This window comes from Streptomyces sp. NPDC002133 (assembly GCF_040296405.1).
In the GTDB taxonomy this organism is placed as follows: domain Bacteria; phylum Actinomycetota; class Actinomycetes; order Streptomycetales; family Streptomycetaceae; genus Streptomyces.
Genome location: NZ_JBEOXF010000024.1, coordinates 56,311 through 106,432 on the forward strand (window position 1 = coordinate 56,311; position 50,122 = coordinate 106,432).

Annotated in this window: 43 protein-coding genes and 7 pseudogenes (1 of these 50 cut by a window edge); 21 read left to right on the plus strand and 29 right to left on the minus strand. The window is 71.5% G+C overall.

Annotated elements, in window-relative coordinates; genetic code table 11:
• Positions 1-1,240, plus strand: partial view of a multidrug effflux MFS transporter gene (locus ABT078_RS22620; protein ID WP_351230452.1) — the 3' portion only. The gene continues 113 nt to the left of window position 1, outside the view; 1,240 of the gene's 1,353 nt are visible here — the last part of the coding sequence; the start codon falls outside the window, past its left edge; its stop codon occupies positions 1,238-1,240.
• On the opposite strand, the gene ABT078_RS22625 is transcribed toward ABT078_RS22620, so the two are convergent.
• Positions 1,222-2,538: a hypothetical protein gene (locus ABT078_RS22625; RefSeq protein WP_351230454.1), complete on the minus strand. Its 1,317-nt coding sequence runs from the start codon at positions 2,536-2,538 to the stop codon at positions 1,222-1,224. The genes ABT078_RS22620 and ABT078_RS22625 overlap by 19 nt on opposite strands.
• A gap of 118 nt (positions 2,539-2,656) precedes the next feature.
• Here ABT078_RS22625 and ABT078_RS22630 point away from each other — a divergent pair, with 118 nt between their 5' ends.
• A complete protein-coding gene (locus ABT078_RS22630; RefSeq protein ID WP_351230456.1) occupies positions 2,657-3,628 on the plus strand; it encodes a small ribosomal subunit Rsm22 family protein in 972 nt (323 codons plus the stop codon).
• 623 nt (positions 3,629-4,251) lie between these two features.
• Here ABT078_RS22630 and ddaH read toward each other — a convergent pair.
• Positions 4,252-5,121 carry a dimethylargininase gene (gene ddaH, locus ABT078_RS22635; RefSeq protein ID WP_351230458.1) on the minus strand — a complete coding sequence of 290 codons (870 nt, stop codon included), beginning with the start codon at positions 5,119-5,121 and terminating at the stop codon, positions 4,252-4,254.
• A 122-nt stretch (positions 5,122-5,243) separates the two neighbouring features.
• On the opposite strand from ddaH, the gene ABT078_RS22640 reads away from it, so the two are divergent.
• Complete coding sequence (locus ABT078_RS22640; RefSeq protein ID WP_351230460.1) at positions 5,244-5,849, plus strand: TetR/AcrR family transcriptional regulator; 606 nt, start codon at positions 5,244-5,246, stop codon at positions 5,847-5,849.
• Positions 5,850-5,954: 105 nt separating this feature from the next.
• Positions 5,955-6,743 (plus strand): bifunctional DNA primase/polymerase, encoded by a 789-nt coding sequence (locus ABT078_RS22645; protein ID WP_351230462.1) that lies wholly within the window; start codon positions 5,955-5,957, stop codon positions 6,741-6,743.
• A gap of 293 nt (positions 6,744-7,036) precedes the next feature.
• Here ABT078_RS22645 and ABT078_RS22650 read toward each other — a convergent pair whose 3' ends face one another.
• The 4 genes and pseudogenes from ABT078_RS22650 to ABT078_RS22665 form a co-directional block, all read right to left on the minus strand.
• Positions 7,037-8,017 carry an SCO2278 family lipoprotein gene (locus tag ABT078_RS22650; RefSeq protein WP_351230543.1) on the minus strand — a complete coding sequence of 327 codons (981 nt, stop codon included), beginning with the start codon at positions 8,015-8,017 and terminating at the stop codon, positions 7,037-7,039.
• On the minus strand, positions 7,905-8,879 hold the full coding sequence (gene efeU, locus ABT078_RS22655) for an iron uptake transporter permease EfeU (protein ID WP_351230464.1): 975 nt from the start codon (positions 8,877-8,879) through the stop codon (positions 7,905-7,907). The genes ABT078_RS22650 and efeU overlap by 113 nt, the downstream gene beginning before the upstream one ends.
• 36 nt (positions 8,880-8,915) lie before the next feature.
• Positions 8,916-9,722: pseudogene (locus ABT078_RS22660) on the minus strand (Dyp-type peroxidase); the annotation flags it as partial.
• On the minus strand, positions 9,710-9,868 hold the full coding sequence (locus ABT078_RS22665) for a hypothetical protein (RefSeq protein ID WP_351230466.1): 159 nt from the start codon (positions 9,866-9,868) through the stop codon (positions 9,710-9,712). The pseudogene ABT078_RS22660 and the gene ABT078_RS22665, both read right to left, overlap by 13 nt.
• A gap of 219 nt (positions 9,869-10,087) precedes the next feature.
• Between ABT078_RS22665 and ABT078_RS22670 the strand changes: the two genes are divergently transcribed.
• Entirely contained in the window at positions 10,088-10,816 is a 729-nt protein-coding gene (locus ABT078_RS22670) for a PhzF family phenazine biosynthesis protein (RefSeq protein WP_351230545.1), read from the plus strand.
• 74 nt (positions 10,817-10,890) lie between these two features.
• Here the strand turns inward: ABT078_RS22670 and ABT078_RS22675 are convergent, their stop codons facing one another.
• Together ABT078_RS22675 and map are read right to left on the minus strand one after the other, a co-directional pair.
• The gene (locus tag ABT078_RS22675) at positions 10,891-11,577 is read right to left on the minus strand and encodes a biliverdin-producing heme oxygenase (protein ID WP_502981276.1); all 687 of its coding nucleotides are present in this window, start codon (positions 11,575-11,577) and stop codon (positions 10,891-10,893) included.
• A 125-nt stretch (positions 11,578-11,702) separates the two neighbouring features.
• Positions 11,703-12,560 carry a type I methionyl aminopeptidase gene (gene map, locus ABT078_RS22680; protein WP_351230468.1) on the minus strand — a complete coding sequence of 286 codons (858 nt, stop codon included), beginning with the start codon at positions 12,558-12,560 and terminating at the stop codon, positions 11,703-11,705.
• A gap of 58 nt (positions 12,561-12,618) precedes the next feature.
• Here map and ABT078_RS22685 point away from each other — a divergent pair, with 58 nt between their 5' ends.
• On the plus strand, positions 12,619-12,849 hold the full coding sequence (locus ABT078_RS22685) for a hypothetical protein (RefSeq protein WP_351230470.1): 231 nt from the start codon (positions 12,619-12,621) through the stop codon (positions 12,847-12,849).
• Here ABT078_RS22685 and ABT078_RS22690 read toward each other — a convergent pair.
• Positions 12,850-14,158: pseudogene (locus ABT078_RS22690) on the minus strand (MFS transporter). It abuts the gene before it with no gap.
• 351 nt (positions 14,159-14,509) lie between these two features.
• Positions 14,510-15,115: a hypothetical protein gene (locus ABT078_RS22695; protein ID WP_351230472.1), complete on the minus strand. Its 606-nt coding sequence runs from the start codon at positions 15,113-15,115 to the stop codon at positions 14,510-14,512.
• A 120-nt stretch (positions 15,116-15,235) separates the two neighbouring features.
• Between ABT078_RS22695 and ABT078_RS22700 the strand changes: the two genes are divergently transcribed.
• The 3 genes from ABT078_RS22700 to ABT078_RS22710 all read left to right on the plus strand — a co-directional run bounded on the left by ABT078_RS22700 (position 15,236) and on the right by ABT078_RS22710 (position 16,582).
• Complete coding sequence (locus tag ABT078_RS22700; RefSeq protein WP_351230474.1) at positions 15,236-15,463, plus strand: hypothetical protein; 228 nt, start codon at positions 15,236-15,238, stop codon at positions 15,461-15,463.
• Between the two features lie 105 nt (positions 15,464-15,568).
• Complete coding sequence (gene npdG / locus ABT078_RS22705; protein WP_351230476.1) at positions 15,569-16,285, plus strand: NADPH-dependent F420 reductase; 717 nt, start codon at positions 15,569-15,571, stop codon at positions 16,283-16,285.
• 69 nt (positions 16,286-16,354) lie between these two features.
• Entirely contained in the window at positions 16,355-16,582 is a 228-nt protein-coding gene (locus ABT078_RS22710; protein ID WP_351230478.1) for a hypothetical protein, read from the plus strand.
• On the opposite strand, the gene ABT078_RS22715 is transcribed toward ABT078_RS22710, so the two are convergent.
• Complete coding sequence (locus ABT078_RS22715; RefSeq protein WP_351230480.1) at positions 16,572-17,378, minus strand: site-2 protease family protein; 807 nt, start codon at positions 17,376-17,378, stop codon at positions 16,572-16,574. The genes ABT078_RS22710 and ABT078_RS22715 overlap by 11 nt on opposite strands.
• A 129-nt stretch (positions 17,379-17,507) precedes the next feature.
• Between ABT078_RS22715 and ABT078_RS22720 the strand changes: the two genes are divergently transcribed.
• On the plus strand, positions 17,508-20,945 hold the full coding sequence (locus ABT078_RS22720; protein ID WP_351230482.1) for an ATP-binding protein: 3,438 nt from the start codon (positions 17,508-17,510) through the stop codon (positions 20,943-20,945).
• On the opposite strand, the gene ABT078_RS22725 is transcribed toward ABT078_RS22720, so the two are convergent.
• From ABT078_RS22725 to panB, 4 genes and pseudogenes are all read right to left on the minus strand, one after another.
• Positions 20,893-21,714: an ABC transporter permease gene (locus tag ABT078_RS22725; RefSeq protein ID WP_351230484.1), complete on the minus strand. Its 822-nt coding sequence runs from the start codon at positions 21,712-21,714 to the stop codon at positions 20,893-20,895. The genes ABT078_RS22720 and ABT078_RS22725 overlap by 53 nt on opposite strands.
• A complete protein-coding gene (locus ABT078_RS22730) occupies positions 21,711-22,706 on the minus strand; it encodes an ATP-binding cassette domain-containing protein (RefSeq protein WP_351230550.1) in 996 nt (331 codons plus the stop codon). Before ABT078_RS22730 ends, ABT078_RS22725 begins: the two co-directional genes overlap by 4 nt.
• Before the next feature lie 279 nt (positions 22,707-22,985).
• A pseudogene (locus ABT078_RS22735) lies at positions 22,986-23,405 on the minus strand (transposase); the annotation flags it as partial.
• A 219-nt stretch (positions 23,406-23,624) separates the two neighbouring features.
• Positions 23,625-24,488, minus strand: a complete 864-nt coding sequence (gene panB / locus ABT078_RS22740; protein ID WP_351230486.1) for a 3-methyl-2-oxobutanoate hydroxymethyltransferase — start codon at positions 24,486-24,488, stop codon at positions 23,625-23,627.
• A gap of 182 nt (positions 24,489-24,670) precedes the next feature.
• Between panB and ABT078_RS22745 the strand changes: the two genes are divergently transcribed.
• The 4 genes from ABT078_RS22745 (at position 24,671) to ABT078_RS22760 (ending at position 29,747) form a co-directional block, all read left to right on the plus strand.
• Positions 24,671-26,302, plus strand: coding sequence for an MFS transporter (locus tag ABT078_RS22745; protein ID WP_351230488.1), 1,632 nt, complete (start codon positions 24,671-24,673; stop codon positions 26,300-26,302).
• A 118-nt stretch (positions 26,303-26,420) separates the two neighbouring features.
• Positions 26,421-27,137 (plus strand): TetR/AcrR family transcriptional regulator, encoded by a 717-nt coding sequence (locus ABT078_RS22750; protein WP_351230490.1) that lies wholly within the window; start codon positions 26,421-26,423, stop codon positions 27,135-27,137.
• 198 nt (positions 27,138-27,335) lie between these two features.
• The gene (locus ABT078_RS22755; RefSeq protein WP_351230492.1) at positions 27,336-28,358 is read left to right on the plus strand and encodes an endonuclease/exonuclease/phosphatase family protein; all 1,023 of its coding nucleotides are present in this window, start codon (positions 27,336-27,338) and stop codon (positions 28,356-28,358) included.
• A gap of 150 nt (positions 28,359-28,508) precedes the next feature.
• Positions 28,509-29,747, plus strand: a complete 1,239-nt coding sequence (locus tag ABT078_RS22760; RefSeq protein ID WP_351230494.1) for an MFS transporter — start codon at positions 28,509-28,511, stop codon at positions 29,745-29,747.
• Here ABT078_RS22760 and ABT078_RS22765 read toward each other — a convergent pair.
• From ABT078_RS22765 to ABT078_RS22775, 3 genes are all read right to left on the minus strand, one after another.
• Positions 29,713-31,473 (minus strand): NAD+ synthase, encoded by a 1,761-nt coding sequence (locus tag ABT078_RS22765; RefSeq protein ID WP_351230496.1) that lies wholly within the window; start codon positions 31,471-31,473, stop codon positions 29,713-29,715. The two genes, ABT078_RS22760 and ABT078_RS22765, sit on opposite strands and share 35 nt — an antisense overlap.
• 124 nt (positions 31,474-31,597) lie before the next feature.
• Positions 31,598-33,283, minus strand: a complete 1,686-nt coding sequence (locus ABT078_RS22770; RefSeq protein WP_351230498.1) for a multicopper oxidase family protein — start codon at positions 33,281-33,283, stop codon at positions 31,598-31,600.
• Between the two features lie 95 nt (positions 33,284-33,378).
• The gene (locus ABT078_RS22775; RefSeq protein ID WP_351230500.1) at positions 33,379-33,606 is read right to left on the minus strand and encodes a hypothetical protein; all 228 of its coding nucleotides are present in this window, start codon (positions 33,604-33,606) and stop codon (positions 33,379-33,381) included.
• A gap of 75 nt (positions 33,607-33,681) precedes the next feature.
• Here ABT078_RS22775 and ABT078_RS22780 point away from each other — a divergent pair, with 75 nt between their 5' ends.
• A complete protein-coding gene (locus tag ABT078_RS22780) occupies positions 33,682-34,365 on the plus strand; it encodes a DUF998 domain-containing protein (RefSeq protein ID WP_351230502.1) in 684 nt (227 codons plus the stop codon).
• A gap of 7 nt (positions 34,366-34,372) precedes the next feature.
• Positions 34,373-35,206 (plus strand): annotated as a pseudogene (locus ABT078_RS22785) (alpha/beta fold hydrolase); the annotation flags it as partial.
• An 88-nt stretch (positions 35,207-35,294) separates the two neighbouring features.
• Here ABT078_RS22785 and ABT078_RS22790 read toward each other — a convergent pair.
• From ABT078_RS22790 to ABT078_RS22805, 4 genes are all read right to left on the minus strand, one after another.
• Positions 35,295-35,714, minus strand: coding sequence for a CBS domain-containing protein (locus tag ABT078_RS22790; protein ID WP_351230504.1), 420 nt, complete (start codon positions 35,712-35,714; stop codon positions 35,295-35,297).
• A 311-nt stretch (positions 35,715-36,025) separates the two neighbouring features.
• Positions 36,026-36,733 carry a DUF305 domain-containing protein gene (locus ABT078_RS22795; RefSeq protein WP_351230506.1) on the minus strand — a complete coding sequence of 236 codons (708 nt, stop codon included), beginning with the start codon at positions 36,731-36,733 and terminating at the stop codon, positions 36,026-36,028.
• Positions 36,730-37,374 (minus strand): thioredoxin-like domain-containing protein, encoded by a 645-nt coding sequence (locus ABT078_RS22800; protein ID WP_351230508.1) that lies wholly within the window; start codon positions 37,372-37,374, stop codon positions 36,730-36,732. Before ABT078_RS22800 ends, ABT078_RS22795 begins: the two co-directional genes overlap by 4 nt.
• A 116-nt stretch (positions 37,375-37,490) precedes the next feature.
• Positions 37,491-37,892: a hypothetical protein gene (locus ABT078_RS22805; RefSeq protein WP_351230510.1), complete on the minus strand. Its 402-nt coding sequence runs from the start codon at positions 37,890-37,892 to the stop codon at positions 37,491-37,493.
• 142 nt (positions 37,893-38,034) lie between these two features.
• Between ABT078_RS22805 and glnA2 the strand changes: the two genes are divergently transcribed.
• Positions 38,035-39,396 (plus strand): gamma-glutamylpolyamine synthetase GlnA2, encoded by a 1,362-nt coding sequence (gene glnA2 / locus ABT078_RS22810; RefSeq protein WP_351230512.1) that lies wholly within the window; start codon positions 38,035-38,037, stop codon positions 39,394-39,396.
• 517 nt (positions 39,397-39,913) lie between these two features.
• Here the strand turns inward: glnA2 and ABT078_RS22815 are convergent.
• Positions 39,914-41,413 carry an FAD-dependent oxidoreductase gene (locus tag ABT078_RS22815; RefSeq protein WP_351230514.1) on the minus strand — a complete coding sequence of 500 codons (1,500 nt, stop codon included), beginning with the start codon at positions 41,411-41,413 and terminating at the stop codon, positions 39,914-39,916.
• A gap of 259 nt (positions 41,414-41,672) precedes the next feature.
• On the opposite strand from ABT078_RS22815, the gene ABT078_RS22820 reads away from it, so the two are divergent.
• The 3 genes and pseudogenes from ABT078_RS22820 (at position 41,673) to ABT078_RS22825 (ending at position 42,762) form a co-directional block, all read left to right on the plus strand.
• Positions 41,673-42,119, plus strand: a complete 447-nt coding sequence (locus ABT078_RS22820; RefSeq protein WP_351230516.1) for an SRPBCC family protein — start codon at positions 41,673-41,675, stop codon at positions 42,117-42,119.
• 125 nt (positions 42,120-42,244) lie between these two features.
• Positions 42,245-42,328 (plus strand): annotated as a pseudogene (locus ABT078_RS42735) (glutamine synthetase); the annotation flags it as partial.
• Between the two features lie 158 nt (positions 42,329-42,486).
• Entirely contained in the window at positions 42,487-42,762 is a 276-nt protein-coding gene (locus tag ABT078_RS22825; RefSeq protein WP_351230518.1) for a hypothetical protein, read from the plus strand.
• Positions 42,763-42,824: 62 nt separating this feature from the next.
• On the opposite strand, the gene ABT078_RS22830 is transcribed toward ABT078_RS22825, so the two are convergent.
• The 3 genes and pseudogenes from ABT078_RS22830 to ABT078_RS22840 form a co-directional block, all read right to left on the minus strand.
• Complete coding sequence (locus ABT078_RS22830; protein WP_351230520.1) at positions 42,825-43,268, minus strand: VOC family protein; 444 nt, start codon at positions 43,266-43,268, stop codon at positions 42,825-42,827.
• Between the two features lie 45 nt (positions 43,269-43,313).
• Positions 43,314-43,747: pseudogene (locus ABT078_RS22835) on the minus strand (VOC family protein).
• Between the two features lie 51 nt (positions 43,748-43,798).
• Positions 43,799-44,344, minus strand: coding sequence for a pyridoxamine 5'-phosphate oxidase family protein (locus tag ABT078_RS22840; RefSeq protein WP_351230522.1), 546 nt, complete (start codon positions 44,342-44,344; stop codon positions 43,799-43,801).
• A 143-nt stretch (positions 44,345-44,487) separates the two neighbouring features.
• Between ABT078_RS22840 and ABT078_RS22845 the strand changes: the two genes are divergently transcribed.
• Positions 44,488-47,475 carry a bifunctional [glutamine synthetase] adenylyltransferase/[glutamine synthetase]-adenylyl-L-tyrosine phosphorylase gene (locus tag ABT078_RS22845; RefSeq protein ID WP_351230552.1) on the plus strand — a complete coding sequence of 996 codons (2,988 nt, stop codon included), beginning with the start codon at positions 44,488-44,490 and terminating at the stop codon, positions 47,473-47,475.
• Between the two features lie 400 nt (positions 47,476-47,875).
• Here ABT078_RS22845 and ABT078_RS22850 read toward each other — a convergent pair whose 3' ends face one another.
• From ABT078_RS22850 to ABT078_RS22860, 3 genes and pseudogenes are all read right to left on the minus strand, one after another.
• Positions 47,876-48,760, minus strand: a complete 885-nt coding sequence (locus ABT078_RS22850; protein ID WP_351230524.1) for a phosphatase PAP2 family protein — start codon at positions 48,758-48,760, stop codon at positions 47,876-47,878.
• Positions 48,761-48,846: 86 nt separating this feature from the next.
• Complete coding sequence (locus tag ABT078_RS22855; protein ID WP_351230526.1) at positions 48,847-49,881, minus strand: LacI family DNA-binding transcriptional regulator; 1,035 nt, start codon at positions 49,879-49,881, stop codon at positions 48,847-48,849.
• A gap of 25 nt (positions 49,882-49,906) precedes the next feature.
• Positions 49,907-50,122 (minus strand): annotated as a pseudogene (locus tag ABT078_RS22860) (DUF3459 domain-containing protein); the annotation flags it as partial.

Below are 50,122 nucleotides of genomic sequence, written 5' to 3' on the forward strand. Positions count from 1 at the left end.
CGGCGGTCTCACCGCTGTTCCGCCGCTGTCCATGGACATGTACCTCCCGGCTCTGCCCGAGGTCACCGGCTCGCTGCACGCGCCCGCCGCCACCGTGCAGCTCACGCTCACCGCCTGTCTCGCCGGCATGGCACTCGGCCAGCTCGTCGTCGGCCCGATGAGCGACAGGTGGGGCCGCCGCCGGCCGCTGCTCATCGGCATGCTCGTGTACGTCGCCGCCACCGCGGTCTGCGCCCTGGCGGTCGGCGTCGAAATGCTCATCGCCTTCCGGCTCCTCCAGGGCCTCGCCGGCGCCGCGGGCATCGTCATCGCCCGCGCTGTCGTCCGTGACCTGTACGACGGCGTGGAGATGGCACGGTTCTTCTCCACCCTGATGCTGATCTCCGGAGTCGCCCCGATCATCGCCCCGCTCATCGGCAGCCAGATCCTCCGGGTCGGCGACTGGCGCGGCGTCTTCCACGTTCTCACCGGGGTCGGGTTGCTGCTCACCCTGGTCGTGTGGCGCTGGCTGCACGAGACCCTGCCGCCCGAGCGGCGCCACGGCGGAGGTGTCGCCGCGGCCCTGCACACCATGCGCGGTCTCCTCGCGGACCGCATGTTCACCGGCTACATGCTGGCCGGATCGCTCGCCTTCGCCGCGCTCTTCGCCTACATCTCGGCCTCGCCGTTCGTCATCCAGGAGATCTACGGCGCCTCGCCGCAGACCTTCAGCCTGCTCTTCGGCATCAACTCGATCGGGCTCATCGCGGTCGGCCAGATCAATGGAAAGCTGCTCGTCGGACGGGTCAGCCTCGACAAGGCGCTCGGCTTCGGCCTCGCCGTGATCACTCTCGCCGCGGTGGCGCTGCTGCTGATGACGACAGGCGTCTTCGGCGAGGTCGGGCTCGTACCTTTGGCGGCAGGTCTCTTCGTACTGATGTCCGCGATGGGCCTGGCGATGCCGAACACCAACGCCCAGGCGCTGATGCGCACCCCGCACGCCGCCGGCTCGGCCTCCGCGCTGCTCGGCACGTCCGCGTTCCTGATCGGCGCGGTCGCATCCCCGCTGGTGGGGATCGCGGGCGAGGCGACCGCGGTGCCCATGGCCGTGGTGCAGCTCGTGTGTGCGCTGGGCGCGGTGGCCTCGTTCGTCCTGCTGTGCCGCCCGTGGCGGCGTACGGACCACGTGGACCGTACGGACAAGGGCGGTGCGGCGGACACGGACCGAGCCGACGCCGGGTCTCAGTCCGCGCGCGCGTAACCGATCAGATGCAGCCGGTCCTTCGCGTCCGTCCAGCGGAACAGCCCCACCCCTGACACCTCGGTGCTCGGCAACCGGGAGTTGAGGGAGAGCGGCTCCGGCAGACCCGTCGCCAGATCGACCTCGTACGGGGTGCCACCGCCGGCCAGGGCCTCCGCCGCGCCACGGGTGTTCGTCGCCCCGTACGCCATGCCCTCGTCGGTCACCGTCGTCAGCGTCAACGGGTGGGTGCCGTCCGGCTCCTCGAAGCAGTACCCGGACCGCTCCTCCAGGTCGAAGGCGAGGATCCCGGCGATCAGATAGCGGCCGTCGGGGGAGACCACGGCCTGCGGATACTCGCCCGGCTCGATCGCCGGCTTGTGGCACTCGGCCGTGACCAGCGCCTTCCCGGTCGCCGAGTCGTGCACGGCCCAGAGGTCGTGGGTGGTGGCGCGCTTGGTCTTCGGCGCCTTCTGCCAGCGGACGAGCACCTGTCCCGAGGTGAGAGACGTCGGTACACCGTAGGTGCGGTCGGCGCCGGCCGGGGCGACGTTCCGGCTGAACCAGCCGCCCCGCACCCAGAACTCCCTGGCCCCGCTCACCAGCAGGCCCTTCGCGGTCAGCCCGCGCACCTCGGTCAGCTGCCGGCAGGTCGTGCAGCCCGCCGGGTGGCGCAGATCCTTCGGAGCGGTGATCGTCACACCGCCGCTGACCGGGTCCACGAGGGCGCTGCGCGCCCCGCCGTCGCCGATGAGGATGCCGGGGCCGGTGCCGGAGACGGTCGGCGCGGTGGGCCAGGGAACCTCGACGCGCCGGCGCTCGCCGTCGACGGCGTCGTAGATGTCGAGCGAGACGAAGGTGCCGGACGGGGTGAGCGGGTCGCGTCCGGCCTTCCCGAACGACCAGGTGACGAAGAACTGCCGTTCGTCCTTGGTGACCGCGAAGAGCCGCGGGAAGCTCTGCGGGCCGGCCAGCGCGGACCTCGGCTCGTCCGCCCATCCCGGCTTGCCCGTCGCGGCGTCGACGGTGCGCAGCCGGAAGTCGTCCTTCTCCCGTACGAGATAGGCGATCAGACCGGTCTCGCGGGCGATGGCGTAGTCGGACGAGGTGTCCGGGAGCTCCCAGCCCCGGGCGGTGTCGTACGCGGGCGGGACGGCGAGTTTGGTCGCCGGGCCGGTGGTCCTGGTCGGCTTCTTCGGTTTGCCACCGCCGCCCCTGGGCTCCTCGCCTCCGCCACCGCCGCAGGTGGCCAGCAGGAGGAGCAGCGCCAGTACGGCCACTCCGGCCACCAGGGCGATGCGCACGACCCGCTGTCTCATGGTCCCCCCGATGAGCACTGCCGTTGGACAACGGCCGTCAGACTAGCAACTGCCCAAGTGGGCACAGAGGTTCGGTCCGGCGCCGCCCGGGGGGCGAATTCCGGCCTAGAATTCGCCGGTGAACGCCACTCTCTCCGCCGCTCTTGCCGGACTGCTCGACGGTCTGCCGCAAGGCCGTCTCGCCCAGGCCGTGGACCGGCTGATCGCCAGCTACCGGGGGGAGACGCCGACGGACGCGCCCGTGCTGCGCGACCGGGCCGACGTGGCCGCGTACGCCGCGTACCGGATGCCCGCGACGTTCGAGGCGGTACGGTCCGCTCTCGCGGCGTTCCGGGCGGCGGCGCCCGAGTGGGCGCCCGCCTCGCACACCGACATCGGCGGCGGTACGGGCGCGGCGAGCTGGGCGGTCGCCGACGCCTGGCCGGAGAGCGACCGTCGCACCACCGTGCTGGACTGGGCGGAGCCCGCGCTGGCCCTCGGCCGGGAGCTGGCGGCCGCCTCGGACTCGCCCGCGCTGCGCGGCGCGGAGTGGCGGCGGGCTAGGATCGGCGCGGCGATGCGGCTGGAACCGGCGGACCTGATCACGGTCTCGTACGTCCTGAAGGAACTCGGCGACGCCGACCGGACGGCGGTCGTGGAACAGGCCGCGGCGGCCGGCCAGGCGGTGCTGATCGTCGAGCCCGGCACGCCCGACGGCTACGAGCGCGTCATCGAGGCCCGCGACCGGCTGATCGCGGCGGGCCTGCGGGTCGCGGCACCGTGCCCGCACAGCGCCGCCTGCCCGATCGTGCCCGGCACGGACTGGTGCCACTTCGCGGCGCGCGTGAGCCGGTCGTCGCTCCACCGCCAGGTGAAGGGGGGCTCGCTGGCCTACGAGGACGAGAAGTTCAGCTACGTCGCCGCCACCCGTTTCCCCGCGACACCGACGGCTTCCCGAGTGGTCCGCAAGCCCCAGATCCGCAAGGGCCAGGTCCTCCTGGACCTCTGCTCCACCGACGAGTCCCTCCACCGCACGACGGTCACCAAACGCCATGGCGACCTCTACCGCGCGGCCCGCGACACGGGCTGGGGAGCGGAGTGGCCCCCGTAGGCGCCGGTGCACGGCTCCCCGCGGGGTGGGGCCCGGCCCTCGGGCCCCGCGGGGGCCTGGACCGAGGGCTGACGCCCCCGATCCCCCTGCGGCAGCTTCGCGCCGCGAGTCCCGGGATTGGCCCGATGCGCGTGTGCCCCAGCCCGCCGGGCTTCGAGTACGGCGGCACCCGCATCAGCCCACCCGCGTTTGGCGACGGCGGCGACCCTTCTCGGCCTGTCCGGCATTTGTGGGCGGAGCTGTCGGGTTCGCCGTACGGGGGTGGTGCGCCGTCCCGGCCCGCTCGGGCTTTGTGGATGGCGGCGCCCATATGTCCCGGCCCGCGTGGGCTTTGTGGGTGGCGGCGCCCGGATTTCAGCGTGTCCGGCGTTTGAGGTCGGGCATGGGGGTTCGCTGTGTGGGGGCGGTGCGCGGTTCCGGCCCGCGTGGGGTTTGTGGGCGGGGGCGCCCGGATTTCAGCGTGTCCGGCGATTGAGGACGGACACCGTGGCTCACCGCATGGGAGCGGTACGCCGTTCCAGCCCGTCCGGCGCTTGAGGAAGGACACCCCGGGGCCGCCGGACAGGGGCGGCACACCCTGCCGAGCGCCGGCGGCCCCGGGGCACCCCGTACCCCCGCCGAAGTCAGGAGCGGAGCTCCTGGGTGCAGCACTTGACGCTGCCGCCGCCCTTCAACAGCTCACCGAGGTCCACCGCGACCGGCTCGAAGCCCCGGGCCCGCAGCGGCCCGAAGAGCCCCACGGCCTCCTGCGGAAGCAGCACGTGCCGCCCGTCGCTCACCGCGTTCAGCCCCATCGCCGCCGCGTCCGCCTCGCGTGCGACGAGCGCGTCGGGGAAGAGCCTGGCCAGGACCGCTCGGCTGCCGGGCGAGAAGGCCCCGGGGTAGTACATGATCTCGTCCGCCTCGTCGTCGAGGACGGACAGCGCCGTGTCGAGGTGGTAGTAGCGCGGGTCCACCAGATCCAGCCCGATCACCGGCCGTCCGAAGAACTCCTGCGCCTCGTCGTGCGACAGCGGGCTCGACCGGAAGCCCCGCCCCGCCAGCACATACGTCGAGGTCACCGCGAAGTCGCCCTCGCCCTCGTTGATGTGCACCGGCGCATGGATCTCGGCGAAGCCGTGCGCACGGAACCACTCCAGGTGGGCCGCGGCCTCCGCCTCCCGCTCGCGGTGGGCGAAGCGTGCGCCGAGCACGCGCCCGTCCACTACGGTCGCGCCGTTCGCGGCGTAGACCATGTCGGGCAGGTCGGGCTCCGGTTCGAGCAGTTCCACCGTGTGCCCGAGCGCACGGTAGCGCTCGCGCAGGGTCTCCCACTGGGCGAGCGCCAGCGGCAGATCGACGGGCTTCCCGGGGTCCATCCATGGGTTGATGGAGTACGTCACCTCGAAGTGCGTGGGTGGGCACATGAGGTAGCGGCGGGGTCTGGCGTCACGGGGCAATGAGGGCTCCTCACGAGCGGCAGCGCTGCGACGCACGGTTGTGCGTGTTGCCATGGTGCGTCGTACTGCGGCGCCGCGCAGTGATCCGAACGGGTGGTTCATCACACGTACGCCCCCCCGAGCGCAGCCGAAGCAGAGACGATACGTATCGTCACGCCGCTGGTAGATTGACCCGCATGGCAGAGACCAGGGTCCCCGACGCCTCCCGCCGCAGCGAACGCTCCCGCCGCGCCATCTACGATGCCGCGCTCTCCCTCGTCGGCGAGGTCGGCTACACGAGGACGACCATCGAGAGCATCGCCGCCCGGGCCGGCGTCGGCAAGCAGACCATCTACCGCTGGTGGCCCTCCAAGGCCGCGGTCCTCCTCGAAGCCTTCCTCGACCGGGCCGAGCAGGCCGCCCAGGGCGAGCCGGAGCTTCCCGACACCGGTGACCTGGAGGCCGACCTCAAGCTCGTCCTGCGCGCCACCGTCGACGAGCTGAACTCGCCGCCCTACGACGCCCCCGCCCGCGCCCTCGCCGCCGAGAGCGTCGTCGACCCCGCCCTCGCCGCCGAGTTCGTCCACAGGCTCCTCGAACCCTCCCTCCAGCTGTATGTGCGCAGGCTGCGCGCCGCCCAGGACGCCGGTCACGTACGTCCCGGCATCGACCCCCGCATCGCCCTGGAGCTTCTCGTCGGCCCCCTCGCCCACCGCTGGCTGCTGCGCACCCTCCCGCTCACCCACGAGTACGCGGACAAGATCGTCGAGTACGCGCTGTACGGCCTTGCGCCGAGGCGCTGAGTGAGGGACCGGCCACACGATCGGGGGGTGCGGCCACCCGGCGCGCGCGATGGTGCGACCATGGCAGGGTCCGCCAGGGGCGAGCAGCGAGGTGTGAGGGGATAGATGGGCGACGGTATCGGCCGCTACCGCGGCACGGAGAGCAGGACGTCCTGGGACAGCCGACTGCCGCAGTGGCTGCGCAGGCGCCCCCGCGAGGACTCCGGGAAGGCCTCCGACCACCGCCTGCCCCTGCTGCTGGCCACTGCCGCCGCCGGACTGCCGCTCGCGCCCGCCGCGTACCCCTCGGGCTACAGCTGCTCCTGTGAGCGCATCGGGTGTCCCACCCCGGCCCGCCACCCCGTCTCCTTCGCCTGGCAGACCCAGTCCACGACCGACCGCGACAAGATCGAGCGCTGGGCGGCCGACGAGCCCGAGGCGAACTTCATCACCGCCACCGGCATGGTCCACGACGTCCTCGACGTACCGCTGGAGGCGGGCCGCGCCGCCCTGGAGCGGCTCCTCGCCGAAGGCATCGACGTCGGCCCGGTCGCCGAGTCCGGGGGTGCCCCCACGCCACAGGGCATAGGGGGAGAAGAACGGATGCTGTTCTTCACCGCCACCCGCGGCACGCCCGAGGACGAGGACGAGTGGTGGCCGTGTGAGCTGGACTGCCATCCCGAGACGATGGACGAGCATCCGGGGCTGCGCTGGCACAGCCGCGGCAGCTATGTGCTCGTGCCGCCCGCCCGGCTCCCGAACGGCCTCACCGTCGACTGGGCACGCGGCCCCGAGCATCCGCTGCCGGACCCGCTGACGCTGCTCGAGGTGCTTGCCGACGCCTGCGCGACATACGCGGACCAGGCGGACGAGCACGACGACCGTCACTCCGTGGCCTGGCCGCTACACCGCTGAGACCACCCGGGCCCTGACGTGTGCCGGCGCCGGGGCGGCGGGAAAGCCTCGTCGCCCACGGTCGTGGACGGGTCAGCCGGCCTCGAACGAACGCCGGGCGGGCTCGGTGAGCGTGTCGTCGCGCGGCCGGTGCACCCGCGGTGGACGGGTCAGCCGGCCTCGAACGAACGCCGGGCGGGCTCGGTGAGCGGGCGTCGTAGCGCGGCCGGTGGTCCCGCGGTGTACCCAAGTGTCCGGCCTCCAACGCCGGGCGGGCCGAGTCGGCGACGTCGGCGGTGCGGAAGGCCGCCCGCCTACGACCCCTTCGCGGACGTCACACCCTGCAGCCGCCCCACTATCGTCACGGCAGGGCCCGTCGCACCGCTCGGAGCCAGCAGGACCGCCTGGCTGGACATCCACTCCTTCGTGAGGGTGTTCTTCACCTCACCGGTCATCAGCGCCTTCACGTCAGGGCTGACCTTCGGCCGGTAGCCCTGCGCCGCCGTCTGCCGGTCGAAGAAGCGCATCGCGAAGAACACCAGCGCACCGCCGTTCTCCGTGGCCAGACCGAGCGGCGCGAAGTCCCCGGTGTCCAGTGGCTGGTCGACGAACTGCGTCGACAGGCCCGGCCGTTGCGCGATCTTCTTGCGCTCCTCCCGCCAGCCGGTCGTGTGCACGCCGGCGGCGAAGTGGTCCGGCTTGCCGCCCTGCATGTACGAGGCGTACTCCTCGCTCAGATCACGCGGGGCGACCGCCGTCGCCGCCGAGTCCGGAGCCATCGGCTCCGCCCATCCGTCCTTGTCCGTACGGAACTTCGGCATCTCGTCGGGCGTGAGGATCGCCAGATAGGCGGCCTCCCACAGCTGGTCGTTGCCGTTCCGGACGAACGCCACCAGCCAGCGGCTGTCCTGCCGGCCGCTGTCGACGTCGCGGTTGCTGTCGGTGTCCGCGAAGAAGTACCGCGGCCAGCCCGCCTTCTTCGGCACGTGGAACTTCGCGTCCGTCAGCTCCAGCGGCCGGTGCTGCGGGTTGCCGTCCGGCTGCGTCACGCTGCGCGCCTTCAGGCCCGCCTGGTTGATCGCGCCGAGCGCGCCCGTGACCCTGCCCGCGTCGAGGGCAGGGTCGTACGCCTTGTCCGCCTTGTTGTACGCGTCGGTGAAGTCCTTCAGGGCCTGTGCGGCCTCAGTTGTCGTCGCCGCCGGTACGACTTCCAGTTCGCCGTGAACCGTCACGCACCCGCTCGCCGTCAGCGACAGCACCGTCGTCGCCGCGAGCCCCGTCGCCACCCGACCCAGCCTGCTCATCGGTTGCCTTCTGCGCCTTCTGCTTCTCGTCCCCCACTGACCGTCCGAACCCTACCGGGAGGAGGAACAGGGCGAGCGTCGGGACCAGATACAGCAGCCACACCGTGACCTGCAGCACGGTCGGATCGGGCTGGAAGTTGAAGACGCCCTTCAGCAGCGTGCCGTACCAGCTGTCCGGCGGGACGGTCGCGCTGATGTCGAACGCCTTGTCCGGGAGACCGCCCAGGAACCGGGCTTCCTGCAGGTCGTGGACGCCGTACGCGAACACGCCCGCGGCCACGACGACCAGCATCGCGCCGGTCCAGGTGAAGAACTTCGCCAGATTGATCCGCAGCGCACCGCGGTAGAACAGCCAGCCCAGCACGACCGCCGTCGCGATCCCCAGCAGCACCCCGGTCAGCGGGGCCGACGAGCCCTCCGCGTCGGCGGCCGCCCGTACCGACGCCCACACGAACAGCGCCGTCTCCAGCCCCTCGCGGCCCACCGCCAGGAACGCCGTCGCGACCAGCGCGCCCGTCCCCATCTGCAGCGTCGCGTCCAGCTTGCCGTGGAGCTCGGCCCTCAGATGCCGTGCGGTGCGCCGCATCCAGAAGACCATCCAGGTGACGAGGCCGACGGCGACGATCGACAGCGAACCGCCGAGCAGCTCCTGCGCCTCGAACGTCAGCTCCTGCGAGCCGAATTCGAGGGCAGCGCCGAACGCGAGCGAGACCCCGCAGGCGACCCCGATGCCGATCCAGATCGGCTTCAGGGCGTCCCTGCGATCCGTCTTCACGAGATAGGCGACGAGGATGCAGACGACCAGACTGGCCTCCAGACCCTCGCGCAGGCCGATCAGATAGTTGCCGAACACGTCGGTGCGTCCTTCCTGTTGCGCCCGTTTCGCCTGCTAGGAGAACAGCGCCCGGCCCCACCGGTCGTCCTTGCCGCGGACGCCCGGCGGGATCGCGAACAGCGCCGAACCCACGTGCTGGATATCCTCGTTGAGGACGTCGCTCGCGGCGAGGCTCCGCTGCACGGGCACGAAGCCCTTGGCGACGTCCCGCTGGTACGCGAGGAAGAACAGCCCCGCGTCCAGCCGGCCCAGACCGTCCGTGCCGTCCGTGAACGAGTAGCCGCGGCGCAGCATCTTCGCCCCGCCGTTGGAGTCCGGGTGGGCGAGGCGCACATGAGCGGTTGGCAGCATCGCGGGCAGGAACGGATCGTCGTGCTCCGCGGCCTTGCCGACCGGGGCGCCCTCGCGCTTGTCCCGGCCGAAGATGTCCTCCTGCTCCTGCAGCGGCGTGCGGTCCCAGGTCTCGATGTTCATCCGGATCCGGCGTGCCACGAGATACGAGCCGCCCGCCATCCAGGCCCGGCCCTCCTTCCCGGACACCCACACGTGCTTGTCCAGGGCGGCCTTGTCGGTGCCCGGGATGTTCCGGGTGCCGTCCTTGAAGCCCATCATGTTGCGGGGGGTCTGCGCCTCGGGCGTCGTCGACGACGTCTTGCCGAAGCCGAGCTGCGACCAGCGGACGGCGACCTTGCCGAAGCCGATGCGGGCGAGTTTGCGGATCGCGTGCACGGCGACCTGTGGGTCGTCCGCGCAGGCCTGGACGCACAGATCGCCGCCGCTGCGCGCCGGGTCGAGGTTGTCGCCGGGGAACTTCGGCAGCTCGACGGGCGCGGCCGGCCTGCGGTCCTTCAGCCCGAAGCGGACGTCGGCGTGATCTCGGCGGTGCCGACCTTCTTCACCCAGTCGGCGAGGTCCTTGGCGTCGCTCTTCTCGGCACAGCCCGTGACGGCGGCCAGAGCGGCCGCGGTCGCGGCAGCGGTGACGACGGTGAGGCGGACGGCTCGCATGCAGGCTCCACGGAGGACGGGACGGGGGACGGAACGGGGTGGGTAAGGCAGTGAGGCGGACCTAACTCAACCGAGGCTTACTTGGGCGATACCCCGCCGGATCGTGATTCAGCTCTCATGTGCGGCCCGAGACCATGGGCCGGTCACAGGCCGGTCAAGCGCTGGTCACATGCCGCGTCTTGTCGGGGCGGACCCAGGGGATGATTCAATTCCGGCGTGATGGAACGACCCCACGGCATCGATGTACTGCGCGTCTTCTGCGGCGCCGACGGCCACCACGGCAACGCCCTCGGTGTCGTACGCGACGGACGTGCGTACCCCGACCGGCAGTCGCGGCAGGCGCTGGCCCGGGAACTCGGCTTCAGCGCGACCGTGTTCGTCGATGATCCCGAGCGCGGAGTGGTCGACATCTACACACCCGGACTGCGGCTGCCGTTCGCCGGGCATCCGCTCGTCGGCGCGGCCTGGCTGCTCGACCTGGAGGTCGTGAACCCGCCCGCGGGTGAGGTGTGGGCCCGCCACGACGGCGAGTTCACCTGGATCACCGCGCGCACCGCCTGGGCACCGCCGCGGACACTGCGCCGGTACGCGTCGGCCGCCGAGGTCGAGGCGCTGGAGGTGCCGCCGCCGGGGGTGGGGGTACCTCCCACGCCCGAAGGGCTGTGGGGGAGGGTCTACGCGTGGGGCTGGGAGGACGAGGCCGCCGGCCGGGTCCGTGCGCGGGCCTTCCCGGGGCGAATCGATGAGCGCGGCGGCAGCCGCTCCGGTGGAGCCGGGGCTTGCGCCGGGGGGATCGACGAGGACGAGGCGACGGGCGCGGCGGCGCTGCTGCTCACCGGGCAACTGGGGCGCGCCCTGAACATCACTCAGGGCCGGGGTTCGCAGATTCTCACCGCCCCCGGCCCCGACGGCACGATCGAGATCGGCGGCCGCGTACGCCTCGCCTGACGAGACGCCGACCGGGGACTGACCGGGCGCCGGCAGGCATCGGCAGGCCCCGGTCGAGCGCGGCCGAGTCTCGGTCAGGCGCTGAGTGGGCCCTGCTTGTCCGGACCGCATGCCTGGCCGAGCTCCCGGAACACCGCGCCGTTGAAGTCGAACGCCCGCTTGCACTCGTCGATGATGCGCTGCTTCTCCAGGTCGTCCGCGTTCACCCGGTCCAGCAGCTCCCGGTAACTCCGCTTGAACGCCGCCGGGTTGGCGATCCGCTCGAAGACGTAGAACCGGACGCCGTCACCCTTGCGGTCGAAGCCCCAGGTCCGCTCGGCCTTGTCGCGGATGATCTGGCCGCCGGAGAGGTCCCCGAGATAGCGGGTGTAGTGGTGCGCCACATAGCCCGCGGGCCAGGTGCGGGCGCACTCCTCGACCCGTGCCGCGTACTCCGCGGTCGCGGGCAGCGGCCGCAGCCCGTCCTGCCAGTCCGCGCCGCGCAGATGTGCGAGGTCGCGCGCCAGCTCGGACGTCCGGAACAGCTCCGGCTGGATGAAGGGACCGGCGAGGGGGTCGTCCGTGAGCGACTCGGCAGCACCCTCCAGTGCCCGGTACACGAACCACAGCTGCTCGGTGTAGCGCGCATAGGCGTCGACCCCCAGCCGACCGCCGAGCAGGTCGCTCATGAAGGTCGAGGTCTCCGCCTGGGTGTGCTGCTCGTGCGACGCGACACGGATCAGGGTCGAGAAAGGTGTGTCCGACGTGTCCAGCGTGTCCAGCGTGTCCAAGGCGGACCTCCGAGGGGCCGAGGGGGACGGGAACCAGTAGGATCCTGCTACTTAGGTTTACCTAAGTCAACTGGTTCCCGACGACCTGTCGGTAAAAACGCTACCCCTCTTCGCGGTCAGGGCAACGTCAGAATCTCGGTGCCGCTCTCGGTCACCACCAGAGTGTGCTCGAACTGCGCGGTCCGCTTCCGGTCCTTCGTCACGACGGTCCAGCCGTCGTCCCACATGTCGTACTCGTGGGTCCCGAGCGTCAGCATCGGCTCGATCGTGAAGGTCATTCCCGGCTGGATGACGGTGGTCGCGTGCGGGCTGTCGTAGTGCGGGATGATCAGCCCGGAGTGGAACGACGCGTTGATGCCGTGCCCGGTGAAGTCGCGCACGACGCCGTAGCCGAAGCGCTTCGCGTACGACTCGATGACCCGCCCGATGATGTTGATCTGGCGGCCGGGCTTGACCGCCTTGACGGCCCGGTCGAGCGACTCCCGCGTCCGCTCGACGAGGAGCTTCGACTCCTCGTCCACGTCGCCGCAGAGGTAGGTGGCGTTGTTGTCGCCGTGCACGCCGTTGATGTACGCGGTGACGTCCAGGTTCACGATGTCGCCGTCGCGCAGCACCGTCGAGTCGGGGATCCCGTGACAGATCACCTCGTTGATCGACGAGCACAGCGACTTCGGGAAGCCGCGGTAGCCGAGCGTCGACGGGTACGCGCCGTGGTCGCACATGAACTCGTGCGCGACACGGTCCAGTTCGTCCGTGGTCGCCCCGGGCTCGATGAGTTTCGCTGCCTCCGCCATCGCCTGCGCGGCGATGCGGCCCGCGATGCGCATGCGCTCGATCGTCTCGGCATTCTGGATCTCCGGCCCGGTGTACGGCGTCGGCGCGGGCTTCCCGACGTACTCGGGGCGCCGGATGTTTCCGGGAACGGAACGGATGGGAGTGAGCTCCCCTGGTACGAGCAGCGACTGGCCAGACATGCCAGCGAGTCTAACCAGCCGTGCTGGGGCAGCATGGCGTCAGAGGAAGGAGCCGACGATGGCCCTGTTCAAGAAGCGCACAGTGGGCAAACCGGGTGAGTGGTACTACTGCCTGGAGCACAAGAAGGTCGAGGAGGGCCCCGAGTGCCCTGCCAAGGACCGCTTCGGCCCGTACTCCTCACGCGAGGACGCCGAGCACGCGATGGCGACGGCCCGCGAGCGGAACCTGGAGTGGGAGACCGACCCCAGATGGCACGACGCTCCCCGTGACGAGGACACGGCCGACTGATCAGAGGGCGGCCTCCCGTTCGGCCGCCGCCCTTTCCTCCGCCGCCGCCGCTCGCTCCTTCTGGGCGCGGCGGCGGAGGGCGTCATCGTCCGTCTCGGCGTCGTAGGTCACGAGCTTGGGGAGGGCCGCGGCGAGCAGCCCGACCGAGGCGATGCACGCCAGGCCGCCGGTCCAGAAGGCCGCGCGCGTGCCGGTCCAGCCGGCCATGGCGCCCGCGCGGACCTGGCCGAGCTGGGGGCCGACGCTGTACGAGAGGACCTCGATGCCTGCGAGGCGGCCCCGCAGGGACTCGGGGACGGTCTGGTTCCAGATCGTGGAGCGGCCGAGCCCGCTGAGCATGTCACCGGCCCCCGCGAAGGCCAGGCACAGCAGCACCAGCCACACGTTCGTCAGCCATCCGGCCGCCGCGATCGCCAGCCCCCACCCGGCCGCGCCGAAGACGACGAACAGCCCGTGCCGCCGCACCCGCGACGTCCAGCCGCTGGTCAGGCTCAGCACGAGCGAGCCCACCGACCCCGCCGCGTACATCAGCCCCAGCGACCACTCCGCGTCCAGCTCGTCCGCGAGGAACGGGAAGATCGTGTTGGGGAACGCGAAGAGCATCGCGGCCAGGTCGATCGCGTAGGTACCGAGCAGCACCGGCCGGCTCCACGCGTACCGCGCGCCCTCCGCGATGCCCCGCAGTGAGGGCTTCTCCGCGTCGTGCGCGGGCGGCGCGGCGGTGAGCCGGCCGCACAGCAGCACGGAGACGACGAAGCCGGCGGTCGTCGTCGCGTACGCCGCGGCGTGGCCCGCGTACGCCACGACCAGACCGGCCAGCGCGGGCCCGGCGATCGAGCCGAGCTGCCAGCGCAGGGCGTTCAGCGCGGCCGCGGCGGTCTGCTGGTCGTGCGGCACGATCCGGGCCAGCAGCGAGTCCAGTGCGGGCCGCTGGAGTCCTGCGAGGCCCGAGACACCGGCGGCGACCAGGTACAGGGGCCAGAGCACGGGTGTGCGCGTTCACCAGCAGGATCAGGGCGAGCACGCCCAGCCCCGCCTCGGTGAGCAGGATGACCTTCCGCCGGTCGACGGCGTCCGCCAGCGCCCCGCCGTACAGCCCGAACACGACCAGCGGCACGAGCTCCACGGCACCCATCGCGCCCACGGCGAACGGGGAGCCGGTGAGCTCCTTGATCTGCAGGGGCAGTGCCACCATCGCCATGAAGCTGCTGAAGTAGGTCACCAGCCCCTGGCCCCACAGCAGCCGGAAGTCCCGCGACGACCTCCACGGGGCGAGATCGGGAAGCAGCGCGCGACATCGTTCTCCCACGACCGGCCATCCTCCGTACCCGGCAGGCGGCGGGGCAACAGATTGGGCCGCCCGGACGGGGCCGGATCCCCGGGCGCGCCCGGTAGCGGCCGGCGGACCGGGGTGTCCGTCCTCGGACGCCGTACGGGTTCCAAGGAGCCGCGAGTCCCCCACGCCCGCCAGGGTGTGGGGACGGATGGAAGCGCGGGGTACGGGGGTGGAGCCCTCGAGGCGGGTCCGGGGTGGAGCCCTGGGTTTCGGAAGGGGCGCGGCGGGGGCCGTATCCCGGGCGGGAGCCGTATCGACGTGCGGCTCCGCCGCGCGGGCCTGCCGCAGGTGTCGCTCGCGTGCGCCCCCGCACCCGCGTCTCGCCTACCAGCGTGGCGGCGGCGGGGCCGTGAGCTGGTCCGCGAGTCGGGAGAGGCGGTCACGGAAGCGGCGCCGCCCGCGCGACGCGGGCGGCAGACTGTTCTCGCCGGCCGCCGCGCTCACCAGGTGCTGCACCGTGTCGAGGTCCACCTCCGCCCCACCCTGCACCGTGAGCCCCTCGTGCGCGAGGCCCCGCACCTCCGCATCCCCGCCGTCCAGCGCCAGCACCGTCGCCCCGGAGCGCCGCGCATCGTGCACGCGCTCCAGCACGCCCGCATCCGGCCGCTGCGGCGCGACCACCAGCAGTGTCTCGCCGCGCCCGGCCGCCGCAAGACGGCCGAGCCCGACCGCCAGATGCGCCGGGTCCCCGGACCGCACCCGGTGGCGCACCAGCGTCGGCGCCAGCTCCGGCTGCCCGGACCACGCGGCCTCGTCCACGAGATGCGCGGCGAGATGCCACGGCTCGTACGCGGCCGTCCCCACCAGCAGCAGCCCACCGCCCTGCGGGACGACGGACGACCGCAGCACTCCCGCGAACCGGCGGGCCGCCTCCGGCCACGCGGTCCCGGTGAGCACCTCTCGCAGCAGTGCGACGCGTACGGCATCCATGGCCCCGCATCCTGCCCGAACCGCTGCCCCCGGACCGGCCGTTGGCGGCAGCTCACCCGTACGGGATGCTGCCGGTGCCGGGCAGGATGCCCGCGCACCGGCGCCGGGCATCATGACGCCATGAGCTTCCCCTGGATATGGGTGACGGCGTGGACGGCCGTCGCGCTGCCCCTCGCGGTACTGCTGTTCCTGGGCAGGGCACCCGGCCGGCTTCACCGTCGCGTCGGCCCGCGGGGCCTCAGGGCCCGTGGCGCACTGATTCTCGCGGCGTATGCCGGGGCGCTCGTGCAGGGGCGCCGGACCTGGCCGGGGTCGCCCGGACCGACGGGTACGTCGTGCGGCTGCTGACCGGACCGGTGCTGATCGTCGTCGCGATCGCCTGGCTCGTCCGGGTCGATCTCGTCGAACGTCGGTCCGCCCGCGCCCGCCCGACCAGCCAGTAATGTCGAGGGCATGACTTCCGAAGACAACGCCGCCGCTCCGAAGCCCGCCGCTCCCGCCAAGGACCCCTGGGACCTCCCCGACGTCTCCGGACTCGTCGTCGGCGTCCTCGGCGGCACCGGTGACCAGGGCCGGGGCCTCGCGTACCGGCTCGCGCGCTCCGGACAGAAGGTGATCATCGGCTCCCGGGCCGCCGAGCGTGCCCGGACCGCCGCCGCCGAACTGGGGCTGGGCATCGAGGGCGCCGAGAACGCCGAGTGCGCGCGGCGCAGCGATGTCGTGATCGTCGCCGTGCCGTGGGAGGGACACGGCAAGACCCTGGAGGCGCTGCGGGACGAGCTCGCCGGAAAGCTGGTCGTCGACTGCGTGAACCCGCTCGGCTTCGACAAGAAGGGCGCCTACGCCCTGAAGCCGGAGGAGGGCAGTGCCGCCGAGCAGGCCGCCGCCCTGCTGCCCGAGTCGCGTGTCACCGCCGCCTTCCACCACCTTTCGGCGGTGCTGCTCCAGGACGAGTCGATCGAGGAGATCGACACCGATGTGATGGTCCTCGGCGAGTCGCGCGCCGACACGGACCTCGTCCAGGCGCTGGCGGGCCGCATCCCCGGCATGCGGGGCGTCTTCGCCGGCCGACTGAGGAACGCCCACCAGGTCGAGTCGCTGGTCGCCAATCTGATCTCGGTGAACCGTCGCTACAAGGCACACGCGGGTCTGCGCGTGACCGACGTCTGACCCGACGTCCGAACCGACGTCCGACGTCCGAACCGACGTCCGACGTCCGACGTCCGACGGCAGGGCGGCATGGGGGACACTGGACGGGCACCAGCAGCCCCCCGACAGGAGCCGACCCTCATGCCCCGCCTCGCCCTCTACGCCGTCGTCATCTGCCTGCTCGCCGTCGCCGCGGCGGTTGTGTCCTTCGTGCAGGGCAGCTGGCTCGGGATCGTGTGGGTGCTGCTGGCCGGAGTGTCCTCGAACATGGCCGTGTACTACGTCCGGCGCGCGAAGGCGGCGAAGACTACCGGCTGATCGCCGCCGTGCAGACGGGGTACTGCTCGGTCCAGAAGCGGTAGAGGTCCTGGCCGCACGCGTACTCGCCCCGTGACACACCCAGCGCGTCCATGACCGCGAAGATCCCGTCGAAGAACGCGTGATTGACCTCGGGGATGAAGAGGACGCCGAAGACGGCGAGCAGCCCGAACGGCGCGAACGGCTCCACCTGGCGGCGCACCGTGTGCGAGAGCCACGGCTCGATCACCCCGTACCCGTCCAGCCCCGGAACCGGCAGGAAGTTCAGGATCGCCGCCGTCACCTGCAGCAGCGCCAGGAAGGCGAGGGCGAAGCGGAACGCGAGCGGGACGCCGTCCAGGGCGCCCAGCCAGAACGGCGCCGTGCACACGACCGCGAACGCGACGTTCGTCAGCGGGCCCGCCGCCGAGATCAGGCTGTGCTTCCAGCGGCCCCGGATGCGGTGGCGCTCGATGAAGACCGCGCCGCCGGGCAGGCCGATTCCGCCCATGATCACGAAGATGACGGGGAGCACGATGCTCAGCAGTGCGTGGGTGTACTTGAGCGGGTTGAGCGTCAGATAGCCCTTGGCGCCGATGGTCAGGTCGCCGCTGTGGAGCGCGGTGCGGGCGTGCGCATACTCGTGCAGGCAGAGCGAGACGATCCACGCCGACGTGACGAACAGGAACACCGCCACGCCCGGCTGGGCGGCGAAGTCCGTCCACACGGCCCAGCCGGTGACCGCCATGATCGCGGCGATGCCGAGGAAGACGGGGGAGATGCGGCGCTCGCTGCGGCGGGTCGCGGCGGTGGTCATGGGCGGGGCTCCTCGGTCCGGGGGCCTGGGGGCGGCTGGGCGGCGGGACGAGAGTAGACCGTCCTCGTGACACGGGGGCAACGTCCCGGGGGACCGCGAGCGTTCCTGCCGATCGACGACAATGGGGCGGTGCACTACCGCGTACTCGGCACCACCCAGGCAGTCCATGACGACGGCACCCCCGCCGTGCTCGGCGGGGCGCGGCTGCGTGCGCTGGTGGCCGTGCTCGCGCTGCGCGCCGGGCGTACGGTCCCGGTCGGCGTGCTCGTCGACGAGGTGTGGGACGGGGAGCCGCCCGCCGACCCGGTGGGGGCGGTGCAGGCGCTCGTCGGGCGGGCGCGACGGGCTCTCGGGCGCAGCGCGGTGGTGTCGTCCGACGGTGGGTACCGGCTGGGCGCCGGGCCCGAGGCCGTGGACCTGCACCGCTTCGAGCGGCTCGCAGGGGAGGGGGCGCGGGCGCTGGCGCAGGGCGATCCGGGCCGGGCGGCGGAGCTGCTGGACGAGGCGTTCGCACTGTGGCGCGGCCCGGTGCTCGCCGATCTGCCGCACCGCACCGCCGACGCGGCACGGTGGGAGGCACGCCGCCTGGACGCCCGCCGCAGCCGGCTCGCCGCGGCACTGGCCCTCGGCCGCGCGGAGGAGACGCTGCCGCAGCTTGCCGCGCTCTGCGGGGACCATCCGCTCGACGAACCGCTGCAGGCGCTGCGCATCCGCGCCCTGCGCGCCGCGGGCCGTACGGCCGAGGCCCTCGCGGCGTACGAGACGGTACGCCGCGAGCTGTCGGCCCGGCTCGGCACCGCCCCGGGCCCGGACCTGCGCGCGCTGCACGCGGAGCTGCTGAACCCGGACGAGGAGCCGGGACCGGAGCCGATGGCGGCCGGTGCGCCCCCCGCGGTGGGGAACCTGCGGGCCCGGCTGACCAGCTTCGTCGGACGCGAGGCGGACATCGAGGCCATCCGCGGGGACCTCGCACGGGCGCGGCTCGTCACGCTGCTCGGGCCCGGCGGGGCCGGCAAGACTCGGCTGTCGCAGGAGGCCGCAGAGCGGGCGGCCGGGACGTACGCCGACGGCGTCTGGCTGGTCGAGCTCGCGCCCGTCGGCGACCCGGAGAACGTGCCCGAGGCCGTCCTCTCGGCGCTCGGCGCGCGCGAGACCGTGCTGCGCGGCGCGGGTGCGGAGGAGCTGCGGGCGGCGTCCGACCTGCACGGCGACGACCCGCTCGTACGCCTCACCGAACACTGTGCGCGCCGCCGCATGCTGATCGTCCTCGACAACTGCGAGCACGTCGTGGCCGCTGCCGCCGCGCTGTGCGAGCAGATCCTGGAGCACTGCCCGGGACTCACGGTCCTCGCGACCAGCCGCGAACCCCTCGGCGTCCCCGGCGAGTCGGTACGTCCCGTCGACCCCCTGCCCGACCCGATGGCGCTGCGCCTGCTCGCCGACCGGGGTGCGGCCGCGAATCCGTCCTTCCGGGTGGAGGACGACCGGGAGGCGGCCGCGGAGATCTGCCGTCGCCTGGACGGGCTGCCGCTCGCCATCGAGCTGGCCGCCGCCCGGCTGCGGATGCTCACGCCGCGCCAGATCGCCGACCGTCTGGATGACCGTTTCCGGCTGCTGACCAGCGGAAGCCGTACGGTGCTGCCCCGCCAGCAGACCCTGCGTGCCGTCGTCGACTGGTCCTGGGACCTCCTCGACGACGCCGAACGGTCGGTCCTGCGCCGCCTCTCGGTCTTCGCCCGCGGCTGCGACCTGGCGGCGGCGGAGCGGGTCTGCGCGTGCCCTGCCGGCGCCCTGGACGACACCTCCGCACCCGCCGAGGCCACAGCGCCCGTCGAGGCCGGCGGATCCGCCGGCGCCTCCGGATCCGTCGACGCCAAGGACGTCGTCTCCGTGCTCGGGGCGCTTGTCGACAAGTCGCTGGTGGTTGCCGCGCCTTCGGCCGGCGGGGCGATGCGGTACCGGCTGCTGGAGACGGTCTCCGAGTACGCGTCGGAGCGGCTGGACGAGGCCGGTGACCGGGCGGAGGCCGAGCACGCCCATCTCATCCACTACCGCGAACTCGCCCGCCGCACCGACCCGTTGCTGCGCGGACCCGAGCAGATCAGTGCCGTCGCGCGGCTGGAGCTGGAGTACGACAACCTCCGCACCGCGCTGCGCCGGGCCGTCGCCGCACGGGACGAGCAGGAGGCGCTCTGCCTGGTTCTCTCCCTCGCCTGGTACTGGCAGATGCGGGATCTGCGGGCCGACGCCCGGCATTGGGCGCAGGTCGCCGCGGCCCTCGGCCCCGACCCTTTCGCGCCTCCGCTCGCGCCGGCGCCGCCGCTGGACGCGCCCGTCACGGACACCGCGCCGCCGCTGGCGCCCGAACCGCTCCAGGAGGCGCGGCGGGGCGTGCGGCTGATCGCGATGGTCAGCATGGAGCACGGCCTGGACGACTGGACGACGCCCGAGCGCCTTGAGTGGCTGCGCGGGGTCACCGAGGTCTACCGGCCCGGGCTCCCGCAGACCTGCCGGTTCCCCGGCACGCTCTGGTTCTTCGCGATCATGCTGACCGGGGACGGCGAGCAGTTGCTCCATGTGCTCGACGCGACCGTGCACGGCTGCGAGGAGTCCGGCGACGCGTGGGCGCTCGCCGCCGCGCTGCACATGCGCGCCAACCTCCTTGCCAACCATGCCGGCCGGGCGGGCGACGCGAGCCGGGACGCGGACCGCAGTCTGGAGATCTTCGACCGGCTCGGTGACCTGTGGGGCGCCGCCGGGGCGTTGTCCGCGCGGGGCGAGGCCCGCGAGAGGCGCGGCGAGTTCCGGCGCGCCGCCGAGGACTACGCCGCCGCGATCGACCGTGCCGAGCGGCTCGGCGCCCAGAGTCAGGTGCCGCTGCTCAGGACGAGACTGGCCGGGGTCCTGGGCGAACTCGGCCGCGACGAGGAGGCCGAGGCGATCCTCCGGGACGTGCTCGCCGGCGCCGGCGAGGGCACCGCCCGCGAGGTCGTCCCCGCGGCCCGCCTCTGCCTCTGCATGCACCTCGGCCGCCTCGGCCGTACTGCGGAGGCACGGGAGCAACTCGACCTGCTGGCCGAGGATTTCCGCCCGGCCGACCTCGCGATCTTCGAGGGTTTCTGGCTGGGCTGCGTCGCCTGGCTGGACTGCTTGGACGGCCGCTACGGCGACGCCCTGGACCATGCCCACCAGGCGCTGGAGAGCGCGCTGACCCCGCTGTCGCTGATGGTTGTGCCGCACATGCCCGCCGTCCATCTCGTGACCGCCGCCGAGGCGCTGGCCGGTCTCGGCCGGGAGCAGGCCGCTGACGCGGCCCGCCTGCTCGGTGCGTACGAGCATTTGCTCCCGGCCGGCCATGTCGCGCTGACGTCCGTCGAGCGGGAGAGCCGCGCCCGCGCCGAGCGGGTCGTCCGCGCGGCCCTCGGCGACACGGAGTTCGCCGCGAGCCGCGCGGAGGGCGGCAGCCTCACTCTCGAGGAGGCTGCCGGCCTCGTACGCGACCGCCTGGACCGGCTCAGGACTTCGTCCGGAACTTCCGTATGGCGACCGGAGCCATCACCGCGGTGATCACTGCCGACCAGATCAGCGTCACCCACACGTCGTGGGCGACCGGGCCGCCGTTCATCAGTCCCCGGGCCGCGTCGGCGAGCGACGACAGCGGGTTGTAGTCCGTGAAGGCCTGCAGCCAGCACGGCATCGAGGCCGTCGGCGCGAAGATCGAGGATCCGAACTGCAGCGGCATCAGCACGAGGAACCCCATTCCCTGAATCGCCTGGGCGTTCTTCATGGTCACGCCCATGGTGAGGAAGATCCACATGATCGACGAGCCGAAGACCAGCGAGAGCCCGACGGCCGCGAGCAGCCCGGGGACGTCCGCCACGGACAGGCCGAGCAGGAAGCCGACCGTCAGCAGGATCGCGGTGGCGACGAGCATCCGGCCGATCTCGACGACGATCTTGGCGATCAGCACGGAGGACCGGGCGATGGGCAGGGACCTGAAGCGGTCCATGACGCCCGTCTGGAAGTCCTGGTTGAAGCCGGTGCCGACACCCATCGCGATGTTCATGCCCATCATCGCCATGAGGCCGGGCACCACATAGTTGACGTACTCCTGTTGGTTGCCCTTGCCGGCGATCGCGCCGCCGAAGACGAAGACGAACAGCAGCGTGAAGACGATCGGCATCAGCACGGCGTCGAACATCGACTCCGGGTCCTGCCGGATCCACAGCAGATTGCGGCGGACGAGCGCGCCGATGTGCCGCAGATTGCCACGCAGGCCGATCCGGCCTTCGTCGGCGAGGTGGGTGTGGCCGGGGCTGACGGTGGTGGCGCTCACGCCGCGACCTCCTGGGGAATCGTGTCGTTGACGGAGGCCGTCCTCTGGCCGGTGATGGCCAGGAACACCTCGTCCAGGCTGGGCAGATCGGTGCCGATGTCGGCGATGGCGAAACCGCGGGCTCCCAGCAGACCGACCACCGCGGTCAGCTGCTCGTCGCTGAGGATCGGGACGTACAGCACGCCCTCGTCCGGCACGGCCTGGGTGCCCGAGAGCCCGTCCAGGCCCGCCTCGCGGACCGCCGCGGCCATCGAGGGCAGCTGCGCCGGGTCCGCGGGCCGGATACGCAGGGTCCGGCCGCCGACCTTCGCCTTCAGCTCGTCGATCCTGCCCTCGGCGATGACCCGGCCGCGGTCGATGACCGTCAGCGCGCTCGCCAGCTGCTCGGCCTCTTCCATGTACTGCGTGGTGAGGAGGACGGTGACGCCCTCGGCGACCATCCGCTGGACCTCGTCCCACACCTCGTTGCGCGTGCGGGGGTCGAGGCCCGTCGTCGGCTCGTCCAGATAGAGCACGGCGGGCTGCCCGATCATCGAGGCGGCGAGGTCGAGGCGGCGCCGCATACCGCCCGAGTACGTCGAGACAGGGCGCTTGCCCGCCTCCGTGAGCGAGAAGCGCTCCAGCATCTCGTCGGCCCGGCGACGGGCGTCCTTGCGGGGGAGATCGAGCAGCCGCCCGATCATGTACAGGTTCTCCCAGCCGGACAGCTTCTCGTCCACCGAGGCGTACTGCCCGGTGAGGCCGATCGTGCGGCGCAGCTGGCGGGGCTGCTTGACCACGTCGAACCCGGCGACGGTGGCGTGTCCGGCGTCGGGGGCGATGAGGGTGGACAGGCAGCGCACGAGAGTGGTCTTGCCTGCTCCGTTGGGACCGAGGACGCCGAGGACGGTGCCCTCGCGGACGTCGAGGTCCACGCCGTCCAGGGCCTTGGTCTCGCCGTAGTGCTTCACGAGGCCTCGTACCTCGACGGCGTTCTTGTCGTGTCGCGTCATGCCGTACAAGGTGCCAGATGCCACCGACAAACCACCGACAAGCGCCCGACAGCCTGTGGACAACCGCACCGATACGCGGTGGACGCGGCGCCTACCTGGGCTTGTGTGACGTTGTCGGTGGGCCGGCACATCTCCCGACTGCCGGTACCTATCGACTACCGGGCCCGACGTCTTCGCTTCGCGGACTGGGTCCTCGACGATGGCCAGTGCCCGGTTGACCGTTGGCTGAGTCGCGGAGGACGTTATCCACAGGCCCGAACGTTCCGTGCTGATCCGTCTGATGATCCGGTGGGTGCGGGCCGCGGTCAGGTCGTGGGCCCGGCCGGGCAGGGCTGGTGAGATCCACAGCACGTGCCCGTTCGTGTCCGTGACGACCTGGACGTTCACGCCGTGTCGGCGGTGTTTGGCAGAGTGGTCGGCGCGGCTGTCGCCGACGCGGTCGCACTCGGCGACGGTGCCGTCCAGCAGGATGAAGTCCGGATCGTTCTCCCGCAGCACCTTGAGCAGGCCCGGAGCCCGCGAGGCAAGGAGATCGACGACCGCCCGGGTGTCGGCATGGGCGGTGCCCGCCGAGACGCCGAAGCCGGCGGCGGTCTGCGCGAGGGTGTCGTGCTTGCGCAGGTACGCCAGCGCGACCGGGGCCCGCTTGTGCGGTGGGAGCGTGCAGCGGCGGTCACCCTCGCGGGTGACGATGAGCATCGTGACCCACTCGACCAGAGCCGCCAACCACCGATCAAAGTCACAGCTTGGCGTGGCCGCCGAAGCCCGGTCACCCGGCTGCCGCAGGCAACTCCCGCACGCCGACAGCCCGCCGACGGGGGAGGATCGGCGGGCTGTCGTTGGTGCCAGGAGTGGCTAGGGCGGTGGTGCGTGGTGCCGTGTCCGGCGCGTTGCGGTGCCGTCCGGCGTGTGGTGCCGTCAGTGGAAGGTGTGCTCCTCGGCGGGGAACGCCCCGACGACGACGTCGTCCGCGAAGGCCTTCGCCGCGTCGCCGAGGGTCTGACGGAGGTTCGCGTACTGCTTGGTGAAGCGCGGCACCTTCCCGCCCGTCAGCCCGGCCATGTCGGTCCAGACGAGGACCTGTGCGTCCGTGTCGGGACCGGCGCCGATGCCGATGGTCGGGATGTGGAGCGAGCGGGTGACCTCGCCGGCCAGCTCGGCCGGTACGAGCTCCAGCACGACGGCGAACGCGCCCGCCTCCTGCGCCGCCTTGGCGTCGCGGAGCAGCCGGTGCGCGGCCTCGTCGCTGCGGCCCTGGACCCGGTACCCCATCGTGTTGACGGACTGCGGGGTCAGGCCCAGATGGGACATGACGGGGATGCCGGCCTGGACCAGCAGTTCGGTCTGCGGCAGGGAGCGCTCCCCGCCCTCCAGCTTGACGGCACCGACCCCTGCCTCCTTGACCAGCCGGGTGGCCGAGCGCAGCGCCTGGACCGGGCCCTCCTGGTACGAGCCGAAGGGGAGGTCGCCGACGATCAGGGCACGCTTCGTGCCCCGTACGACGGCGGCGGACAGCAGGGTCATCTCGTCCATCGTGACGGGCACGGTGGTGTCGTAACCGAGATGGCAGTTGCCCATCGAGTCGCCGACGAGCATGACCGGGATACCGGCCTCGTCGAACACGGACGCCGTCATGGCGTCGTACGCGGTGAGCATGGGCCACTTCTCGCCCCGCTCCTTGGCGGCGGTGACGTCGTGGACGGTGATGCGGCGAGTGCCCTTGCCGCCGTACAGCGCCTTGCTGCTGTCGGCGGGCTGCGTCTGGGCAGCCTGAAGCGTCATGGTGAACGGCTCCTTCGTCATCTCGAGGCGCCCTCACGGCGTCCCCGGACCGGATCCATGGTGGCATCCCCCCGCCCGTCACGTGAAGTGGTGCCGTTCACACCCCCGCAGTGTTTGAGCCATCCCGGTCATCTTTCTATACGGAACGGTCTCGTATCGAAATTCCGGGAAGTACTGGGACCATGCCCACACCACCGGGGGCGCCCCCCGCCCCGCCCCGTGTACCGGAAGCCGTGCACCGACGCCGCTGGGCCATCCTCGGCGTCCTCATGTTCACCGTCCTCATCATGGTCCTGGACCACTCGGTCCTGAACGTCGCGGTCAAGACCATCGCCACCCCCGCACCCGTCGGCATCGGCGCCACCCAGGCCGAGCTGGAATGGGCCATCAACTCCTACACGCTCGTCTTCGCCGCACTGCTCTTCACGGCCGGGCTGCTCGGTGACCGCACGGGGCGCAAGAAGGCGCTGCTCGCCGGCATGGTCGTCTTCGGCATCGGCTCGGCACTCGCCGCGTTCTCCGGCTCGGCCGCCGAACTCATCGCGTACCGCGCGGTGATGGGCGTCGGCGCCGCGTTCGTCATGCCGGCCACGCTCGCCGTCCTGATGAATGTGTTCGAACGGGACGAGCAGCCCAAGGCCATCGGCATCTGGGCGGGTGCCGTGGGCATCGCCATCGCGCTGGGCCCGCTCACCGGCGGGCTGCTGCTCGAACACTTCTGGTGGGGCTCGATCTTCCTGGTCAACGTCCCCGTGGTGATCGTCGGCTTCGCCGCGATGCTGCTGCTGATCCCCGACTCCCGGGACCCGGGCCCCGGCCGGATCGACCCGGTCGGCGTGCTGCTGTCCATCGTCGGACTCGTCCTGCTCGTGTACGGGATCATCCGCGGTGGCGAACTCGCCTCCCTCACCGACCGGGGTGTGCTGCTGCCCCTGCTCGGCGGGCTGGCCGTGCTGACGGCGTTCGTGCTGTACGAGTTGCGCATCGACCATCCGGCGCTCGACTTCTCGTACTTCAGGAACCCCGCGTTCTCCGCCGCGATCACCGCGACCGCGCTCGCCTTCCTGTCGATGATGGGCGTGGCCTTCTTCTCCGTCTTCTATCTGCAGACCGTGCGCGGGCACAGTCCGCTGGAGGCCGGGCTGCTGGTCCTGCCGCTCGCGGTGGCCCAGTCGGCGTTCGCGCCGCGCGCCCGGCTCACCGTCGCCCGGTTCGGCGCCAAGGCGACCTGTACGGCCGGAATGCTGATGATCGCCACGGGGCTCGCCTCGTTCGCCGTCTTCGACGCCTCGACGCCGTTGTGGGCGATCGAGATCGCCTTCTTCGTCCAGGGCGCCGGAATGGGGCACGTGATGTCACCGGTCACGACCACGGTGATGCAGGCGCTGCCACGGGAGAAGGCGGGCGTGGCCTCTGCGATCAACAACACCTTCCGGCAGATCGGCGGCGCGCTGGGAGTGGCGGTGCTCGGCTCGATCCTGTCCGCGACGTACCGGACCGCGATCGAGCCGGCCCTCGAGGCGACGGCGGCCGTGCCGGCCGAGGCCAAGGGCACGGCGGGGGAGTCGCTCGAGGCGACGCTGAGTGTCGTGGAGAAGCTCGGGCCGTCCGCAGAGGTCCTGATCGGGCCCGCGTACCACGCCTTCATCGGCGCCATGCACCTCGCGGCACTGGCGGCGGCGACCGTGACGGTCGTAGGGGCCCTGGTCGTGGCACGGTACCTTCCGGGGCGTGTCCGTCCGGAGCCGGACATGCCGCCGCACGTCCCGGGGGAGGCGGTGGAACGGTCGGAGGCGGGAGCGGCCCGGGGGTGAGCGACCGTCGGGTGAGCCCGGGGGTGAGCGACCGTCGGGTGAGCCCGCGGGTGAGCCCGCGGGTGGGCCCCTCGGTCCGGGGCGCCGGTACGGGACGGAAGAGCGGAGGCGAGGGCGGGTGCGAGGCGAGGTCGGGACGGCCGGCGGCGCGGGTGTCGCCGAGGGAACGGGCGAGGGAACGTACGAGAGAACGGGCGAGGGCGTATCCGCCGGAGGGTCCGGGCGCCCCGGCGGAGGGGCGTCCCGCCGTGGCCGCCCCCGGAGCGAGGCGGCCGAACGGGCGATCCGCGCCGCCGTGGTGACCCTCCTCGAGGAGGGCGTGCCGCTCGGCGAGATCTCCATCGAGCGCATCGCCCGCACCGCGGGGGTCGGCAAGGCCACCATCTACCGGCGCTGGAGCGACAAGGAGGAGCTCTTCGTCGAGGTCCTGCGCGACATCGAGCCCCCGGACCCCGAACTGCCCGGCACCTCCGCCCGCGACGACCTGGTCGTGATGCTGGAGTCCGTGCGCGTGCGCGGTCTCGCGCAGCGCTCCTCGGCGCTTCTGCACAACGTGGTGGCGCAGATGAAGAGTCACCCCAAGCTGTGGGCCGCATACGTCGCGACGGTCATCGATCCCCGGCGCGTGACCGTCCTGGAGATTCTGCGGCGCGGGATCGCGGACGGGGAGATCCGCGGCGACGTCGACATCGACCTCGTCAACGACCTCATCGTCGGTCCCATGCTCGTGCGCGCCGTGATGCGTCCCGACGCCCCGCTCGCCGACGACCTGGCGGAACGCATCGTGTCGGCGGCACTGGAGGGGCTGCGTCCGCCGGTGCCGACCGTCCCGTGACGTGCAATATGCGCGTTCTGTCACAGCCGCCGGACTGCCGCCACTGATCGGAACCCGCCGCGCCGCCGGGCCGTCCTCGTGACCGTACGGCAGCAAGCCGACGGTCATCGCCTAGGGTCAGGACGGGCGGGCACCGACGTGCGGGCCGGGCGGTACACAGGCAAGGCGGCAAGTCAGCAAGGCAGTGAGGACAACGGGATGCGTCAGGCATACATGACCGAGACGGGGCACGACGGCGGGAAGGACTCCCGCCCCAGGTCCCGCTTCCGGGCGTGGCTCGACCACCGGCGGGGCGACAGGGGGATCTGGCGGCGCGGCATCCTGCTCGCGATCTGCGCCGTGGTCCTCGCGCTGGTGATGATCTTCCATGCGCAGATCCCGAACCGGATCGGCAACCTGGGCAGCCTCACGGAGACGTTTCTGCCCTGGCTGGGCGTCTTCGTTCCGCTGCTTCTGGTGTGCGCGCTGCTGCGGCGGTCCGCGACGGCGCTCATCGCGGTGCTGGTGCCGATGGTGGTGTGGCTGAATCTCTTCGGCGGACTGCTGACGGACAAGGCCGACGACGGGGGAGACCTCATGGTCGCGACGCACAACGTGAACGCCGACAACACCGACCCGGAGGGCACCGCGCGCCAGGTGGTGGAGTCCGGTGCGGACATCGTGGCGCTGGAGGAGCTGACGGCGGACGCGGTCCCGGTGTACGAGAAGGCGCTGGCGTCGGCGTACCCCCACCACTCCGTGCAGGGGACGATCGGGCTGTGGAGCAAGTACCCGATGAGCGACACGCGGGACGTCGACATCCGGCTGGGCTGGAAGCGGGCGATGCGGTCGACCGTGTCTGCGCCGGGGGGTGAGGTCGCGGTGTACGTGGCCCATCTGCCGTCGGTGCGGGTGAAGCTGGAGGCCGGCTTCACCGCGAGCCAGCGCGACGAGAGCGCGGACGCGCTGGGGGAGGCGATCGCGCGTGACACGGTGGGCAGGGTGATCCTGCTCGGCGACCTCAACGGCACCATGAACGACCGCTCACTGAACGCCGTCACCTCCCAGATGCGGTCCACGCAGGGCGCGGCGGGGGACGGCTTCGGGTTCAGCTGGCCGGCGTCGTTCCCGATGGCCCGGATCGACCAGATCATGGTGAAGGGCGTCGAACCGGTCTCCTCATGGACCCTTCCGCCCACCTCCAGCGACCACCTCCCGATCGCGGCGCGCGTCAGGCTCTGACCGTTCCCACCCGCCCCTTCCCGCGCATCGGCACCGCGGGAAGGGGCGGGGTCGCGAGAAAATCCCTTCGCAACCCCCCGTTCACGCCCGGGAACAATCCATCTGAGAGCCTTTGTTCCGTAGGAAAACTAATCCGGAAAGGCTCTCTTCATGCCCCTGGCGCTGCTCGCGCTCGCTGTCTCCGCCTTCGGCATCGGCACCACCGAATTCGTGATGATGGGCCTGCTCCCCAATGTCGCCGACGATCTCGGCACCTCCGTCCCCACTGCCGGGTACCTCGTCGCCGCGTACGCGATCGGCGTCGTCATCGGCGCCCCGCTGCTCACCGCCTTCGGCTCGCGCGTCCCGCGCAAGCGGATGCTGCTGCTCCTGATGGCGCTGTTCACGGTCGGCAACCTCGTCTCCGCGCTCGCCCCGGGCTTCGGGACGCTCCTCGCGAGCCGCGTCCTCGCCGGACTGCCGCACGGCGCGTTCTTCGGGGTCGGCGCGGTCGTCGCCGCGCGGCTCGTCGCGGAGGGGCGGCAGGCGCGGGCGGTGGCCAGGATGTTCCTCGGCCTCACCGTCGCGAACATCGTCGGCGTGCCCGCCGCCACCCTCCTCGGCCAGCACCTCGGCTGGCGCGCCACGTTCCTCGTCGTCACGGCGATCGGTCTGGTCGCGATGGCCGCACTCGCCCGGCTCGTGCCGTACGTACCCGTCGACGCCCACCAGAGCCTCGGCCGCGAGCTGCGTGCGCTCGGCAACCGGCAGGTGGTGCTCGGACTGCTCACCGCGGTGTTCGGCTTCGCGGGCGTCTTCGCCGTCTACTCCTACCTCGCGTCGATGACGACCGAGGTGATGGGTCTCGGCGAGTCCTCCGTCACGGTCGTCCTCGCCCTCTTCGGCATCGGGATGACGCTCGGCGCACTCGCCGCCGGACCCCTGACCGACCGGGCGTTGCGCCCCACCCTCTACGGGTCGCTCACCGCCCTCGCCCTGGTCCTGGTCGCCTTCCGGTTCACCGCGCACATCCCGTGGGCGGCGCTCGTCACGGTGGTCGTCCTCGGCGCGGTCGGCTTCATGACCACCACTCCTCTGCAGATGCTGGTCATGCGCAAGGCCCAGGACGCCCCCACTCTGGCCTCCGCCTCCAACCACTCCGCCTTCAACCTCGCCAACGCGGGCGGCGCCTGGCTCGGCGGCGCCGCCATCGCGGCCGGCTGGGGCTGGATGTCGCCGTCCCTCGTCGGCGCGGTCCTCGCCGTCGTCGGTCTCGCGATCGCGGTGACGGCCGGCCTGCTGGACCGTACGGCGAAGGGGGCCTCCCGCGTCGTCGCGGGAAACCCCCTCGCAGGCGGTCCGGCCGGCCGGCAGGTCAGTGCGTCGTCGTCTCCCGCCAGCGGTTCGTGATCGGCAGGCGCCGGTCCTTGCCGAAGCCCTTCGCCGAGATCTTCGTGCCCGGCGGGTACTGGCGCCGCTTGTACTCGGCCGTGTCCACGAGCCGCAGGGTCCTCGCGACCAGCTCCTCGTCGTAACCGGCCGCCACGATCGCGTCCTTGCCCTGGTCGCGGTCGACGTACAGCTCCAGGATCCGGTCCAGCACGTCGTAGTCCGGGAGGGAGTCCGAGTCGAGCTGGCCGGGGCGCAGTTCGGCGGACGGCGGCTTGACGATGGAGTTCTCGGGGATCGGCGGGGTCTGGCCGCGCTCCTCGGCCGCCCGGTTGCGCCACTTCGCCAGCCGGAAGATCGACGTCTTGTAGACGTCCTTGATCGGGCCGTACGCGCCGACCGAGTCGCCGTACAGCGTCGAGTAGCCCACCGCCAGCTCGGACTTGTTGCCCGGCGCGAGCACGATCTGGCCCTCCTGGTTGGAGACCGCCATGAGCATCGTGCCGCGCAGCCGCGACTGGAGGTTCTCCTCGGCGAGACCGGTGAGGCCCAGCGAGGACATGTACGCGTCGAACATCGGCTCGATCGTCACCGTCCGGAAGTTGAGGCCCGTGCGGCGGGCCAGCTCGGCGGCGTCACCCCTGGAGTGGTCCGAGGAGTACTTGGACGGCATGGAGATGCCGTACACGTTCTCCGCGCCGAGCGCGTCGCAGGCGATCGCGGCGACGAGCGAGGAGTCGATGCCTCCGGACAGGCCGATCAGGACGGACCGGAAGCCGTTCTTGGCGGCGTAGGCGCGCAGGCCGACGACCAGCGCGGAGTACACCTCCTCGTCGTCGTCGAGGCGCTCGGCGTAACCGCCCGTCAGCTCCGGCTCGTACGCCGGGAGCGGCTCCTCGGAGATGACGACCCGCTCGATCGCGAGGCCGTCGTCCACGACGCCCGTCGGGGGCTCGGGAGAGGCCGCGGGCAGGTCGAGGTCGAGGATCACGCTGCCCTCGGCGAACTGCGGGGCGCGCGCGATGACTTCGCCGTCGTGGCCGACGACGATCGAGTCGCCGTCGAAGACGAGCTCGTCCTGGCCGCCGATCATCGCCAGGTAGGCCGTAGTGCAGCCGGCCTCCTGGGCGCGCTTGCGGACCAGCTCCAGGCGAGTGTCGTCCTTGTTCTGCTCGTACGGCGAGGCGTTGATCGAGATCAGCAGCCCTGCCTCGGCGGACCGGGCGGCCGGGACGCGGCCGCCGTCCTGCCAGAGGTCCTCGCAGATGGCGAGCGCGACGTCGACGCCGTGGACGCGGATCACCGGCATGGTGTCGCCCGGCACGAAGTAGCGGAACTCGTCGAAGACGCCGTAGTTGGGCAGGTGGTGCTTGGCGAAGGTCAGCACCACACGGCCGCGGTGCAGCACGGCCCCGGCGTTCTGCGGGGCGCCCGCGGGCTGTCCGTACCGCGGCTGGGCCTTCTCGGAACGGTCCAGATAGCCGACGATCACGGGGATCTCCCCGAACCCCTCGTCCGCGAGACGCGCGGCGAGCGCGCGCAGGGCGGCACGTGACGCCTCCACGAAGGACGACCGCAGGGCCAGGTCCTCCACGGGGTAGCCGGTCAGGACCATCTCGGGGAACGCGACGAGGTGCGCTCCCTGCTCGGCGGCGTGCCGGGTCCAGTGCACGACCGACTCGGCGTTGCCGGCGAGATCGCCGACGGTCGAGTCGATCTGATTCAGAGCGAGGCGAAGTTGAGGCACGGGGACAGTGTAATCGTCTCTCTGACGCAATGTCCCGGTGGGGAGATGTGGGCCGCCCCACTCCCGCGGCCCCGTGGCACGGGAGCGGGGCGGAACCGGGGCCCTTCCGGGCTCCTGCGGTGAGTTACCTGCTGCGGTACGCGAGGGTCGTCATCATCCCGGACTCCGAGTGGTAGATGTTGTGGCAGTGCAGCATCCACAGGCCCGGATTGTCCGCGTCGAAGTCGGCCACCAGCTTGCGGTGCGGCAGCAGGATCGCCGTGTCCTTGCGGGCGCCGTGCCCCTCGATCCCGGCCAGGGCGTAGGTGTGGCCGTGCAGATGCACGGGGTGCCACATGTCCGTGGCGTTGATGACCACCAGCCGCACCCGCTCGCCCAGCTCGACGTCGTGGAGCGTCTCCGGGTCGTAGGGCTTGTGGTCGATGCCCCAGTCGTACGTCTTCATGTCGCCGGTCAGCTTGATCTTGAGCAGCCGGTCGGGCCTGCGCCGGGTCAGGGCCGTGGAGTCGTCGGGCCGCAGGCGGGCGGCCGACGTCAGCACCTTCCGGTCGAGCTCCGCCGGGCGCGTGGACGCCGGCGGGACGGCCCCGCGTCCCGTGCGCAGGACGGCCATGGCCGAGCCCTTCTTGCCCTCGGCGAGCGCGGTGAGCGGAAATACTCCGTCCTTCGCCGTGATCAGCACGTCGTACCGCTCGGCCATGCCGATGAGCAGGGCGTCGGTCCTGTAGGGGCGCACGGCGTAGCCGTCGGTGTGGGTGACCGTCATCTCGTGGCCGCCGAGCGCCACCCGGAAGGCCGTTTCGCCGCCGGCGTTCATGATGCGCAGCCTGATGCGGTCGCCGGGCTTGGCCCTGAACTGGGTGGGATCGTCCGCCGTGCGCCCGTTGATGAGGTAGTACGGGTAGGCGACATCGCCCGCGTGGCCGCCGAGGAGCTTGCTGTGGGCGCCCGTCATCAAGCGCCGCGGGCCCTTCCCGTGGTGGGCCGACGGTGAGGCGGCCGCGGCCGGTCCCCGCGCCGCCGCGAGCCCGCCGCCGCCGGCCTCCACCGGCCCGTCCGGCCGGTCCGACGCGCCTTCGCCGTCCGCGGCCCGGCCCTCGTGCGCTGCGCCGTGGCCCATGCCGGGCTTGCCGTGCCGGAGCTGGGCGAGGACGCCGTCCGGGGTGGAGCCGCCGACCCCGTCGATCCAGTCGTCCAGCATGACGATCCACTCGTGGTCGTACGAGAGCGGCTCACGCGGGTCGTCCACGATCAGCGGCGAGTACATCCCGCGGTCGATCTGCACGCCCATGTGGGGATGGAACCAGTACGTGCCCGGGTGGGGCACCAGGAAGCGGTAGTCGAAGGTTTCGCCCGGTTTCACGGGCGGCTGCGTGATGCCCGGCACACCGTCCATGTCGTTGCGCAGCGCGATGCCGTGCCAGTGCACCGTGGTCGGCTCCGGCAGATGGTTGGCGAGCCTGAGTGCCAGCGTGTCGCCCGCCGTGATCCGCACCGGGCGGCCGGGCAGCAGGCCGTCGTACGTCCAGGACCTGAAGGTGCGTCCCGCCCCCAGCTCGACCGTGGTCGGGGTGGCCGTGAACGTGTGCTTGCGGAGCGGTCCGGTCGGATCCGGATGGACCTCGTCGACCTCCGTGCCGCTCGGTGCGACGAACCCCTCGGGAGTGTCCACCGCCGCGGGCGCGCCGGGGCTGCCCTGCCTGCCCGTGCCGCCGCTCGAACAAGCGGCGAGCAGCCCGGATCCCGCGGCGGCGATCCCCGCGCCGAGCACGGCGCGACGGGTGGGAGAGGGCTGACGGGTGTGCTCCATGCGCATGACTGTGTGCACCTCGCTGTGGGTGAAGGCGGGCAAAGGCGTGCGGCCGCCACCGCCGACCGGGCAGGACGGGGCGGCCGGGCGCGCTCCTACTGGCGCGGCACCGACGAGATGGCGAGGACGGTCCGGCGCGGTGACGGTTTCGGCGATATGGGCGGGGCCGGCCGCGACCGTGCCCCCGCACCGCCGTCCCCGGCGGATCCGCGGGGCACGAGGGGCCGGGCGGTGACCAGCCCGAGACCCGTCGCGGCGGTCTCGAACAGCAGGGCCAGGAACAGTGACAACTGCCCGTACATGGCCCTCCGTTCGCTCGTCATACGGGGCACACTACCCCCACCGGGTATGACTCCCCGGGAAGGACCCGCGCCCGACACGACCTAACATGAGCCACTATGCACGATGTGTGCGGATCACCCAGGATTGTCGCCCTGCTCGTCGCGCTGGGCTCCGTCGTGTACACCGCCTGGGTGCTCGAACTCGTCCTGGGCACCGGGCTCGATCCCGTCCACGCGTACGTCAGCGAACTCGCCGCCGCCGACCAGCCGCTCGGCGGACTGTTCCGCGCCACCGACCTGGCCGCCGGACTGCTTGTCCTCGCGGGTGCCTGCTGGGCCCTGCTGCGGCTGCCGCAGCGCCCCTGGTCGGTCGCCGGCTGGGCCGGCCTGCTGCTGTTCGGCGCGGCGACGGCCGCCGACTCGCGGCTGCCGCTCAGCTGCGCCCCCACCGCGGATCCCGAGTGCGCGGCACGTGAGACCGCGGGGCTCGTCCCGGCGGCCCACAGCGCGCACGCCGTCACCTCCAGCCTCGCCATGGCCGGAGCGCTCACCGGACTCGTGACGCTCACCGTCGCGGCCCGCCGCTACTGCTGGTGGCCGCCCCTCGCCCGTACCGGACCGGTCCTCGTGGTGCTCGAACTCGCCGCGACCGTCTGGACCCTGGCCGCCGTCGCCGCCTTCCAGGCGGGGCGCGGCACCTGGGCTCTCGGTGCCGGACAGCGCGCGCAGGTGCTGCTCGTGGCAGGGTGGCTTGCGGTACTCGCGCTGTCCGTGGCGCGGGAGGGGAGACGCGCAAGGTGAGCCTCGGATGAGTTTCGTACGCATCGGCGGCGTACCGCACCATGTCGTTGTTGAGGGCAGCGGCCCCGTCTGCGTCCTGAGCGCGGGCCTCGCCATGAGCTGGTTCGACTGGGACCCCGTCGTCCCCCTGCTCGCACCCCACCGCACCGTCGTCCGCTTCGACCGCCCCGGCCACGGGCTGAGCGGACCGGCCGCCGTGCCCCCGTCCGCCGCGGGCGAGGCCCACCGGATCGCCGCACTCCTCGACGCGCTCGGGCTCGCCGGCCGGCCCGCCACCGTCGTCGGCCACTCCATCGCCGGCTTCCACGCCGAAGCCTTCGCGCGCCTCCACCCGACGCGTACCTCCGGCATCGTCCTGGTCGACTCCAGCATCGAGGAGCACGCCCGGGTACCCACCGCCCCCGCCGTGCGTACGGCCGTCGCGCGCGGTGCCGGCACGGCGCTGACCGCCGTGGGCGCGCCCGCCGCGCTCGGCCCTCTGCTCCGCCGTGCCGTGGTCCGGCTCTCCCGTGCGAGCGGCGGCGACCCGGCGCCCGCCGCGCTCGTACGCCGCTGCTACGGCACCTCACGGGTGCTGCACGGAGCCCTGCTGGAGAACACCCACTACCGCGCGGTCGCGGCAGAACTGCTCGCCCTGCGCGAGCGGTTCCCGCTCCCGGACGGGATCCCGGTGACCGTACTGGCCGCATACGACGGGCGAGGCGGGCGGTTCGCCCTGGGGTGGCTCGAGCGGCAGCGCACGCTGGCCCGGCGGCTCGGCGGCGCCCGCTTCGAGGCCGTCGAGCCGTCGGGCCATCTGGTGATGCTGGACCGCCCGGACGCGGTGGCCCGGGCGGTGCTGGATGAGGTGCAGGTGCAGGAGCAGGATCGGGATCGCGATCGGTTGGCAGAGGACCCGGCGCGGGTCGAGGAGCAGACCGAGGCGCAGGTCAGTCCCGCGCGTACACCTGCTCGACGAACGACGCGATCTGGTCCTCCGACAGATGCTGGGCCAGATCGGCCTCGCTGATCATCCCGACCAGCCGCTTGTTCTCGATCACGGGCAGCCGGCGGATCTGGTGGTCCTGCATCTCGTGCAGCACCTCGTCCACATCGGCGCCCGCGTCGATCCAGCGTGGGGTGCCCTTGGCCATGTCACCGGCGGTGATCCGCGACGGGTCATGGCCCATTGCCACACAGCCGACGACGATGTCGCGGTCGGTGAGTATGCCGCAAAGCCGTTCGTCGGCATCGGATATGGGTAGTGCGCCCACGTTCAGTTGGCGCATCAGCTGCGCAGCGCGGTCGAGCGTCTCGTGCGCGGGGATCCACTGGGCCCCCGGATGCATGATGTCCTTGGCGGTGGTCATGGAGTTCGTACCTCCTGAGTGCGGCCCACGCGACGACCGTTGTCCCCCGACGTCACCCGTGGTTGCCCGAAGGTCGCCCGGACGGGCGGTGAGCAGCCTCTCCGACGTGCACGTCGGTACGCAGCGGGGCGGCGAGCCCACCAGCTCGTGCCGGCCGACGCCGAGAAGGCCGTATTCGACGTTACCGCCGACGCCGTCGAGGTGCCCGACGGGACGCCACGGGATCCCGGCGCCGCGGGCTGCCGCTGTGCGCGGCCGTCCGCCCGCCCCGGGCGCGGTGGCGGTCAGGGGCGGGCGGAGGCCGAGCCGGGTCAGCCGCGGGGCGCCGCGCCCCGCTGCTTCAGCAGGTCGGCCATCAGCGCCAGCTCGGACTGCTGGGCATCGACCATGCCCTGGGCGAGGGACTTCTCCGTCTCCACCGCGCACAGGTCGGCACAGCCCCGCGCCATGGTGACGCCGCCCTTGTGGTGGTCGGTCATCAGCTGCAGATAGAGGATCTCGGCCTGCTTGCCGTTCGCCTCGCCGAGCTGGTCCAGCTCGGCCTTCGTGGCCATGCCGGGCATCAGCGAACCGTCACGCGCCTCGTGTCCGCCGTCCCCGCCGTGGCCGGCGTGACCGCCATGCCCTGCGGGGGACCCGCCCTCGTCCGACGACGCCATCCACGCCATCGGCTCGGTCCCCGACTCGACCTTCGGCAGCCCCCAGAGATCCAGCCAGCCCAGCAGCATGCCCCGCTGGTTGGCCTGCGTGTTGGCGATGTCGTACGCGAGCCGGCGCACCTCCTCGTCCTGCGTACGGTCCCGGACGATGAAGGACATCTCCACCGCCTGCTGGTGATGGACCGCCATGTCGCGGGCGAAACCGGCCTCCGCGGAGTCCGCCGCAGGGACCTTCGCCGCCGCCGTGCTCGTACCACCGTCGTCGCCCGCGGACGCGACCGTGGCCGCGCCCGCGAACAGCAGGGCCAGCACGACGGCCGTGATCGACGCCCAGTGGGTACGGGTCAGCTCGGGCGTCACGCGCCCAGCCCTCCTGTGCACGCGGCACCCGGCTCCGGCGTCTGCGGACCCTGGACGTACTTGGTGAAGAACTGGTCCACCCGCGCGTCGTCGGCGCTGTCCACGGTGACCTGCTTGCCCCAGGCGCTGAGCATGATCGCCCCGGCCTGGTCCTTCACCGGGCTCATCAGCGAGTACGGGGTCTTGCCGACCTTGTCCTTCAGCTTCGTCACATCGCCGGCCGGGGCCTTGTCGTTGTAGGTGACCCACACCGCGCCGTGCTCCAGGGAGTGCACGGCGTTCACATCGGGGATCGCCTTGTCGTAGACGTCGCCGTCGCAGTTCATCCACGCCTGGTGGTGGTCACCGCCGACCGGCGGCTTCATCGGGTAGGTCACCGCCTTGGTGACGTGGTTGCGGCCGAGCTTCTTCGCGTCCCAGGACTTCTCGTCCTTGACGGGCGCCTTGGCGGCGGCCTCCGCCTGCTCCTTCTTCTCGGACTCCTTGTTCAGTACGTACGTACCGAATCCGACGAGCCCCGCGACCACGACGGCGCTGATCGAGATGGTGATGATGCGGCTGCGGCGCTCGCGGGCCTGTTCGGCGCGGCGCATCTCCTCTATACGGGCCCGGCGGTCATTGCTGCTGGTCTTGGCGGCCATACGTCTTCGTCCTTCTTCTGGCGATGTGTCGATACGTCGATGCGTCGTTGCGTCGCTCGCGATGCGATGCGGTGCGATGCAGCGCGGTGCGATGCGGTGCGAGGTGGAACGGTCCGCTAGGTCCGCAGCACCTGAAGGACGTGGAGATCCGGAGCGCGGGGGAGCGCACCCGTACGGGACGCCCGGCCGACGTGGAGCGGCGGAGCGGGGGAGGACGGCGGCGCGGCGCTGTCCACGGCCCCGGCCGGCGGCGGCGCCGTGAGCACGGCCGGGCTGAGATGCGTGGCGAGCCCGCAGTCGCCGCGGTCGTACGGACAGGTGTACTCGGCCCCGACCGGGACGGTGGACGCGGCCGTGACGCCCGGGTGGGCGCCGGCGTGCTCCAGGTCCCCTCCCGTACGGGTGTCCGCCCGGCCGCCCGTACAGATGAAGAGCGCGGCGAGGAGCGTCGCCACGGCACTCACCAGCGCCGTGGGACGCCCGGTGTGTGCGATGCGGTTGTGCCGCAGGCCCCCCATGGGCGCTGATGGTAGTGGCGGCGGCGTGCCGCATGTCATACGGGGTGCGTAATCTGGGCGAAACCCCGGGTCGTGATACTGAAGCTCCTCCCTACGCCCTGGCGGTGGTGCACAAGCCGTCTGAACTGCAAGGATGTGGCTCATGGACAAGCAGCAGGAATTCGTGCTCCGCACGCTCGAGGAGCGCGACATCCGGTTCGTGCGCCTGTGGTTCACCGACGTACTCGGCTTCCTCAAGTCGGTCGCGGTGGCCCCGGCCGAGCTCGAGCAGGCGTTCGACGAGGGCATCGGCTTCGACGGTTCCGCGATCGAGGGCTTCGCGCGGGTCTACGAGTCCGACATGATCGCCAAGCCGGACCCGAGCACCTTCCAGATCCTGCCCTGGCGCGCGGAGGCCCCCGGCACCGCCCGGATGTTCTGCGACATCCTCATGCCCGACGGCTCCCCGTCCTTCGCGGACCCGCGTTTCGTGCTCAAGCGCATCCTGGCCAGGACCTCGGACCTGGGCTTCACGTTCTACACCCACCCCGAGATCGAGTTCTTCCTGCTGAAGGACCGGCCGCTGGACGGCTCCCGCCCCACCCCCGCGGACAATTCCGGGTACTTCGACCACACCCCGCAGAACGTCGGGATGGACTTCCGCCGCCAGGCCATCACGATGCTCGAATCCATGGGCATCTCGGTGGAGTTCAGCCACCACGAGGGCGCGCCCGGCCAGCAGGAGATCGACCTGCGGTACGCGGACGCGCTGTCGACCGCCGACAACGTCATGACGTTCCGCCTGGTCATGAAGCAGGTCGCGCTGGAGCAGGGCGTCCAGGCGACCTTCATGCCGAAGCCCTTCTCCGAGCACCCCGGCTCCGGGATGCACACCCACCTGTCCCTCTTCGAGGGCGACCGGAACGCGTTCTACGAGTCGGGCGCCGAGTACCAGCTCTCCAAGGTGGGGCGTTCCTTCATCGCCGGCCTGCTCAAGCACGCCGCCGAGATCTCGGCCGTCACCAACCAGTGGGTCAACTCCTACAAGCGCATCTGGGGCGGCTCGGCCCGGACCGCCGGCTCGGGCGGCGAGGCCCCCTCGTACATCTGCTGGGGCCACAACAACCGCTCGGCGCTGATCCGCGTCCCGATGTACAAGCCGGGCAAGACGGGCTCCTCGCGCGTCGAGGTTCGCTCCATCGACTCCGGCGCGAACCCGTACCTGACGTACGCGGTGCTGCTCGCCGCGGGCCTCAAGGGCATCGAGGAGGGGTACGACCTCCCCGCCGGAGCCGACGACGACGTCTGGGCCCTGTCGGACGCCGAGCGGCGTGCGATGGGCATCGAGCCGCTGCCGCAGAACCTGGGCGAGGCGATCTCGCTGATGGAGCGGAGCGAGCTGGTCGCCGAGACGCTCGGGGAGCACGTCTTCGACTTCTTCCTGCGCAACAAGAAGCAGGAATGGGAGGAGTACCGCAGCGAGGTCACGGCCTTCGAGCTGCGCAAGAACCTGCCGGTGCTGTAAGTGCAGGTCAGCGCGGCTTTTCGCGCTGGACGCCACGCCGGGCCGACGGTCACCGAACCGTCGGCCCGAAGGCGTCCTACCGGCCTGGGCCGTCTGTGGGCCGTGGGACGAGTCAGCGCCGCAGAGAGATGGGCTGTCCACGCCCCTCTCTGAGATCAGCCGACGCTGCTGGACATGCGGTCGCAACAGACCCGGTGGCTCTGGGTGGCCTGCCGGCGTACCCGCAACTGCTGCGACAGGCCCGTTTGCGGTACCACCGCTGCGCCGTATCAGCTCTGGTTGCGCAGCCCCGGCCCACGCCGGGTGACCATGCCGGGGACCCAGCGGGACACCCTTTCGGCCGGGTTTCGCTGTGGACCATGGACCTGGGCGTGTCGGCCCGGACTCGAGCGTTCAGCGCACCTCGGCAGGTGCGTCGGCGGCGGTTGCTCGGGGCGACCTGACGGGGGCGCGGCCGAATCGTCGCCACTCGGCGATCACAGCCGTCTGCGGGTCGGATGGCATGTCCGGAGCCTTGTTACGTGTCGGCTCGGACGATGGTGGCGAGGACGCCGTTGAAGGCCTCGGTGGAGGTCGGGTGGTTGTAGACGGTGTCGCGGAGTTCGGCCGCCGTGACCCCGTGCCGCATGGCGAGCGCGACGGTGTTGATGAGTTCCTGCGCTTCGACGCTGAGCAGGGCGGCGCCCAGGATCTCGTCGGTGTCGGCGTCGATGACGAACTTCATGACTCCGCGGGTCTCCTCGACGATGTACGCACGCGGCATGGGGAGGATCTCGGCGACCGGCTGGCTTGCGATCTTGACTCGGTGCCCGGCCGCGCGGGCTTCCTTCTCGGTGAGTCCGACGGTTGCCAGTGGGGGGGTGATGAAGAGGGTGTGGGGGATGGCGACCCGGTCGGCGGTGGAGCGTTTGCCCTCGCCGATGAGTTGGTCGAGGACGATGCGGCTGTCGTCGAGGGAGATGTAGGTGAACTGCGGCCCGCCGTTGACATCGCCGAGGGCGAAGATGTGCGGCCGGCTGGTGCGCAGGTGCTCGTCGACTTCGACCGCGCCGCGCTCGGTGGTGCGCACACCGGCAGCGTCCAGCGCGAGATTGCCGGTGGCCGGTGCGCGGCCTGTGGCGGCCAGGATTGCGTCGGCTTCCAGGGTGTGTTGTTGGCCGTCTTTTTCGTAGACGACGGTTGCGGAGGTCTCGCCGTCACGGATTTCCGTGCTGTTCGCACCGACGATGATCTCGATGCCTTCGTCCACCAGGATGCCCTCGGCGACAGCGGCAACGTCGTCATCCACGAGGCGAAAGATCTTCGGTCCTGCCTCGAGCACGGTGACCTGGGATCCGAACTGCCCATAGATCGAGGCGAATTCCAGGCCGAGGTAGCCGCCTCCGATGATCGTCAGCCGTCCCGGCAGGATGGTCGTGTCGATCAGTTCGCGGCTGGTCACGGTGTACTGGCTGGTCCGCAGGCCGGGAATATCGAGGACGATCGGCTCCGACCCGGTGTTGATCAGGATCGTCTCGGCGGTGACTGTCAGGCGGCCGTCGCCGGTCTCGACGCTCACGGTGTGCTCGTCGGTGAACGCGGCCGCGCCGGTGATCACCGTGACGGTGTCCATGTCGTTCAGCACGTCGTAGCTGACGCCGCGGAACAGCTTGGTCAGCGCCTGCACCTCGCCGACGGAGCGCTCGTACCACTCCTGCGGCACGTCCTCCGGCCGACGTTTGCGGGAATGGTGGACAAGTGCCTTGGTCGGTACGCAGCCGACGTTCGGGCAGGTGCCGCCGTACATCCTCTCCGACCGCTCGACCAGCACCACGCGCTTGCCGAGCCGACCCATCGTCGTGGCCACCGTCTTCCCGCCCTTGCCGAACCCGATCACGAGCACATCGGCATGAAGGGTTTGGTTCGTGTTGCCCATGTCCGCTCCCGTTTCGAAATATATGAGCGCGAAATAGATGAACAGGAAAGGGACTCGTATCGACCGGTTGTGCACTGGGCCGGGCGTGGCCACCTCCTTCATTTCAACAGCACCACCAACACCGTGCCGCTGCAACTGGCCACCCGCGCGGGAAACACCGGACCGTTTCCGTCCGGCTGGCGCAGTGCTTTGCGGGAGACGAGGGGCAACTCGTCGCGCACAGGGTGACCCACCCGTCCGGACCTGTCGGACTGTGCACGGGGTGCGGTCGCATGAGGCTGGACCCCGAGCGCCTGGGCGGCCGCAAGAATGATCGGCGGTGCCTCCCCTGTCCCCATCCTTCAGAAGGAGCGTGATCGGCGTGGCCCGGAACCGCCGACTGATCCTGAGCTCGCCGACCGAGGTTTGGCGCCTGCTGTCCAATGGCCACCGCTACGGGGAATGGGTGACAGGAACCCAGCAGGTACTTGCCGCGGACCCGCACTGGCCGGAAGTGGGCGCCCGACTGAAAGTCCGAGTCGGTGCCGGCCCTCTGACCCTCGACGACACCTGCGTCGTCCGCATCTGCGAACCGCAACACCGCCTGGAACTGGAAGCGAAGGCAGATCCCTTCGGCGCGGCTCGCATCGCCATGAACTTGATCCCCTGGGGAGAGAACACCCTCTTCACCCTCGACTGGCACCCCCTCCGGGGCCCCGGCACCCGGATGCACGGACTCCCCGTGGATTACGTTGTTGCGGTCCGCAACGGCATGATGCTGACGAAGCTTGCCCGGATCGCGGTGCGCGAGCATGACGGAAGCGCTTGAGGAACCCTTCCGGAACACGCGAGGCGGATCAGTGCTCGTCCAAGCCGGCCGCAGCAACGGGGCCGACGCCGGTGGGAAGGGGCTCGTCCCGGATCCTTCGGGGCGGCCCAGAGGCGTACAAACTCCTGCGAAGGAAGAAGCAGGAGTGGGAGGAGTACCGCGGCGAGGTCACGGCCTTCGAGCCGCGGAAGAACCTTCCGGTGCTGTAAGCGCAGGTCAACACGGGCATTGCGCCTGCATGACACTTCGGGCCGACGGTCACCGACCGTCGCCCCGGACCTCTTTTTGACAGCGCACAGCGGGGGGAGGAATGTAGAAATAGGTTGAAAGATGCGATGGGCCAAAAAGTGCTCGGAGGTGCATGGGAATGCGCCACAGGATCGTTGCTGCACTCCTCGCAGGGGTCGCAGGACTCACGCTCGGCGTGATGCCGACAACCGGGGCGTTCGCCTCGAGCCAGACCCGGGACGACGACGACTGTTCCGGATGGCGCGGCGGGTACGAGTACCGCCAGAGCTGTGACGAAGACGATGACGATGACGATGACGATGACGACGAGGACGACTACAGCAGCCGCGAGTTCTTCCACCACTTCGACGACAGGTTCGAGGACGTACTGATCATCGTTGTCGCTGTGCCGTAGTCCCGACCACCGAGACCACCGAGACCACCGAGACCACCAAGATCACCGGGACTCACCGTTCGTCACACGGGGTGGCGGCGGTCGGCCAGCGGGGCCGGGGCCTCCTGGACCACCCAGCCGTTGCCGTCGGGGTCCTGGAAGAAGACGAACGAGTTCCACTGCTCGCCCTTGCCCGGAGCCCAGCCCGTCGGGGCGACGTGCTGGACGGCGCTGACTCCGACGCCGCGGGCGAGCAGTTCGTCGTGCGCGGATTCGATGTCCGGAACGCAGAGCTGGAGTCCCTGGATCGCACCCGGGGTCATGGTCGTCTGCCCCGGCGCGGGCGGCATGCCCGAGCCGATCACGATCGAGCAGGGCGAGCCCGGCGGGGTCAGCTGGATGATGCGTACGCCGTCGCCGATGCTGGTGTCGTGGTCGACGGCGAAGCCGCACTGGTCGGCGTAGAACGTCTTGGCCCGGTCGACGTCGGTGACCGGGATGACGATCACTTCGATGGTCCATTCCATGGGCGCCGCCCGGGGTGGTTTCGTAGGGGCCGGACCAGCCGGCCGTCAGCGTTCGGCGAGTGGGACCGGGGCCTCCTGGACGACCCAGCCGTTGCCATCAGGGTCCTTGAAGAAGAGGAAGGAATTCCAGGTCTCCCTTCCCTTGCCCTCCTCCCAGCCGGACGGCCCCACCCGCTGGACCGGGCTGACCTCGACCCCGCGGTCCACGAGTTCGTCCCTGGCCTCGTCGATGTCCGTGACACAGAGCTGCAGGCCCTGGAGCGAGCCCGGGGCCATCCGCGGCTGGCCGGGCGAGTCGGGCAGGCCGGCCTCGATGACGACGGAGCAGCGGGAACCGGGCGGGGTGAGCTGCACGAAACGGGCGCCCTCGAAGGGAGACACGTCGACGTCGGCCGTGAAACCGCATCTGTCCACGTAGAACTCCTTGGCCCGGTCGACGTCGGTGACCGGACGGTGACCACCTCGAGGGTCCACTCCATGGGGTGTCTCCGAACACTCGGTCACTCGGTCACTCGGCCCTGAGTTCGGGCTCAGCCGGTGAAACGCCAGCGGGTCTGGGTGTAGCGCTCGCCCCTGCCGAACCCGAAGGCGGTACGGGGCGCCACCCCGAAGACCAGGGCGCGGCCCCCGTGGTCCCCGGAGGCGAACGCCTCGTCCCGCACCTCGAAGTGCCAGTCAGGTCCGTACTTCGCCTCCCACGCCGCCGCCAGCCCGGCCAGCCGCTCCTCGTCGGTGACCCGGACCGCCTCGCCCTCCACCACCAGGTCGCAGCCCTCGCCGTAGGCGTTGGTGCCCGTGGTGAGGGCGACGTGCGGGTTGGCGGCGAGGTTCAGGGCCTTGCGCTCCTGCTCGCCGGTGGCGAAGTGGAGCGCGCCGTCCGCCCACACCGTCATCAGCGGGGTGACATGGGGCCGCCCGTCGGGGCGTACCGTCGAGAGCCAGAAGATCTCGGCCTTCTCCAGACGCGACACGACCTCGGCCCAGGGCGTCGCGGTGGCGCCGGGAGAGCTGTAGCGCGTGTCCAGGTCGGTCTTCGGTTCCTGCGTCTGCGTCTGCGTCTGTGCCTGAGCCGGCATGGCGGAGTCCTCTCGGTCCCTCGTCCTTCACATCGTCCCCGTGAAGTGCTGACTCCGCCCGCCGACCGGACTCATCGCAAACAGTCCCCTCCGGTTAGGCTCGGACCGGGACTTTGATCGGGTGCGTGATCGGAGGCGGCGGGATGACGGTGCCGGGGCGCAGAAGCAGTACGTTCACCCGTTTGCTGCGGCACGGCTTCACCCATCCCGCGGTCGCCGAGCGCTTCCTCGACCTGCCGGAGATGGCCCCCGTACGGACCGACTCCGTGCTCCTCGACGCGCTGGGTGCCACCGCCGACCCCGACTTGGCGCTGCGGGGGCTCGTACGGCTCGTCGAGGCACAGGCCCCCGACGAGCGGCAGGGCCTCCTCGACACCCTGATCTCCGCGAAACCGCTGCGGGACCGGCTCCTCGGCGTGCTCGGCGCGTCCGAGGCGCTGGGTGATCATCTGGCGCGGCACCCGCGCGACTGGTACGCGCTGGTGACGTACGAGGCGGTCGATCTGCACCCGGGTGTGGAGGAGTTCGAGCGCGGCCTCGCCGAGGCCACCGACCCGGTCTCGCTGCGCGTCGCGTACCGTCGCTGCCTGCTGTCCATAGCGGCGCGTGACGTGTGCGGGACCACGAATGTCGCCCAGACGGCGGCCGAGCTCGCCGACCTCGCGACGGCGACGTTGCGCGCGGCGCTCGCCATCGCCCGTACCGCCGCGCCCGAGGACGCCGCCCTCTGCCGGCTCGCGGTGATCGCGATGGGCAAGTGCGGCGGCCATGAGCTCAACTACGTCTCCGACGTCGACGTGATCTTCGTCGGGGAACCTGCGGACGGGGCCGACGAGCCCAAGGCGCTCAAGGCCGCGACCCGGCTCGCCTCCCACCTCATGCGGATCTGTTCGGAGACCACGGTCGAGGGCGCGATCTGGCCCGTCGACGCCAATCTGCGACCGGAGGGCCGGCACGGCCCGCTGGTCCGTACGCTCTCCAGCCATCTCGCGTACTACCAGCGGTGGGCGAAGACCTGGGAGTTCCAGGCGCTGCTGAAGGCCCGGGCGGTGGCCGGGGACCCCGAGCTGGGGGCCGAGTACATCGAGGCCGTCTCCCCTCTCGTCTGGCAGGCGTCGGAGCGCGAGAACTTCGTCCCCGACGTGCAGAAGATGCGCCGCCGGGTCGTCGACAACATTCCCGTCGCCCAGATCGACCGCGAGCTGAAACTCGGCCCGGGCGGGCTGCGCGACGTCGAATTCGCCGTCCAGTTGCTGCAGTTGGTGCACGGCCGCAGTGACGCGTCGCTGCGCAGCGGCACCACGCTCGACGCGCTGAAGGCGCTCGCGGTCGGCGGATACGTGGGGCGCACGGACGCGTCCCAGCTCGACGAGGCGTACCGGTTCCTGCGGGCGATGGAGCACCGCATCCAGCTGTTCCGGCTGCGCCGCACCCACCTCGTACCGGAGGGCGAGGAGGACCTGCGCCGCCTCGGACGCTCGCTCGGGCTGCGCACCGACCCGGTCGCCGAGCTCAACAAGGAGTGGCGGCGGCACGCGGCGGCCGTACGGCGGCTGCACGAGAAGCTGTTCTACCGGCCGCTGCTGGACGCGGTCGCGCAGCTGGCGCCCGGCGAGATCCGGCTCAGCACCCAGGCCGCCAGGCAGCGCCTCGAAGCGCTCGGCTACGCCGACCCGGCCGCCGCCCTGCGCCATCTGGAGGCCCTGTCGTCCGGGGTCACGCGCAAGGCGGCGATCCAGCGGACGCTGCTGCCCGTGCTGCTGGGCTGGTTCGCCGACTCGGCCGATCCGGACGCGGGCCTGCTCGGCTTCCGCAAGGTGTCCGACGCGCTCGGCAAGACGCCCTGGTACCTGCGGCTGCTGCGCGACGAGGGCGCCGCCGCGGAGAACCTCGCACGCGTCCTGTCCGCCGGCCGCCTCGCCCCCGACCTGCTGCTGCGCGCCCCGGAGGCGGTGGCCATCCTCGGCGACCCGGAAGGGCTGAAGCCGCGCAGCCGGGACCACCTGGAGCAGGAGGTGCTGGCCGCGGTCGGCCGCGCGGACGGTGCCGAGGCGGCGGTCGCGGCGGCCCGCGGAGTGCGGCGGCGCGAGCTGTTCCGCACGGCCGCGGCGGATCTGATCGGCTCGTACGGCACCGAGGAGAGCCCCGCCGAACAGGACCCGGGCGCGCTCGTCGACCGCGTCGGCAACGCGGTCACCGACCTCAACGCGGCGACGATCGCGGGCGCGCTCCGAGCGGTCGTGGGCAACCAGTGGGGCGACACCCTCCCCACCCGCTTCGCCGTCATCGGCATGGGCCGCTTCGGCGGGCACGAGCTCTCGTACGGCTCCGACGCGGACGTCCTCTTCGTGCACGAGCCGCGCGAAGGCGTCGACGAACAGGAGGCCGCGCAGGCCGCGAACACCGTCGTCGCCGAGCTGCGGCGCCTCCTGCAACTCCCCACCGCCGACCCGCCGTTGCTGATCGACGCGGACCTGCGTCCGGAGGGCAAGACCGGCCCCCTCGTGCGCACCCTCGCCTCGTACGCCGCGTACTACCGGCGCTGGTCGCTCGTCTGGGAGAGCCAGGCGCTCCTGCGCGCCGAACCGATGGCGGGCGACGCGGACCTGGGCGCGCGCTTCATCGAGCTGATCGACCCGCTGCGCTATCCCCCGGAAGGGCTCGGCGAGGACGCGGTCCGCGAGATCCGCCGGCTCAAGGCACGCATGGAGACGGAACGCCTCCCGCGCGGCGCGGACCCGACCCTTCACACCAAGCTGGGCCGCGGCGGCCTCAGCGACGTCGAGTGGACGGTCCAGCTCCTCCAGATGAGCCACGGCTGGGCCGAGCCCGGGCTGCGCACCACGGGCACCCGCCAGGCCCTCGCGGCCGCCCATGCAGCGGGTCTCCTCCCCACCGAGGACGCCCAGATCCTCGACGACGCCTGGGTCCTCGCCTCCCGTGTCCGCAACGGCGTCATGCTGGTCCGCGGGCGGGCGGGCGACACCTTCCCGTCGGAGTCCCGTGAACTGGGGGCGGTGGGGCGGTACCTGGGGTACGGGCCGGGGCACGTGGGCGAGATGGTCGACGACTACCGGCGGACGACGCGGAGGGCGCGGGCGGTGGTCGAGGAGTTGTTCTACGGGGCGTAGGGGGAGGGGGGTCCAGGGCGGGAGCCCGCTGGAGGGGACAGCCCCATGAGGTGCGTGCGAAGGCGTCCCGCGGTATGCGCTCGCAGGCCCTGCGCGACCGAGCGCGCGCAGCCGCGCTGTCCGCGGGCACGAGCCCGGTGTGCCGCCTGCGGCCGTGGCCCACCGGGCCGTCGGGGTGCGCGGGATCCCGCGGTGCCCGGTGAAGGCGCTCGCCACCTCCTCGGCCCGTCCGGCGTCCGAGGACCGCCCCGGGGTTCACTGGACGGTGCTCGGGACGACGAGGCCGCCCCGGGTGGAGTCGGAACGGCACCGGTACCCGTACCCGTACCGGGGCGGGCCGTATGCCCACCACACTTACGGGCTGTGACCGGGGCCCCTCGGGCGCCGCCTCGGCGACATGTCAGCGTCGTGCGACGTTCAGTTCTGCCGGGGTGGCGGGGACAGCTCCCTCCACGACCGCGACCTGTCGTGGCAGGCGGTGCGGCATCGCCCCGTACAGCACGTACGACACGCCGTAGCCGAAGGCGAGGCACAGGAGGCCGCCCACCGCGTCGAGCCAGAAGTGATTGGCCGTCGCGACGATGACTATGAGCGTGAGGGTCGGGTACAGCACGCCGAGGATCTTCACCCACGGCGCCGACGCCAGCGCGACGATGATGAGCCCGCACCACAGCGACCAGCCGATGTGCATCGACGGCATCGCGGCGTACTGGTTCGACATGTTCTTCAGATTGCCCGAGGCCATCGAACCCCAGGTGTGGTGCACCAGCACGGTGTCGATGAAGTTCTTGCCGGTCATCAGGCGCGGCGGGGCCAGCGGGTACAGGTAGTACCCGACGAGGGCGACGCCCGTCGTCGCGAAGATGACGGATCGCGCCGCGGCATAGCGGCCGGGGTGCCGGCGGTAGAGCCAGACGAGCACGCCGATGGTCACCAGGAAGTGCAGGGTGGCGTAGTAGTAGTTCATCGTCACGACCAGCCATGTCACCGAGTTCACGGCGTGGTTGACCGTCTGTTCGACCGCGATGCCCAGCGCCTTCTCGGCCTGCCAGATCCAGTCGGCGTTGCGCAGGGCCTGCGCCTTCTGCTCCGGCACCGCGTTGCGGATGAGGGAGTAGATCCAGTAACTGACCGCGATGAGCAGGATCTCGAACCAGATCCGGGGCCGTCGCGGCGTCCGCAGTCCGCGCAGCCGTCCGCGCTCCGGGGCCGGACTCTCCCCGCTCACCATGGGTGACGGAGGGGCCGTCCGGCCTTCCAAAGTCTTCACGGTCGATTCACCCATAGGGAGAGAGTCTGCCAGATGCATCACTCTCGTCCGATCATCCCCCGGGCGGGTTCCGACGGCGGGCGGTACGTCCTGAGTACTACCTAGGAACCGGGTACAACCCCGGGTCCCGAAGCCGTTGAACCGCGTACGACCAATTCCGGCATGAAGACGAACTCGCTGTGGGGCGCGGGCGTCCCGCCGATCTCCTCCAGCAGCGTCCGTACCGCCGCCTGGCCCATCGCCGGCACCGGTTTGCGGATCGTCGTCAGCGGCGGGTCGGTGAAGGCGATGAGCGGGGAGTCGTCGAAGCCGACGACCGAGATGTCGTCCGGTACTTCGAGTCCGCGCTGGCGCGCCGCCCGGATCGCGCCGAGCGCCATCATGTCGCTCGCGCACACCACCGCCGTGCAGCCCCGGTCCATCAGTGCGGACGCCGCGGCCTGGCCGCCCTCCAGGGTGTAGAGGGAGTGCTGGATGAGCTCCGCCTCGATCTCCTGGTCCGTCAGGCCCAGCTGTTCCCTGACCGCCTTGACGAAACCCTCTATCTTCCGGAGAACCGGGACGAATCGCTTCGGACCGAGCGCGAGGCCGATCCGGGTGTGGCCGAGGGCGACGAGATGCGTCACCGCGAGCCGCATCGCCGCCCGGTCGTCGGGCGAGATGAACGGGGCCTGCACCTGCGGCGCGAAGCCGTCGACGAGGACGAACGGCACGCCCTGGGCGCGCAGCTTCTCGTAGCGCTGCATGTCGGCGCTGGTGTCGGCGTGCAGTCCGGAGACGAAGATGATGCCGGACACCCCGCGGTCCACGAGCATCTCGGTGAGCTCGTCCTCGGTGGAGCCGCCGGGGGTCTGGGTGGCCAGCACGGGCGTGTAGCCCTGGCGGGTCAGCGCTTGACCGATGACCTGGGCCAGGGCCGGAAATATCGGATTTTCCAGCTCTGGCGTGATAAGTCCGACGAGTCCGGCGCTGCGCCTGCGCAGTCGGACCGGACGCTCATAGCCGAGGACGTCGAGTGCGGCGAGCACCGATTCGCGGGTGGTCGTGGCCACGCCTGGCTTGCCGTTGAGCACTCGGCTGACCGTGGCTTCGCTGACCCCCGCCTGGGCTGCGATGTCGGCAAGCCGTGCGGTCATGGGATTGGACTGTACCGGTCGCATGTCAGATTGCCCACCACGTGCTGGAGTCGGCGGGAAGGCGAACCGTCCCACCGGTGAACTCGGGTGTCGCGGACGACAGGAGCACGCGACCCGGTACGGGCAGTTCCACTTCCGTGCCGCGCGTGTTGGTGGTGCAGACGAATCCGTCGCGGGCGAGGGCGAGGACGCCGTCGGGCGCGTCCAGCCAGGTCACCGCTTCACCCGCGCCCAGCCCCGG

Excerpts from the sequence above, each read along its gene's own strand:
- ABT078_RS22625 (WP_351230454.1), bottom strand. The coding sequence starts at position 2,538 with ATGAGACAGCGGGTCGTGCGCATCGCCCTGGTGGCCGGAGTGGCCGTA.
- ddaH (WP_351230458.1), bottom strand. The coding sequence starts at position 5,121 with ATGGCAACACGCACAACCGTGCGTCGCAGCGCTGCCGCTCGTGAGGAG.
- ABT078_RS22640 (WP_351230460.1), top strand. The coding sequence starts at position 5,244 with ATGGCAGAGACCAGGGTCCCCGACGCCTCCCGCCGCAGCGAACGCTCC.
- ABT078_RS22645 (WP_351230462.1), top strand. The coding sequence starts at position 5,955 with ATGGGCGACGGTATCGGCCGCTACCGCGGCACGGAGAGCAGGACGTCC.
- ABT078_RS22665 (WP_351230466.1), bottom strand. The coding sequence starts at position 9,868 with ATGCGAGCCGTCCGCCTCACCGTCGTCACCGCTGCCGCGACCGCGGCC.
- ABT078_RS22670 (WP_351230545.1), top strand. The coding sequence starts at position 10,088 with ATGGAACGACCCCACGGCATCGATGTACTGCGCGTCTTCTGCGGCGCC.
- map (WP_351230468.1), bottom strand. The coding sequence starts at position 12,560 with ATGTCTGGCCAGTCGCTGCTCGTACCAGGGGAGCTCACTCCCATCCGT.
- ABT078_RS22685 (WP_351230470.1), top strand. The coding sequence starts at position 12,619 with ATGGCCCTGTTCAAGAAGCGCACAGTGGGCAAACCGGGTGAGTGGTAC.
- ABT078_RS22695 (WP_351230472.1), bottom strand. The coding sequence starts at position 15,115 with ATGGATGCCGTACGCGTCGCACTGCTGCGAGAGGTGCTCACCGGGACC.
- ABT078_RS22700 (WP_351230474.1), top strand. The coding sequence starts at position 15,236 with ATGAGCTTCCCCTGGATATGGGTGACGGCGTGGACGGCCGTCGCGCTG.
- npdG (WP_351230476.1), top strand. The coding sequence starts at position 15,569 with ATGACTTCCGAAGACAACGCCGCCGCTCCGAAGCCCGCCGCTCCCGCC.
- ABT078_RS22710 (WP_351230478.1), top strand. The coding sequence starts at position 16,355 with ATGGGGGACACTGGACGGGCACCAGCAGCCCCCCGACAGGAGCCGACC.
- ABT078_RS22715 (WP_351230480.1), bottom strand. The coding sequence starts at position 17,378 with ATGACCACCGCCGCGACCCGCCGCAGCGAGCGCCGCATCTCCCCCGTC.
- ABT078_RS22730 (WP_351230550.1), bottom strand. The coding sequence starts at position 22,706 with ATGACGCGACACGACAAGAACGCCGTCGAGGTACGAGGCCTCGTGAAG.
- panB (WP_351230486.1), bottom strand. The coding sequence starts at position 24,488 with ATGACGCTTCAGGCTGCCCAGACGCAGCCCGCCGACAGCAGCAAGGCG.
- ABT078_RS22745 (WP_351230488.1), top strand. The coding sequence starts at position 24,671 with ATGCCCACACCACCGGGGGCGCCCCCCGCCCCGCCCCGTGTACCGGAA.
- ABT078_RS22755 (WP_351230492.1), top strand. The coding sequence starts at position 27,336 with ATGCGTCAGGCATACATGACCGAGACGGGGCACGACGGCGGGAAGGAC.
- ABT078_RS22760 (WP_351230494.1), top strand. The coding sequence starts at position 28,509 with ATGCCCCTGGCGCTGCTCGCGCTCGCTGTCTCCGCCTTCGGCATCGGC.
- ABT078_RS22770 (WP_351230498.1), bottom strand. The coding sequence starts at position 33,283 with ATGGAGCACACCCGTCAGCCCTCTCCCACCCGTCGCGCCGTGCTCGGC.
- ABT078_RS22775 (WP_351230500.1), bottom strand. The coding sequence starts at position 33,606 with ATGACGAGCGAACGGAGGGCCATGTACGGGCAGTTGTCACTGTTCCTG.
- ABT078_RS22780 (WP_351230502.1), top strand. The coding sequence starts at position 33,682 with ATGCACGATGTGTGCGGATCACCCAGGATTGTCGCCCTGCTCGTCGCG.
- ABT078_RS22790 (WP_351230504.1), bottom strand. The coding sequence starts at position 35,714 with ATGACCACCGCCAAGGACATCATGCATCCGGGGGCCCAGTGGATCCCC.
- ABT078_RS22800 (WP_351230508.1), bottom strand. The coding sequence starts at position 37,374 with ATGGCCGCCAAGACCAGCAGCAATGACCGCCGGGCCCGTATAGAGGAG.
- ABT078_RS22805 (WP_351230510.1), bottom strand. The coding sequence starts at position 37,892 with ATGGGGGGCCTGCGGCACAACCGCATCGCACACACCGGGCGTCCCACG.
- glnA2 (WP_351230512.1), top strand. The coding sequence starts at position 38,035 with ATGGACAAGCAGCAGGAATTCGTGCTCCGCACGCTCGAGGAGCGCGAC.
- ABT078_RS22815 (WP_351230514.1), bottom strand. The coding sequence starts at position 41,413 with ATGAAGGAGGTGGCCACGCCCGGCCCAGTGCACAACCGGTCGATACGA.
- ABT078_RS22825 (WP_351230518.1), top strand. The coding sequence starts at position 42,487 with ATGCGCCACAGGATCGTTGCTGCACTCCTCGCAGGGGTCGCAGGACTC.
- ABT078_RS22830 (WP_351230520.1), bottom strand. The coding sequence starts at position 43,268 with ATGGAATGGACCATCGAAGTGATCGTCATCCCGGTCACCGACGTCGAC.
- ABT078_RS22840 (WP_351230522.1), bottom strand. The coding sequence starts at position 44,344 with ATGCCGGCTCAGGCACAGACGCAGACGCAGACGCAGGAACCGAAGACC.
- ABT078_RS22845 (WP_351230552.1), top strand. The coding sequence starts at position 44,488 with ATGACGGTGCCGGGGCGCAGAAGCAGTACGTTCACCCGTTTGCTGCGG.
- ABT078_RS22850 (WP_351230524.1), bottom strand. The coding sequence starts at position 48,760 with ATGGGTGAATCGACCGTGAAGACTTTGGAAGGCCGGACGGCCCCTCCG.
- ABT078_RS22855 (WP_351230526.1), bottom strand. The coding sequence starts at position 49,881 with ATGACCGCACGGCTTGCCGACATCGCAGCCCAGGCGGGGGTCAGCGAA.